The 57,671-nt window shown below is 31.6% G+C and carries 57 protein-coding genes (2 of these 57 running past the window's edge); 24 read left to right on the forward strand and 33 right to left on the reverse strand.

What is annotated here, in order from left to right:
- Together ACTTAR_RS06785 and speB are read right to left on the reverse strand one after the other, a co-directional pair.
- A protein-coding gene (locus ACTTAR_RS06785) for an aldehyde dehydrogenase family protein (protein ID WP_440681038.1) crosses the window boundary here: on the reverse strand, positions 1 to 622 show its 5' portion. It extends 812 nt beyond the left edge of the window; the window shows 622 of its 1,434 coding nt (coding positions 1-622); its start codon is at positions 620 to 622; its stop codon lies off the left edge, out of view.
- 20 nt (positions 623 to 642) lie between these two features.
- On the reverse strand, positions 643 to 1,602 hold the full coding sequence (gene speB, locus ACTTAR_RS06790; RefSeq protein WP_440698095.1) for an agmatinase: 960 nt from the start codon (positions 1,600 to 1,602) through the stop codon (positions 643 to 645).
- Positions 1,603 to 1,655: 53 nt separating this feature from the next.
- On the opposite strand from speB, the gene ACTTAR_RS06795 reads away from it, so the two are divergent.
- Together ACTTAR_RS06795 and ACTTAR_RS06800 are read left to right on the forward strand one after the other, a co-directional pair.
- Positions 1,656 to 2,384: a putative zinc-binding metallopeptidase gene (locus ACTTAR_RS06795; protein ID WP_440681040.1), complete on the forward strand. Its 729-nt coding sequence runs from the start codon at positions 1,656 to 1,658 to the stop codon at positions 2,382 to 2,384.
- A complete protein-coding gene (locus ACTTAR_RS06800) occupies positions 2,381 to 3,031 on the forward strand; it encodes a peptidylprolyl isomerase (protein WP_440681041.1) in 651 nt (216 codons plus the stop codon). The genes ACTTAR_RS06795 and ACTTAR_RS06800 overlap by 4 nt, the downstream gene beginning before the upstream one ends.
- Here ACTTAR_RS06800 and ACTTAR_RS06805 read toward each other — a convergent pair.
- The 5 genes from ACTTAR_RS06805 to ACTTAR_RS06825 all read right to left on the reverse strand — a co-directional run bounded on the left by ACTTAR_RS06805 (position 3,024) and on the right by ACTTAR_RS06825 (position 10,759).
- Positions 3,024 to 5,246 (reverse strand): 3-hydroxyacyl-CoA dehydrogenase NAD-binding domain-containing protein, encoded by a 2,223-nt coding sequence (locus ACTTAR_RS06805; protein WP_440698096.1) that lies wholly within the window; start codon positions 5,244 to 5,246, stop codon positions 3,024 to 3,026. The two genes, ACTTAR_RS06800 and ACTTAR_RS06805, sit on opposite strands and share 8 nt — an antisense overlap.
- Before the next feature lie 60 nt (positions 5,247 to 5,306).
- Positions 5,307 to 7,334 (reverse strand): ABC transporter ATP-binding protein, encoded by a 2,028-nt coding sequence (locus tag ACTTAR_RS06810; RefSeq protein WP_440681043.1) that lies wholly within the window; start codon positions 7,332 to 7,334, stop codon positions 5,307 to 5,309.
- Position 7,335: 1 nt separating this feature from the next.
- Positions 7,336 to 8,220 carry an ABC transporter permease gene (locus ACTTAR_RS06815; RefSeq protein WP_440681044.1) on the reverse strand — a complete coding sequence of 295 codons (885 nt, stop codon included), beginning with the start codon at positions 8,218 to 8,220 and terminating at the stop codon, positions 7,336 to 7,338.
- A gap of 2 nt (positions 8,221 to 8,222) precedes the next feature.
- Positions 8,223 to 9,179, reverse strand: coding sequence for an ABC transporter permease (locus tag ACTTAR_RS06820; RefSeq protein ID WP_440681045.1), 957 nt, complete (start codon positions 9,177 to 9,179; stop codon positions 8,223 to 8,225).
- A gap of 92 nt (positions 9,180 to 9,271) precedes the next feature.
- The gene (locus ACTTAR_RS06825; RefSeq protein ID WP_440681046.1) at positions 9,272 to 10,759 is read right to left on the reverse strand and encodes an ABC transporter substrate-binding protein; all 1,488 of its coding nucleotides are present in this window, start codon (positions 10,757 to 10,759) and stop codon (positions 9,272 to 9,274) included.
- A gap of 158 nt (positions 10,760 to 10,917) precedes the next feature.
- Here ACTTAR_RS06825 and ACTTAR_RS06830 point away from each other — a divergent pair, with 158 nt between their 5' ends.
- Complete coding sequence (locus tag ACTTAR_RS06830; protein ID WP_440698097.1) at positions 10,918 to 12,141, forward strand: aminomethyltransferase family protein; 1,224 nt, start codon at positions 10,918 to 10,920, stop codon at positions 12,139 to 12,141.
- Here the strand turns inward: ACTTAR_RS06830 and ACTTAR_RS06835 are convergent.
- Positions 12,138 to 12,866: a transporter substrate-binding domain-containing protein gene (locus tag ACTTAR_RS06835; RefSeq protein WP_440681048.1), complete on the reverse strand. Its 729-nt coding sequence runs from the start codon at positions 12,864 to 12,866 to the stop codon at positions 12,138 to 12,140. The two genes, ACTTAR_RS06830 and ACTTAR_RS06835, sit on opposite strands and share 4 nt — an antisense overlap.
- Before the next feature lie 57 nt (positions 12,867 to 12,923).
- Here ACTTAR_RS06835 and ACTTAR_RS06840 point away from each other — a divergent pair, with 57 nt between their 5' ends.
- The 7 genes from ACTTAR_RS06840 to ACTTAR_RS06870 are packed head-to-tail and all read left to right on the forward strand — an operon-like array spanning position 12,924 to position 20,045.
- Positions 12,924 to 13,613, forward strand: coding sequence for a Type 1 glutamine amidotransferase-like domain-containing protein (locus ACTTAR_RS06840; protein WP_440681049.1), 690 nt, complete (start codon positions 12,924 to 12,926; stop codon positions 13,611 to 13,613).
- Positions 13,610 to 14,764, forward strand: a complete 1,155-nt coding sequence (locus ACTTAR_RS06845) for an alpha-hydroxy acid oxidase (protein ID WP_440698098.1) — start codon at positions 13,610 to 13,612, stop codon at positions 14,762 to 14,764. The genes ACTTAR_RS06840 and ACTTAR_RS06845 overlap by 4 nt, the downstream gene beginning before the upstream one ends.
- A gap of 4 nt (positions 14,765 to 14,768) precedes the next feature.
- Positions 14,769 to 16,511 (forward strand): thiamine pyrophosphate-binding protein, encoded by a 1,743-nt coding sequence (locus ACTTAR_RS06850; RefSeq protein WP_440681051.1) that lies wholly within the window; start codon positions 14,769 to 14,771, stop codon positions 16,509 to 16,511.
- A 4-nt stretch (positions 16,512 to 16,515) separates the two neighbouring features.
- Positions 16,516 to 16,851: a hydroxyisourate hydrolase gene (locus ACTTAR_RS06855; RefSeq protein ID WP_440698099.1), complete on the forward strand. Its 336-nt coding sequence runs from the start codon at positions 16,516 to 16,518 to the stop codon at positions 16,849 to 16,851.
- A 20-nt stretch (positions 16,852 to 16,871) separates the two neighbouring features.
- Positions 16,872 to 18,017 carry a dimethylsulfoniopropionate demethylase gene (locus ACTTAR_RS06860; protein WP_440698100.1) on the forward strand — a complete coding sequence of 382 codons (1,146 nt, stop codon included), beginning with the start codon at positions 16,872 to 16,874 and terminating at the stop codon, positions 18,015 to 18,017.
- A 19-nt stretch (positions 18,018 to 18,036) separates the two neighbouring features.
- Positions 18,037 to 19,158: a thiolase family protein gene (locus ACTTAR_RS06865; protein ID WP_440698101.1), complete on the forward strand. Its 1,122-nt coding sequence runs from the start codon at positions 18,037 to 18,039 to the stop codon at positions 19,156 to 19,158.
- Between the two features lie 11 nt (positions 19,159 to 19,169).
- A complete protein-coding gene (locus ACTTAR_RS06870; RefSeq protein ID WP_440681055.1) occupies positions 19,170 to 20,045 on the forward strand; it encodes a branched-chain amino acid aminotransferase in 876 nt (291 codons plus the stop codon).
- Positions 20,046 to 20,060: 15 nt separating this feature from the next.
- Here ACTTAR_RS06870 and ACTTAR_RS06875 read toward each other — a convergent pair whose 3' ends face one another.
- The 6 genes from ACTTAR_RS06875 to ACTTAR_RS06900 all read right to left on the reverse strand — a co-directional run bounded on the left by ACTTAR_RS06875 (position 20,061) and on the right by ACTTAR_RS06900 (position 26,529).
- Complete coding sequence (locus ACTTAR_RS06875; protein ID WP_428079710.1) at positions 20,061 to 20,915, reverse strand: ABC transporter permease; 855 nt, start codon at positions 20,913 to 20,915, stop codon at positions 20,061 to 20,063.
- Positions 20,916 to 20,917: 2 nt separating this feature from the next.
- The gene (locus ACTTAR_RS06880) at positions 20,918 to 22,177 is read right to left on the reverse strand and encodes an ABC transporter permease (protein WP_440681056.1); all 1,260 of its coding nucleotides are present in this window, start codon (positions 22,175 to 22,177) and stop codon (positions 20,918 to 20,920) included.
- Between the two features lie 64 nt (positions 22,178 to 22,241).
- Positions 22,242 to 23,366, reverse strand: coding sequence for an extracellular solute-binding protein (locus ACTTAR_RS06885; protein ID WP_440698102.1), 1,125 nt, complete (start codon positions 23,364 to 23,366; stop codon positions 22,242 to 22,244).
- A 116-nt stretch (positions 23,367 to 23,482) separates the two neighbouring features.
- Positions 23,483 to 24,568 carry an ABC transporter ATP-binding protein gene (locus ACTTAR_RS06890; protein WP_440698103.1) on the reverse strand — a complete coding sequence of 362 codons (1,086 nt, stop codon included), beginning with the start codon at positions 24,566 to 24,568 and terminating at the stop codon, positions 23,483 to 23,485.
- A 45-nt stretch (positions 24,569 to 24,613) separates the two neighbouring features.
- On the reverse strand, positions 24,614 to 25,783 hold the full coding sequence (locus tag ACTTAR_RS06895) for a M24 family metallopeptidase (RefSeq protein WP_440698104.1): 1,170 nt from the start codon (positions 25,781 to 25,783) through the stop codon (positions 24,614 to 24,616).
- A complete protein-coding gene (locus ACTTAR_RS06900) occupies positions 25,783 to 26,529 on the reverse strand; it encodes a maleate cis-trans isomerase family protein (RefSeq protein ID WP_440698105.1) in 747 nt (248 codons plus the stop codon). Before ACTTAR_RS06900 ends, ACTTAR_RS06895 begins: the two co-directional genes overlap by 1 nt.
- 59 nt (positions 26,530 to 26,588) lie before the next feature.
- Here ACTTAR_RS06900 and ACTTAR_RS06905 point away from each other — a divergent pair, with 59 nt between their 5' ends.
- Genes ACTTAR_RS06905 through ACTTAR_RS06915 form a run of 3 tightly spaced genes read left to right on the forward strand, consistent with a single transcriptional unit; the run spans position 26,589 to position 29,851 of the window.
- Positions 26,589 to 27,458, forward strand: a complete 870-nt coding sequence (locus tag ACTTAR_RS06905) for a DMT family transporter (RefSeq protein WP_440698106.1) — start codon at positions 26,589 to 26,591, stop codon at positions 27,456 to 27,458.
- Positions 27,458 to 28,399, forward strand: a complete 942-nt coding sequence (locus tag ACTTAR_RS06910) for an NAD(P)-dependent oxidoreductase (protein ID WP_440698107.1) — start codon at positions 27,458 to 27,460, stop codon at positions 28,397 to 28,399. The genes ACTTAR_RS06905 and ACTTAR_RS06910 overlap by 1 nt, the downstream gene beginning before the upstream one ends.
- Before the next feature lie 21 nt (positions 28,400 to 28,420).
- A complete protein-coding gene (locus ACTTAR_RS06915; RefSeq protein WP_440698108.1) occupies positions 28,421 to 29,851 on the forward strand; it encodes an aldehyde dehydrogenase family protein in 1,431 nt (476 codons plus the stop codon).
- On the opposite strand, the gene ACTTAR_RS06920 is transcribed toward ACTTAR_RS06915, so the two are convergent.
- Positions 29,848 to 30,987, reverse strand: coding sequence for a TauD/TfdA family dioxygenase (locus ACTTAR_RS06920; RefSeq protein WP_440698109.1), 1,140 nt, complete (start codon positions 30,985 to 30,987; stop codon positions 29,848 to 29,850). The genes ACTTAR_RS06915 and ACTTAR_RS06920 overlap by 4 nt on opposite strands.
- Positions 30,987 to 31,718, reverse strand: a complete 732-nt coding sequence (locus tag ACTTAR_RS06925) for a class II aldolase/adducin family protein (protein ID WP_440698110.1) — start codon at positions 31,716 to 31,718, stop codon at positions 30,987 to 30,989. The genes ACTTAR_RS06920 and ACTTAR_RS06925 overlap by 1 nt, the downstream gene beginning before the upstream one ends.
- A gap of 120 nt (positions 31,719 to 31,838) precedes the next feature.
- Here ACTTAR_RS06925 and ACTTAR_RS06930 point away from each other — a divergent pair, with 120 nt between their 5' ends.
- Positions 31,839 to 32,864, forward strand: a complete 1,026-nt coding sequence (locus tag ACTTAR_RS06930; protein ID WP_440698111.1) for a quaternary amine ABC transporter ATP-binding protein — start codon at positions 31,839 to 31,841, stop codon at positions 32,862 to 32,864.
- 7 nt (positions 32,865 to 32,871) lie between these two features.
- Here ACTTAR_RS06930 and ACTTAR_RS06935 read toward each other — a convergent pair whose 3' ends face one another.
- Entirely contained in the window at positions 32,872 to 33,270 is a 399-nt protein-coding gene (locus tag ACTTAR_RS06935; protein WP_440698112.1) for a GFA family protein, read from the reverse strand.
- 43 nt (positions 33,271 to 33,313) lie between these two features.
- Between ACTTAR_RS06935 and ACTTAR_RS06940 the strand changes: the two genes are divergently transcribed.
- The 10 genes from ACTTAR_RS06940 to ACTTAR_RS06985 all read left to right on the forward strand — a co-directional run bounded on the left by ACTTAR_RS06940 (position 33,314) and on the right by ACTTAR_RS06985 (position 44,071).
- The gene (locus ACTTAR_RS06940; protein ID WP_440698113.1) at positions 33,314 to 33,781 is read left to right on the forward strand and encodes a thioesterase family protein; all 468 of its coding nucleotides are present in this window, start codon (positions 33,314 to 33,316) and stop codon (positions 33,779 to 33,781) included.
- 40 nt (positions 33,782 to 33,821) lie between these two features.
- Entirely contained in the window at positions 33,822 to 34,775 is a 954-nt protein-coding gene (locus ACTTAR_RS06945) for a DMT family transporter (RefSeq protein WP_440698114.1), read from the forward strand.
- Positions 34,772 to 35,740 (forward strand): 2OG-Fe(II) oxygenase family protein, encoded by a 969-nt coding sequence (locus tag ACTTAR_RS06950; protein WP_440698115.1) that lies wholly within the window; start codon positions 34,772 to 34,774, stop codon positions 35,738 to 35,740. Before ACTTAR_RS06945 ends, ACTTAR_RS06950 begins: the two co-directional genes overlap by 4 nt.
- A 57-nt stretch (positions 35,741 to 35,797) precedes the next feature.
- A complete protein-coding gene (gene glpD / locus ACTTAR_RS06955) occupies positions 35,798 to 36,949 on the forward strand; it encodes a glycerol-3-phosphate dehydrogenase (RefSeq protein ID WP_440698117.1) in 1,152 nt (383 codons plus the stop codon).
- A gap of 122 nt (positions 36,950 to 37,071) precedes the next feature.
- Positions 37,072 to 38,241: an LLM class flavin-dependent oxidoreductase gene (locus ACTTAR_RS06960; protein WP_440681084.1), complete on the forward strand. Its 1,170-nt coding sequence runs from the start codon at positions 37,072 to 37,074 to the stop codon at positions 38,239 to 38,241.
- Positions 38,238 to 39,941: a thiamine pyrophosphate-binding protein gene (locus tag ACTTAR_RS06965; RefSeq protein WP_440681085.1), complete on the forward strand. Its 1,704-nt coding sequence runs from the start codon at positions 38,238 to 38,240 to the stop codon at positions 39,939 to 39,941. The genes ACTTAR_RS06960 and ACTTAR_RS06965 overlap by 4 nt, the downstream gene beginning before the upstream one ends.
- Positions 39,938 to 40,525 carry an amino acid synthesis family protein gene (locus ACTTAR_RS06970; RefSeq protein WP_075506232.1) on the forward strand — a complete coding sequence of 196 codons (588 nt, stop codon included), beginning with the start codon at positions 39,938 to 39,940 and terminating at the stop codon, positions 40,523 to 40,525. Before ACTTAR_RS06965 ends, ACTTAR_RS06970 begins: the two co-directional genes overlap by 4 nt.
- A gap of 6 nt (positions 40,526 to 40,531) precedes the next feature.
- Complete coding sequence (locus ACTTAR_RS06975; protein WP_440681086.1) at positions 40,532 to 41,314, forward strand: alpha/beta fold hydrolase; 783 nt, start codon at positions 40,532 to 40,534, stop codon at positions 41,312 to 41,314.
- On the forward strand, positions 41,307 to 42,788 hold the full coding sequence (locus ACTTAR_RS06980) for an aldehyde dehydrogenase (protein ID WP_440681087.1): 1,482 nt from the start codon (positions 41,307 to 41,309) through the stop codon (positions 42,786 to 42,788). The genes ACTTAR_RS06975 and ACTTAR_RS06980 overlap by 8 nt, the downstream gene beginning before the upstream one ends.
- Positions 42,789 to 42,880: 92 nt before the next feature.
- Positions 42,881 to 44,071, forward strand: a complete 1,191-nt coding sequence (locus ACTTAR_RS06985) for an ABC transporter substrate-binding protein (protein WP_440681088.1) — start codon at positions 42,881 to 42,883, stop codon at positions 44,069 to 44,071.
- A gap of 50 nt (positions 44,072 to 44,121) precedes the next feature.
- Here the strand turns inward: ACTTAR_RS06985 and ACTTAR_RS06990 are convergent, their stop codons facing one another.
- From ACTTAR_RS06990 to ACTTAR_RS07065, 16 genes are all read right to left on the reverse strand, one after another.
- Positions 44,122 to 44,883, reverse strand: coding sequence for a sulfite exporter TauE/SafE family protein (locus tag ACTTAR_RS06990; RefSeq protein ID WP_440681089.1), 762 nt, complete (start codon positions 44,881 to 44,883; stop codon positions 44,122 to 44,124).
- The gene (locus ACTTAR_RS06995; protein ID WP_440681090.1) at positions 44,883 to 46,052 is read right to left on the reverse strand and encodes an MFS transporter; all 1,170 of its coding nucleotides are present in this window, start codon (positions 46,050 to 46,052) and stop codon (positions 44,883 to 44,885) included. Before ACTTAR_RS06995 ends, ACTTAR_RS06990 begins: the two co-directional genes overlap by 1 nt.
- A 74-nt stretch (positions 46,053 to 46,126) precedes the next feature.
- A complete protein-coding gene (locus ACTTAR_RS07000; protein WP_440681195.1) occupies positions 46,127 to 47,458 on the reverse strand; it encodes a branched-chain amino acid ABC transporter permease in 1,332 nt (443 codons plus the stop codon).
- A gap of 35 nt (positions 47,459 to 47,493) precedes the next feature.
- Entirely contained in the window at positions 47,494 to 48,504 is a 1,011-nt protein-coding gene (locus ACTTAR_RS07005; RefSeq protein ID WP_440651770.1) for a branched-chain amino acid ABC transporter permease, read from the reverse strand.
- Position 48,505: 1 nt separating this feature from the next.
- The gene (locus tag ACTTAR_RS07010) at positions 48,506 to 49,213 is read right to left on the reverse strand and encodes an ABC transporter ATP-binding protein (protein WP_262590337.1); all 708 of its coding nucleotides are present in this window, start codon (positions 49,211 to 49,213) and stop codon (positions 48,506 to 48,508) included.
- Positions 49,213 to 50,001, reverse strand: coding sequence for an ABC transporter ATP-binding protein (locus ACTTAR_RS07015; protein ID WP_440651772.1), 789 nt, complete (start codon positions 49,999 to 50,001; stop codon positions 49,213 to 49,215). Before ACTTAR_RS07015 ends, ACTTAR_RS07010 begins: the two co-directional genes overlap by 1 nt.
- Entirely contained in the window at positions 50,002 to 50,769 is a 768-nt protein-coding gene (locus tag ACTTAR_RS07020; RefSeq protein WP_440698118.1) for a pyrroline-5-carboxylate reductase, read from the reverse strand.
- Between the two features lie 34 nt (positions 50,770 to 50,803).
- Positions 50,804 to 51,715 (reverse strand): glutarate dioxygenase GlaH, encoded by a 912-nt coding sequence (gene glaH, locus ACTTAR_RS07025; RefSeq protein WP_440698119.1) that lies wholly within the window; start codon positions 51,713 to 51,715, stop codon positions 50,804 to 50,806.
- 40 nt (positions 51,716 to 51,755) lie between these two features.
- Complete coding sequence (locus tag ACTTAR_RS07030) at positions 51,756 to 52,079, reverse strand: AzlD domain-containing protein (RefSeq protein ID WP_440614041.1); 324 nt, start codon at positions 52,077 to 52,079, stop codon at positions 51,756 to 51,758.
- Positions 52,069 to 52,773 (reverse strand): AzlC family ABC transporter permease, encoded by a 705-nt coding sequence (locus ACTTAR_RS07035; protein ID WP_440698120.1) that lies wholly within the window; start codon positions 52,771 to 52,773, stop codon positions 52,069 to 52,071. Before ACTTAR_RS07035 ends, ACTTAR_RS07030 begins: the two co-directional genes overlap by 11 nt.
- Positions 52,773 to 53,558 (reverse strand): ABC transporter ATP-binding protein, encoded by a 786-nt coding sequence (locus tag ACTTAR_RS07040; RefSeq protein ID WP_440681095.1) that lies wholly within the window; start codon positions 53,556 to 53,558, stop codon positions 52,773 to 52,775. The genes ACTTAR_RS07035 and ACTTAR_RS07040 overlap by 1 nt, the downstream gene beginning before the upstream one ends.
- Positions 53,558 to 54,298 (reverse strand): ABC transporter ATP-binding protein, encoded by a 741-nt coding sequence (locus tag ACTTAR_RS07045; RefSeq protein WP_075506243.1) that lies wholly within the window; start codon positions 54,296 to 54,298, stop codon positions 53,558 to 53,560. The genes ACTTAR_RS07040 and ACTTAR_RS07045 overlap by 1 nt, the downstream gene beginning before the upstream one ends.
- Positions 54,295 to 55,347 (reverse strand): branched-chain amino acid ABC transporter permease, encoded by a 1,053-nt coding sequence (locus tag ACTTAR_RS07050; RefSeq protein WP_440681096.1) that lies wholly within the window; start codon positions 55,345 to 55,347, stop codon positions 54,295 to 54,297. Before ACTTAR_RS07050 ends, ACTTAR_RS07045 begins: the two co-directional genes overlap by 4 nt.
- Positions 55,334 to 55,516 (reverse strand): hypothetical protein, encoded by a 183-nt coding sequence (locus tag ACTTAR_RS07055; protein WP_440681097.1) that lies wholly within the window; start codon positions 55,514 to 55,516, stop codon positions 55,334 to 55,336. The genes ACTTAR_RS07050 and ACTTAR_RS07055 overlap by 14 nt, the downstream gene beginning before the upstream one ends.
- The gene (locus ACTTAR_RS07060; RefSeq protein ID WP_440681099.1) at positions 55,513 to 56,406 is read right to left on the reverse strand and encodes a branched-chain amino acid ABC transporter permease; all 894 of its coding nucleotides are present in this window, start codon (positions 56,404 to 56,406) and stop codon (positions 55,513 to 55,515) included. Before ACTTAR_RS07060 ends, ACTTAR_RS07055 begins: the two co-directional genes overlap by 4 nt.
- A 64-nt stretch (positions 56,407 to 56,470) precedes the next feature.
- On the reverse strand, positions 56,471 to 57,671 hold the 3' portion of the coding sequence (locus ACTTAR_RS07065) for an amino acid ABC transporter substrate-binding protein (protein WP_440681101.1). 38 nt of this gene lie beyond the right edge of the window; 1,201 of the gene's 1,239 nt are visible here — the last part of the coding sequence; the start codon falls outside the window, past its right edge — the gene reads right to left on this strand; its stop codon occupies positions 56,471 to 56,473.

Below are 57,671 nucleotides of genomic sequence, written 5' to 3' on the forward strand. Positions count from 1 at the left end.
CTCCATCACCATTAACTAAATTAAACACACCTTTTGGAAATTTTACTTCATCAATAATTTCAGCAAGTATCATAGATGAAAGTGGCGCTAATTCTGATGGCTTTAACACCATTGTGCAACCTGAAGCAATTGCTGGCATAACTTTTAAACAAACTTGGTTCATTGGCCAATTCCATGGCGTTATTAATGCACAAACACCTTTTGGTTCATAAATTAATCTTTGGTTAGGAGCGTGTTCTCCTAAAGGTTTTTCAAATTCAAAATTTTTTAAATATCTGATGAATGATTTAATATGACTTGCTCCTGTTCCTGCTTGCAATTTTGTAGCAAAATCTTTTGGAGCACCCATTTCAAGAGTTATAGCTTCTGCAATATCTGCCCATCTTTTCTTATAATTTTCATAAAGTTTTTCTAATAGTGCAATTCTCTCCTCTTTAGAAGAAAAGGCCCAAGACTCGTAAGCATCTTTTGCTGCAGTAACTGCTAAATCAACATCTGTTTTATTTCCCAAAGAAATTACAGCACAGTTTTCTTCTGTAGCTGGATCGATTACTTTAATTTCCTCAGCGCTATTTGGTTTAACCCAAGCACCATTAATATAAAAATTTTTTTTATCTAACATGTTTTGACGTTATCCTTTCTTTATGTTTTTGCAAATAAATTTGTTAATTCGTAAACAATTGTAGCAGCTGCAAGGGATGTTACTTCTGCATGATCGTATGCAGGTGAAACTTCCACTACATCGGCTGAGACTAAATTTAATCCAGACAACCCTCTTAAAACATTTACCATTTCTCTGGTTGTCATTCCTGCTATTTCTGGTGTTCCTGTACCAGGTGCAAAAGCTGGATCTAACACATCAATATCTATAGATAGATAAAGTGGATTATCTCCTACTCTTTTTCTAATCCTTTCTGCAATTTTATCTGTTCCTTCAGTTTGAAATTCATCACAGTGAATTATTTTGAAACCAAAACTTTCATCATTTTTAATATCATCTCTACTATAAAGAGGTCCTCTAATTCCTACATGCATTGAGGCATCATCTAAAAATAAACCTTCTTCTCTTGCTCTTCTAAAAGGAGTTCCATGCGTATATGGAGCACCAAAATAAGTATCCCAAGTATCTAAATGAGCATCAAAATGAACTAAAGAAACTGGTCCTTTATTTTTTTTATTAATCGCTCTTAACAATGGCACTGCAATTGTATGATCACCGCCTAAACTAATTATTCCACCTACTTTATTTAATAAATCAGTTGCTCCCTCTTCTATTTGCTTAATAGCTTCATCAATACTAAATGGATTACACGAAATATCACCGGCATCTGCAACTTGTTGAATTTTGAAAGGCTCCACATCATAACTTGGATGATAATTTGTTCTTAAATGTCTAGATGCTTGTCTTATACTCTGAGGACCAAATCTCGCTCCTGGTCTATAACTGGTTCCAGCATCAAAAGGAACACCCACAATCGCTACATCACAGCTCTCGACATCTCTTAATTCTGGTAATCTTGCAAAAGTACTTGGACCAGCATATCGAGGTACTTTTGTTCCACTAACTGGTTGAATAGGATTTTTGTTTCTTTCTTTTTTCATTTTTTAATAATCTAAGATAATATTATCTAATCTAATTCGTCTATAATAAATTAATGAAAATTATTATTTTATTCATCTTAATATTTCAGTTTTCACATGTAAATGCTGATGAATTATACAATCTAATCAAAATTCCGAACTTAGAAATCTATAAACTAAAAAATGAGAACAATATCCGTTATTTAAATGCAAAGGGAGATTTTAAAATAGGAGTAGATGACAACATTACTTGCAATAAGACAAATCAAGAAAATCTAAATACAAAATTTCCAATCATTGAGAGAAATATTAAAAGATACAATTCTAAATTTCTTAAAAAAATAAATTTAAAATACGTTGTATTTTGTGAAGGTTTATTTATTTCGAACATTAATACTGGTGGAGTACCAGATAACAAAAATAGAACTTTAATATTAGATATAAACTTTAACGAAAAATATTTTGAAAGAATGATTCATCATGAAATTTTTCACATGATTCAAGATAGTTATGAGGATGATTTTAATGATAAGAAATTTTCTTTATTTAATAATACTGATTTTGAATATGCTGAATGCTCTACTTGCTCAGATAGATTAAATTTAGATTTATATAAAAATACCAATGGTTTTTTAACAGAATACTCCAAATCAATACCATCAGAAGATATGGCTGAAATCTTTTCTTTTTTAATGGTTAATAAAAATTTGATTGAAGAGAAAATAAAAAATGACCCTATATTAAATAATAAAGTTAATTTTATTAAATTAAACATATCTAAAATTGATGAAAATATTTTATGATTAAATCAATTAAAGCTTCAAACTCAGAAAAAATTTTATTTATTTTTTTAATAGTTTTAGCTGTTTCAGCTTTTTCGTCTTTTTTTTTATTAAAAAATAAATGTCTATTTATAGACAATAATAATTTAAAAAAATTAAACTTTAAAAACCCAGATAATATTGCAGTAATGAATTTAGAATGTGGAAATGTTATTATTGAATTATATCCTGAAATTTCTCCAAAAGCTGTTGAAAGATTTAAAATATTAATTGAAAAAAAAATGTATGATGGCTCAGCTTTCTATAAGGTAGTTGAAAATACTTTAGTACAAGCTGGTGATATTGAATTTGGAAACATTAAATATTTAGATTACTCAAAAATTGGAAGTGGAAAATCAGGATTAGGATTATTAAAATCAGAACTTAGTGATGATTTTGAATTTACTGAAGGTAGTGTTGGTTTTGCAAGATCAACAGAATTTGACTCTGAAGATAGTGAATTTTTTATTACCTTGAAAGATATCCCAATTTATCAAGGGGAATATACTCCACTTGGAAAAGTAAAGTTTGGTATAGATATTCTTAAGAAAATAAAAACAGGGAATAAAGCAATCTATGTACTTAGACCTGATTATATAAACACTTTTAGAATGTTAGAGACTAATTAACTAAAGGTTTTCCTGTTGAAAGAGTGTGTTTAATTCTATCTTGAGTTTGTTTGGTTTCTATCAATCTCATAAAAGAGTCTAGCTCTAATTTATAAAGATCATCTTCTGATAATGTCTTATCTATTGTGGTGTCTCCTCCACTTAGGACATGGGCCAATTCTTGAGCTACTAATAAACCATGATCAAGAATAACCTTGTCATTGTATAGTTTTTCTAAAATTTTATTCATCTCTTCTTTAACTACTTTTCCAGGAAGTTTAAATTCTGTCTCGAAGGGAGCTTTAAAGTCTTTGTTATTGTTTAAAATTTTTTTTGATACTTCTAAAAGACTATTTCTATTCATTATTTTTTTATCTTCAGGTCTCAAATATTTCATAGGCTCTGCTTCAACTGGAGAAGATGCTGTTCTTCCGTAACCAATAATATCAAAAACTTTCAATGGGGCGTAATTAGGATCATTTTTGGCCTCTTCTGTATCAAGCCATCTTGCTAACATTTCCTTACACCCACCTCCTGCTGGTATTAGACCAACGATGGTTTCGACTAGTCCAACTACAATATTTGTATGAGATGCTACGAAATTACTTTGAACCATTACCTCAAATCCACCACCAAGAGTTAAACCTGAAGGAGCAGATACTACAGGATGATCAGAATACTTAAGATGTTTGCATGTTTCTTGAAAGTATCCAACAAATTTTTCTATAGACTTAAAGTCACCTTTTTTAGCAAATTCCATAGTATAGCTTAAATTTACTCCAGCAGAAAATTGCATACTTTCATTAATAATTATTAAAGGTTTATCAGTAGCTTTTTTTAAAGCATCCATTGAGTCATAATCAAGAGCATTTGCTTTAGTAGTAAATTCAACAATATTGTAATCATTGAATCTATAAATAGATGCTGAGCTATTACCGTCAATATTTGATACCGTTTTTTTAACTTTTCCTAAAGTTTCAATGTCTGTATATTTTTGTCTTATTCCATGAAAATTTTCATTTTTTGTTTCAGCTAAATTCTCTAAAAATTTATTTCCTTTATAATTTTTGAACTTACTAAAAAAATTAGAAACACCAATTTCCTCTAACATTTCAAATGGTCCTTTGCTCCAATTAAATCCAAGTCGCATTGCTTCATCAATGTCATTAAATTCATCTGTAATTCCTGGTACTAACGAAGAAGAATAATTAATAATTTTTGAGATAACTGACCATGCGTATTCTCCATATTTGTCATCTCTATTGATTAATGTTTTTAAATCTACTTTATCAGACTTAATATTAATTTTTTGAGCAGGATAGTACTCACCAGATTCTAAATTAATTGCTTCAAGAATTTTTTTATTATCAACTTTATTCATTCTATAAAAGCCACCCTTGCCTTTACGTCCTGTATACCCAGTTTCAATTAATTTTTTTACTAGTGGTATTTCTTTTGCTACTTCTTGAAATTCATCTGACTCTGGCAACTCTTTAATAAAACTTTTTAAAACATCGGCCATTAAATCTATTCCAATTAAGTCATATAATCCAAATACTCCAGTTTTGGGGATACCCATTGGTCTTCCAAAAACAGCATCAGCTTCTTCTATGGATAATTTCATTTTAAAAGCCTCTGTCATCGCAACTTGCATTGCAAAAACTCCTATTCTGTTTCCTAAAAAGCCTGGGGTATCATTACAAACTATTGCACCTTTTCCTAAGCTAATTTCACAGAATTTCTTTAGTGAATTAATTTTATTTAGATCATTGTTTTCACTTTTTACAATTTCAAGTAAATCCATATATCTAACAGGATTAAAAAAATGGGTGATACAAAAATCTTTTTTGTCTTCAGCTGATAATTTTTCTGAAAGTACACTTATTGGTATTGAGGATGTATTAGATGATATTATAGATCCAGCTTTTCTTTCTTTAAAAATTTTTTCGTAAATATTATGTTTAATATCTATTCTCTCAACAACGGCTTCAACAACCCAATCTGCTTCACTAACAACATTAAAATTATCATTAATATTTCCAACATCAATATTAACTATTTTTGATTTATCAAATAACAGAGGTGGTCTTGATTTTCTAATTCTTTCTCTTGCCTGTTCACTTATCTCTGTAGTAAGGTCTAATAAAGTGACAGGTACATTTGCATTACACAAATGAGCTGCGATCCCACTTCCCATTGTACCAGATCCGATTACTACTACTTTCTTGATTTCCATAAATAAAGTGCTCTTATATTAAAATTAAATCAAACTTGAAATAAATAAATCGTCCCAACATTAACTTTGGAGAACTTTTAATTCTTCAATATTAATATGACATCGAATTGCATTTCCATTTTCTCCAAGTTGCCACGGAGGCACTTCTTCTCTACATTTGTCACCTAATATTCGTGGACAACGTCCTTGGAAACAACAACCTTTTTCTGGAGGTTTTTCCTCAACTATATCCTCTGCAATTAATTTTGGTTTAATATCTGGATCTGGTTCAAGAACAGCGCCCAATAGAACTTCTGTGTATGGATGTGATGGAAATTTATAAACATTTTTAGATGGTCCAATTTCACATAATCTTCCTTGATAGAGCACTGCCACTCTGTCACTAATAGCTTTAACAACTGCTAAATCATGAGAAACAAAAATATATGTCGTTCCAAAATCATCTTTTAGTTTTTTTAATAAATTTAATACAGCCGCTTGAACCGAAACATCTAAAGCAGAAGTTACCTCATCACATAATATAATATCAGGTTTCGCTGCAAACGACCTCGCTACTGCAATTCTTTGTTTTTCACCACCAGACAATTGTCTAGGATATCTTGTCAAATAAAATTCACCCAATCTTACCTTTTCAAGTAATTCTATAATATTTTTTTTTAACTCATCTCCTTTAAGACCAAAGTATAACTTTAATGGTTGAGAAAGTATTTGTTCAACAGTATGATTTGGATTTAATGACTCGTCAGGGTTTTGAAAAATTAACTGTATTGCTCGCAAATCATCTGAGCTTCTATTCTTCAAATCTTCTGATAATATTCTATTCTGAGCAAAATTTATTTTGCCATCTTTAGTTTTTAATAAGCCAGCAATTGATTTTAATATTGTAGATTTTCCACTACCTGACTCACCAACTAAAGCAATAGTTTCTCCTTTGTTTACATTAATATTTATATCCTTAACGGTAGGATTAGAGTCCGTAAGTTTATTAAATAATTGATCCAAAAAACTTTGTTTTGCATAAGAAATAGACACATCTGACAAACTTAAAATTTCATTATTTTCTACATTTTTTTCATCTAAGTTTTTTATTTGAATATCTTTACTTTGATCAATAATAACTTTTTTATAATTAAAGCACCTAACACTAGTATCTATTTCTGATAAAAATTCTAAATCTGGAGCCTTAATTTTACATTTTTCATCTGATATATTGCAGCGATCATAAAAACTACAACCTTCTCCTATATGGCCTGGTTGAGGTTGAGCGCCTGACATTGACTCGGGAAGACCTTCAAGAGATAGTTTTGGTATCGATTTTAACAAACCATTAGTATAAGGGTGAATTGGTTCTTTTAAAATTTTTCTTACTGGTCCTTCTAAAACAATTTCACCTGCATACATAACGATAACTCTATCGCACACTTGCGCTATTGCTCCTAAATCGTGACTAACATAAACCATCGATGTCCCGGTATCTTTAGCAATATCTCTTAAAAGTTCTAAAACATGCGCTTGTGTTGTTACATCAAGTCCAGTAGTAGGTTCATCTAACAATAATAATTCGGGATTTCCAGCCAAAGCCATTGCAACTGCTACCCGTTGTTGTTGACCTCCTGAAAGTTCATGTGGATATCTTAAGGCCATTACGTCAGGTGATGGTAATCTAACGTTATTTAATAATTCAGAAATTCTATTTTTTCTATCATTTTCGTTTAAATTTGTATGCAGTTTTAAAGCTTCCTCTATTTGATAACCTATTTTAAGATTAGGAGTTAATGATTGACCAGCATTTTGAGGTATCATTGCTATTTTTCTACCTCGTATTTTTTCCAATTCATTATTACTTAAATCCAATAAATTTAGAGAATTAAACAAGCACTCACCACTCATAGTAAACAATCCATGTTTAACATAACCCATCATTGCTAATGCTAATGTACTCTTCCCAGAGCCAGACTCTCCAACTATCCCGACCGTCTCTCCTTTTTTAATATTTGTAGTAACATCTCTAAGAATTGAGATTTCTTTTCCTTTTTGACTTCTAAATCCTATTGATAAATTTTTAACTGATTGAATATTGTTGCTCATATTAAACAGGTGCCTTAGTAGATCTATCAATTCCTAATGCTTTAGCAAAAGCGTCTGCAGTTAAATTAATTCCAATAATTAAACTGCTTAAACCAACTATTGGGGCAATTACTGCCCACCAAGCAAAAGACATTAATCCACGTGCATTTGATATCATTAATCCCCAATCAGGTGTTGGTGGACTAACACCAAAACCTAAAAAAGATAAAGAGCTAAAACCAAGTAACATCCACGACCATCTCATTGCGCCTTCAACTAAAATTGCATCTCTAACATTAGGTAAAATCTCATTCCAAATAATTGATAAATTGTTATGTCCTCTTGCTTTAGCAGACAAAATATAATCTTTAGCAATTACGTCGTGAGTAGCTGCCCTAGCAACTCTCACAATTCCTTTTCCATAAAAAAAACCAAGTGCAGGAATTAAAACTTCAGTAGATGTTCCAAGAAGAGAAACTATTAAAAGCATAGCCAATATCCAAGGAATAGATAAAAAAGCATCAACTATTCTCATGACAACGTCATCAATTTTTCCACCAACTAATCCACAAAAAATTCCTAATAAACCACCCCACAAAAGTGCAATTAATGATCCAAAAAAAGTTACTATAAGTGCAGTCCTTCCACCTAACGCAGTCCTAGTAAAAACATCTCTACCCAAACTATCAGTTCCAAACCAAAAATCTGCTGACGGTGCCTGCAGCATTAGAGATGGGTTAATTGCCTTATAATCATAAGGCACAAACCATGGGCTTGAAATTGCTAAAATTACATGAAAAATTAATATTGCCAGTCCAATAAAACCAGATGGTTTAGATGCCATAGTGATTAGCACTTCTGAAATTTTATTAATGATATTTTTTTTATCTTCTTTATTAATTTCCATTATTATTTTCTAATTTGCATTGATTTTAATCTTGGATTCAACATTAAAGTCATTAAGTCTGCGATTAAATTTATGCTCACATAAATTGAAGCAAGTATTATTGCTAAAGCTTGAACAACTGGCAGATCTCTATTCGATATTGACTCTATGACTAGTCGACCTAGACCTGGATAATTAAACACAACCTCTGTAACTACAACTCCTCCTAAAAGCCAAGCAATAGTTAAGGCAACAACATTAATTGCTGGCAATAAAGCATTTGGCAAAACATGCTTAAAAACCATTTTCCAATAAGGAACTCCTTTTAAAATTGCCATTTGTACATAGTCACTTGCCATTACTTGAATTACACTTGACCTAACCATTCTGGCCATGTGTGCCGTCATTATCATTGCAATTGCAATAACTGGTAAAATTATATTTGGTAATAACTCTAAAATTGTTGCGTCGGTTGACACAATAACTATTCCAGGTAGCCATTCCAACCAGATCGCTACAATTAAAATTAGTAGAGTGGCACTGATAAACTCTGGGATAGTCATTGAAAATATTGCAATAGTTGAAATAACTATATCTGGGAATTTATCTCTCCATAAAGCTGTAATTATTCCAAGTATTAAAGCCATTGGTATTCCTATAATAATTGCAGCAGAAGCAAGGATCAGTGAATTTTTTACTCTTGGTCCTAAAACTTCATTGATTGGCATTTCTCCACTTAAAGAATAACCAAAATTACCTTGAACAGCATTGTAAGCCCAGGATATATATCTTTCATGAGCAGGCACGTCTAATCCTAATCTTTTTATACACGCTTCCAAAGCTTGTCCAAATGCTTCTCGCTCAAGATAAGCTGTACATGCATCACCAGGCAATACTTCGACGCCAATAAAAGTAATTAAGGATACAATAAACAATGTTATTAATCCTAGTCCAATTCTCTTACAGATTAAAAAAAGCATAATTAAGTTTTGACTTAATCTTAAAATTAATTTTAATAAATGGAAGTAAATTTACAGGCCTAAATTTAGGCCTGTAAAATAATATTTTTGTATTAATCTACTTTTACTTTATGCCACTGTATCGAAAAAACCTCAACTTCATCAAGGTTTTTTACTCTTGAATTAGTAACAACTAATTTAGATACATGGTAAGGAATCAAAGTACCTGATTCCTCCCATAAAGTTTTTTGCGCATTTTGATAAGCTTTTTTTCTTTTATTAAAATTAAGCTCAGCTCGTGCGCTAGCTAGATTTTTATCAAAATCTGAACTTTTATAGTATGACTCATTCCATTTTGCGCTACTGTGGTAAACTTCATGCAACACACTGTCAGCAGATCTCTCATTCCAACGTGTCATTGCAACATCTTTTTTCATCCAAGTTTCATTCCAGTAACTTTTTGATGGTGTCATAACAATTTCAGCTTTAATTCCTGCTTTAGCTACTTGTTGTTGAATTACTTCAGCAATTGTAGGCCAAGTAGGTTCTTTTGTAGATACATGGATTGCCATTTCTATTCCATCTGAATATCCAGCTTCAGCAAGAAGTTTTTTTGCTTTGCTAATGTTTTGAGGACACTTCATATTCAAACGATATTGATCAGCTGGTGCAACTGGTGTATCGCATGACACAATAGCTTCTCCACCCATAACAACATCTACAAGTTCTTGTCTATCAACAGCTAAACGCACAGCTTTTCTAACTTTTGGATCATTAAATGGAGCACGCTCTGTGTTCATAACCATCCCTCTCCAGTTACCTGTTGGAATTACTGAAGTTTTAAATTTAGGATTCCCCTCAAATATTTTTTTTTGACTAAATTGAACATATCTATTCATATCAATCTGACCAGTTAAAAGAGCTTGTACTCTTGCTTCACCATCAGGTATTGCAATAACATGAACTTCAGCAAGTCCAGGTGCTCCTTCCCAATAATTTGGGTTAGCTTTAAGAATAGTAGTTCCTTCTGCATCAAATTTATCAACCATAAAAGGACCTGTTCCAATTCCAGTTTGACCTATAGTGTCTCCAGATCCTGATGGTATCATTCTTAATCTGTAATCAGTTAAATTAAGAGGAAAATCAGCAAAAGAAGTGCTTAATTTCATTTTTACTGTATGAGAGTCAATTACCTCAATATCAGTCACAACACTTAAGCTTTTTTTTGCAGGTGAATTAATTTCTGGATCTTTAACTCTCATTAAAGAATATTTTACATCTTCGGCATCAAAATCTGATCCATCATGAAATTTAACTCCTTTACGAAGATTAAAAGTCCATTCAGTTGCATCTGCATTAGCTGACCATTTTGTAGCTAGTTCTTCTGAAACTTTACCTTTTAGATCTTTTCTTACTAAACGGTTTTGAGTCATTATTACTACTTGAAACAATCTACCTTTAGTAATTGCGTCTAAGTTTGTATCTTTTCCAAATCCAAGATCATGTGAAATTTTAAAAGTCCCACTTGATGCATTTGCAAATGAAAACGACATCATTAGTGATAACAGTGAAACTGATATCAATTTAAATACATTATTCATTATAAATTCCTATAAGTTAATTTAGGTAAGGCTAACATCTTACTTAATTTAGAACAATAATAATGTAGTATACAATCATAGATTGTAATTAATTTAGTTTTTTACTGTGACGATATTTTCTAGATTAAAATTTAGTTTTAATTTAATAAAAATTATTCATGCATAAATCTCTACAAAACATTAGATTTTCTATCAAACCTCAAAAAGATAAAGGTAATAGACCTGTAGAATTAGCTCGAACTATGAGCATTCATCCTTTAACTTATCAGGAGCTACCTTTTGACCCAGAATATTCGCATTACGCAGGAAGATTGACAACTGAAAAATTATCAAATGCTTCGCCAGATGAGCAATACTGGAAAACAAAAAAAGAAATTATTCTTAGACATACAGGAGAACATCCTTATGAAATTTCAGGTCCAGATGCGCTTAAATTATTACAGAAAATTTTTCCACGAGATATTTCAAAAGTTAAAAAAGGAAGATGCTCATATCAGTTTGCTTGCTACCACGACGGAGGAATGATAACTGATGGATTACTTTTGCGAATTGATGAAAATTGTTTTTGGTTTGCTCAAGCAGATGGAGATTTGTTTTCTTGGTACAAAGCTAATTCTGAAGGATTAGACGTAAAAATAACTGAACCAAATGTGTTTGTAAGTCAAATTCAAGGACCAAAATCAATGGAACTTCTTGACCAGTTAATTGAAGAACCAATAGCAAATAAATGGAAATATTTTGATTGGGTTGAGATTAGTATGGCAGGTGAAAAAGTAATAATTAGTCGAACTGGTTTTACTAATGAACTTGGTTGGGAAATTTATTTTCGTCCAGAGAATGATGCTGAAAAATTAGGGGATTTAATTCTTAGTGAAGGAGCAAAAATGGGAATGATTATTACAGCCACACCTTCATTTAGAGGCAGAAGAATTGAAGCTGGACTTTTATCTGCAGGTCAAGATTTTACAAGTGAGACAAACCCATTTTCTGTAGGACTTGGTCGTTTTGTTGATTTAGAAAAAAATAACTTTATAGGTAAAAAAGCTCTGTTAAATGCAGACAAAAAATGTCGAAGCTGGGGTATCAGGGTTGTTGATGGAATAGCAAAAAAAGGAAGGTCTATAAAAATAAACGACCAATACATTGGAAAAGTAACTTCCAGCACATGGTCTCCTTACCAAGTCTGTGGTGTGGGTATAGTGTTATTGGATAAGTCAGAAATTGGTCCTGGAACAGTAGTTGATGTTGAATGTACTGATGAAAAAACTCATAAAGCTGAACTTTGTAAATTACCAATGTATGATCCAAAAGGTGAAATTGTAAGAGGTATAAATAAGAAGATACCTACAAAGCCTGAACCATGGGTAGGAATAAAAAGCTAATCAATTTTAGGTATACTTAATTTATCCTGGACTTTGTGTTTTTTTAATAGTCCCTCTATAAAAGCTTCTTTAATTAGTTTAGCGATAAACTTATTTAAAAAATCTAATATTTCAGGATTACCTTTTTTAATACCAATAGATTGTTTTATATAAGTAAATGGATTTGATATAATTTTAAAATCACTATTAAACTCAAGCTCTTCTATTAATTTAGGTTTTAAGCCAGCAAGAACGTCTGCACCACCTTCTCTAAATAATTTATGAGAATTATCCATTGTATTAACTTTAATTAATTCAGCTTTTTTGAAATTTTCAGTTAACCATAAATCATAAGCACTTCTTTCAAGGACAGCTATTTTTACACCTGATGAATTAATCTCTTCATTGCAAATAAAATTATCTTTTTTTCGATAGATAAAATTAGCGTCAATATTTACATATGGGTCACTAAAATCTATAAATTTTTCCCTCTCCTTTTCAGAAGCTATATTACCTATGTCCCATTTATCATCATTTACAGCGTCAGCTAATAATCCAGGTTTTTCAAATTGAACTAATTTACAAGTTACATTTAATTCTTTTGCAAGTTTTTTTCCAATATCTGGAGACACTCCTTCAGGTAAACCATTTGAATCTATCGAGCTAACAAGTAAAAAGTTACTCATATTTAGACCAACACGTAGCTCTCCTGTTGGTGCTAATTTTTTAGATATACTATCAATCATTAGAAACTTTTTGTAACTAGTACTATATGTATTATTTTATAATTTAAATTTAATTAAATGAACAATATAGAAAAAAAAATAATTTCAATAGGTGGAGGTGGATTTACACATCAGTTAGATGAGGGTTTAGATCAATTTGTAATTGATCAATCAAAAAAATCGAAAAATAAAATAGGCTTTTTAGCAACTGCAAGTAATGATGATGAAAATAAAATAAATTTATTTTATAAAAGGTATCAAGATACTCAGTCTGAATTGTCACATTTTAATTTAACATCAGCTAAAGATGGATTTTCTGAATGGATATTAAATAAAGACATTATTTATATAGGAGGTGGAAATACTGCCTTTATGTTGGATATTTGGAAAAAAAATAAATTAGAAAATATTTTTAAAGATGCTTATGAGAAAGGCATTATTTTATCAGGCGTAAGTGCTGGGGCAGTTTGTTGGTTCGATTGGATACTATCAGACTCTGTTGGCCCTGGATTTAATGCACTAAGAGGAATTAATTTCATATCGGGAAGTTGCACACCCCATTCTTCGAATATTGAAAGAATAGATCAATTTGAATTAGATATTAAAAATAACAAATTACCTCATGGTATTGCAATTGATGATGGTGTGGCTGTAGTTTTTATTGACGGAAAACCAACTGAAGTTTATTCTTCAAGAAAAAATCATACAGCTTATTTTTTAGATAAAAATAAAAAAATTAATCTAGAAGAATATATAAAAAATATATGAAAAACATAACTGCGAGCAAAAAAATTCACAGTATAAATGATGCAAGAAATTTAGCTAAAAAAAGAATGCCTAAATTAATGTTTGATTTTGTAGATGGTGCATCTGGAGATGAAAAACTTTGTGAAATTAATAGTATAGCTTTGGATCAAATTAGACTTGAGCCAAAAGTTTTACGAAATGTTGAAAATAGAAATTTAAAAAAGAAATTTTTAGACATTGAGTTTGATCAACCATTTGGTTTTTCACCAATGGGAATGTGCAATCTCACTTGGACTGGTGCAGATAAAATGTTAGCTGAAGAAAGTATTGTAAACAATTTACCTGTGTGTGTTTCCATGGCTTCCTCAACATCTTTAGAAAAAATGTATGAATTATCTGAAGGTCGTTCTTGGATTCAATTATATAATTTTCAAGAGAGTTTTGTAATGGAGCTTTTGCAAAGAGCAGAACAGACTGGTTATAAAGTAGCAATACTAACTGTAGATGTTCCCATTCAATTTAGAAGAGCTAAGGATAATAAAAATGGTTTCACTGTCCCTTTTAAAATAGGTCCTAATCAGATGTTTGATTTTATAACTCATCCTCATTGGTCTTTATCAACTTTATTAGGTGGTATTCCAAAACCAATGAATTACGAAACATCAAAGAGTGGTAACAAATTTGTAAGAAGTGAAAGCAGAGGAGCTACAGATTGGAAAACTCTTAAAAGAGTAAGAGATGCTTGGAAGGGAAAATTAATAATTAAAGGAGTAATGTCGCCAGAAGATGCTTTAAAAATAAAAAATGAAGGAGTTGATGCCATACAAGTATCCAACCACGGTGGAAGACAACTAGATAGTGCTACTGCAGCTATTGAAGCATTGCCGCTAATAAGAAATGTGTTAGGTAAAGAATTTCCTTTGCTATTTGATAGTGGCGTTAGAGGTGGAAGCGATATTATAAGGGCTTTAGCATTGGGAGCAAATTATGTGATGCTTGGAAGACCGCTAATGTATGGTATTGGGGCTGATGGTGAAAAAGGCTTAAGAAGAATTTTAGATATTATTAAAGACGAATTAAGTACCGCACTAGGTTTAGTTGGTTTAACTGATATTAATGATGTTACTTCCGAAATAATTGCTAAAAAATTTATTGAAAATATGAAATACTAATAAAATGTCAGAAAAAAAAATTAGAGGCGGATCACTTATAGCTAGAGCTTTAAAAGATAAAGGAGTTCAGCATGTTTTTACATTATCTGGAGGGTTCTGTAATCCTGCTTTAGAGGGATTTATGGAGTGCCAAATGGAAGTTATCAATTGTCCTCATGAACAAATAGCAGGTCATATAGCTGATGGGCATACTAGAATTACAAGAAAACCAGCAGTTTGTCTTGTTGGTCCTGAGGGATTTGCAAATGCAGTGCCATCAATGATGGAAGCTTGGGGTGAAAGATCACCTGTAATATTTATAACTGGTTCAAGTAGTTTAAAAAGACAAGGCTCTGGTGGATTTAAAGAAATCGATGATGTTGCAATCGCAGCACCTTTAACAAAATATAGCGCAAGTATTACAGATGGAACTAGAATTAGGGAATTTGTAGATAAGGCATATAGAATTGCAACAAATGGATATCCTGGTGCAGTACATTTAAGTATGCCAGTTGATATTATGTTTTCATCTTTTTCCGAAGATGCAGGACTTGAGGAAAGACCTTTTTCTCATCAAACAAAACCAATAGTAAAAGCTTGGCCTGACCCAGCGCAAATGTCAGAAATATTAGAACTTGCTTGTAATTCAAAAAAACCAGTTTTAATAGGTGGTCATGGAATTTGGTGGTCTGGTTCTGAAAAAAAATTAGAAGAAGCTGGAAATAATTTAAAAATTCCAATATTTAATATTCCTTATCATCAAAAATTACTTGGAGAAGAGGCTAATGCCTATATGGGTTTAGCAGATATTCACCAATATCCTCCTTCAAAATTTGCATTACATGAATCTGATTTAGTATTAATGATTGGAGCTAGATTAGATAATCAAATGAATTTTGGAAACCCACCACTTTTTCCTAAATCAACTAAGCTTGTATGTATTAATGGGTCTCATGAAGAAATAGAACTTAATAGAGCTGCTGATTTAAATTTATTATGTGATCCGGGAGTTTTTTTTGACACATTAAATAAACTTAAATCAAATAATAAATGGACTTTAAGTAGTGAATGGTTTGATCTTAACAGAACCAAAAAACAAGAATGGGTTGATAAGACTTTAGATGATTTGAGCAAAGACACAAAAGAAGCTGAAGCTAAAGGAGGTAAAATGCATCCACTTCAATTAGCCTTAGATGTTCAAGATGCTATTGGTGAAAAAGATTGGTTAGTCATTGATGGAGGTAACACTCACTTCTGGTCTGAAATTGCAATAAATATTGCTGGATCAAAAGGAAAAAAAATAGGTGGAATTCTTCATCCTGGTACATTTAGTATGTTGGGTGTTGGTGTTCCATTCGCGCTTTCTGCAAAAAATATAAACCCTGAATCAAATGTTATTTTAATCAGTGGAGATGGAGCTTTTTTATCTGGAGGATTATCAATAGAAGCTGCTTTTCAAGAAAGCAAACCTATTGTGGTAGTAATTGATAATAATGGTGGTTTAGATTGTATATCTCAACAACAAGAAAGATTATTTGAAAGTGGAAAACATTTTGCAACTGATTTTAGAGATATACCTTTTCATAAAATTTTTGAAGGATTTGGAGGTCATGGAGAGCTAGTCACAAAAAGAGAACAATTAGCTCCAGCATTAAAAAGAGCAATAGAAAGTGGAAAAACTGCTTGCATCAACGTAAAAGCAAAAGGTGTTATAAGCCCAATTGTGGCTGCAGTTAGCGACAAAAGAGACAAAGCTTCAATTGAATAACATAATGGCAACTATATCGTCTCACTTATTAAACTCAGTTGATGGAACTCATGCAAATGGTGTTAAAGTCACAATTTATCAAATAAATTCTTCTGGTGAAAAAAAAATTTTTTTTGAAACTGAGACAGATGAAGGGGGAAGAATTTTAAAAGATTTTGAACTTTCAAATAATGACTGTGCATGTGAATACGAAATGGTTTGCAAAACTGGAGATTATTTTTCTGAAAAAAAAGTTGTGTCAGAAATTATTGTAAAATTTAAAATGGAAGATCCTAAAAAAAAATATCACTTACCAATTATTATATCTCCAAATGGATATTCTATTTGGTGGTCTAAATAATTTTAAATAATTAATTCCTTATGTCAAAAAATTTAAAATTGAATATGTCTAGAAGAATAAGAAGAACGCCATATACTAATCGAGTTGAAGAACATGGTGTTTCAGATTTTACTGTAGTAAACCATATGCTTTTACCAAAAAGGTTTAAAAATTCTGTTGAGGAAGATTACTGGCACCTAAGTAAGGATGTCCAAATTTGGGACGTTTCTTGTCAAAGACAAATTCAAGTTAGTGGACCAGATGCAGCTACGCTTATTCAAAAATTAACACCTCGTTCCATTAAGAATATGCAAATTGGAAAATGTTTTTATATACCTATGCTTAATGATGATGCAGGAATGATAAATGATCCTGTTTTACTCAAATTAGATGATGATATGTTCTGGATATCAATAGCAGACTCTGACATTTTGCTTTGGGCAAAAGGATATGCTTTGGGTTTGAATTTAGATGTAAATATTGAAGAGCCCGATGTGTATCCATTAGCAATTCAAGGACCTAAATCTGAGGAACTACTGATATCAATATTTGGTCAGGAAATAAAAAAAATTAAATTTTTTAATTTCAGAGTTTTAGATTTTGAAGGAACAAAGCAAATTATTGCAAGATCTGGATATAGTAAACAAGATGGGTTTGAAATTTATTTCAAAACACATGAGAAATATTTTGATAGTGTAGAAATGGGTGAAAAACTTTGGGATACAATCTGGGAAGCTGGAAAAAAATACAATATTTCGCCAGGCTGTCCAAATCTAATTGATAGAATTGAAGGAGGACTTATGTCTTATGGTAATGACTTTACAAATGAAAATAATCCTTTGGAATGTAACTTAGAAAAATATTGTAACGGTCATGTTTCTCATGATTTTATTGGAAAACAAGCTTTAACAAAAATTTACAATGAAGGAGTAAAACAAAAAATAAGGGGCATCGTATTTGATGGAGATCGTTGTTCTGGTATAGGTCAGCCCTTAAAAGTATTATCCAAAGATGATAAAATAATAGGACAAATAACTTCAGGCATTTATTCCCCAAAAATAAAAAAAAATATTGGTTTATCTATGATTTTAAAAGACTACTGGAAAATAGGTGAAAAAATATTTGTCCAAAATCTTGATGGCACAAAAAGAAATGGGACCATAACAACTTTGCCATTTCCAGATTAAATAGCTATATATTAACCTTATGTTAAAAGCAGTTATTGCAGGTTACTCAAGATCACCTTTCACAATGGCAAGAAAAGGTGAATTAGTAGATGTAAAACCAGTTAATTTGCTTGCTGAAGTTATTAACAACCTTGTCTTAAAAACTAAAATCAATAAACAAGACATTGAAGACATTGTAGTTGGTTGTGCTTTCCAAACTGGAGAGCAATGTTTTAATATTGGAAAATTAGTAACTTTTTTAACCAACATGGATATCAACACATCAGGAATGACAGTAGATAGGTGGTGTGGATCATCAATGGAAGCTATTCATATAGCTGCAGGAAAAATATCAATGGGATCTGGAAAAGTTTTTATATGTGGTGGGGTAGAAAGTATGACTAGAGTAACAACAGGCTTTGATCCTATGCCATATCCTTATACAGAAGAAGATAACCCTAATGTTTATTTTTCAATGGGTATTACTGCGGAAAATGTAGCCAAACAATATTCTATATCAAGAACAGAACAGCAAGAATTTGCAATATCAAGCCATAAGAAAGCATTTGATGCTCAGTCGAAAGGTAATTTTAATAATGAAATTGTTGCAATAGGGAATTGTTCTCAAGATAGCAATATAAGACCTAATAGTAATCAAGAAAAATTGGATAGTTTAAAATTAGCGTTTGATCAAAATGGAACTGTAACGGCAGCAACATCATCACCACTGACAGATGGTGCAGCTGCTACTTTGATTTGTGAGGAACAATATGCTAAAGATAATAATTTAGAAATTTTAGCCAGGATTGTTTCAACCTCTGTTCAGGGATGTAAAGCTGACACCATGGGTCTAGGACCAATTGGAGCTTCACAAAAAGCATTAGAAAGAGCCAAATTAACAATCAAAGATATTGATATCGTAGAACTTAATGAAGCTTTTGCATCTCAATCATTGGCTTGTATAAAAGATTTAAAAATAGATCCAAGCAAAGTTAACATAGATGGTGGAGCACTAGCGTTAGGCCATCCTCTTGGAGCAACAGGTGCAAGAATTACCGGGAAAGCAGCTCAACTATTAAGAAGAGAAAACAAAAAATTTGCTTTAGCTACTCAATGTATAGGTCTTGGAATGGGTATTGCTACAATAATTGAATCAATATAATAAATTTTTCTATGCAACAATTGCCTTTTGACAAAAGATCAGGAAAAATTTGGTTCAATAATGAACTGTGTGAATGGCAAGATGCCAGAGTTCACATAATTAGCCATGGAATGCACTATGCTAGTTTAGTCTTTGAAGGTTTGAGAGTTTATAATAAGAAAATTTTTAAATTGAAAGAACACACTGATAGACTTTTTAATTCTGCAAAAATTCTAGATATGAAAATTCCATATTCATCTAATGAAATTATGGAAGCAACAAAAAAACTTGTTTCTGATCAAGATATTAAAAACGGATATATAAGACCATTTGTATGGAGAGGAAGTGAAATGATGGGAGTTTCAGCACAGAATACAAAAATCAATGTAGCAATAGCGATATGGGATTGGCCTACATATTTTAATCCTGAATTAAAATTAAAAGGTATAAAATTAAATATATCTAAGTGGCAAAGACCACCTCAAAATTCATCACCATGGAAAAGTAAAGCAGCTGGCCTATATATGATTTGTACACTTTCAAAACATCAGGCAGAAAAAGATGGATACACTGACTCTTTAATGTTAGATCACGAGGGCAATATAGCTGAGGCTACAAGCGCAAATATTTTTTTTAAAGATAAAATTAATGAGCTACACACACCAATACCAGACTCTTTTTTAGATGGTATAACTAGGAAAACAGTAATTGATCTTGCAAAATCAAAAAATATAAAAGTTCATGAGAGAAAAATATCTCCAAATGAACTAGGTCACTTTAAAGGTTGTTTTATTACAGGTACAGCAGCAGAAATAACACCCGTTGGAAAGATTCTAGATAATAATTTTGAAATATGTGATTTAATTAATGACTTATCTAAAAGTTATGAAAAACTTGTAGGAAAATAATTCAAACTTCTTAATTTAACGATTTATTCCTCTTAATCTCTCAGATCTTCTTCTTAATAATTCTGCACTAATCAAGATTAAAGTTGAAAGAATAATTAAACATGTTGCAACAGCTAAAATTGTTGGACTTAACTGTTCTCTTAAACCAGTCCACATTTGAACTGGGATAGTAGTATTTTCTAAACCTGCAAGAAATAAAACTACAACTACTTCATCAAATGAAGTTACAAATGCAAATAAACCTCCTGATATTACTCCTGGTAATATTAAAGGAAGAGTAATTTTCATAAAAGTGTTTACAGGATTGCTCCCTAAACTAGCCGCAGCTCTTGTTACACTATGATCAAAACCAGATAATGTTGCGGTTACAGTGATTACAACAAACGGAGTTCCTAGTATTATATGAGCAAATACTATTCCTGTATGCGTTGCTGCTAAACCAACTTTTGCCATGAAAAAGAATATTGCAACACCTGATATAATTAATGGAACAATCATAGGTGAAATAAGAGTAGCCATTATAATTCCTTTATAGGGCATGTGCCTACTACTCAAACCAAGAGCAGCTAAAGTCCCAAGTATTATCGATCCTATTGTTGCAAATATCGCGATTATAAAACTATTTTTTGCAGCCAATCCCCATGGGTTTTTGGTTCCATAGACCATATCCTTATACCATCTTAGAGAAAAGGCATCAGGATCAAGATTTTTCATTCCCTCAGAGAAAACTAAAAATTCTTCAGCGTTAAATGATAACGGAAATATTACGAATAAAGGTGCAATTAAAAAGAAAAATACAAAAGCACAAATGGCTAAATAAAAATAATGCCAAATTCTATAACGTGTTTCTGTATAACTTGGTAATGCCATTTTTATCCTAACTTAATATTATCTACTCCAACTAATTTGTTATAAATCCAGTAAATTACTAAAACTCCAGTTAACAACATTAAACCCATTGCAGATGCAAAACTCCAATCCAAAGTTTGCTTCATATGAAATGCAATCTGGTTACTAATCAATGTTCCAGATGCTCCACCTACTAATGCTGGTGTAATGTAATATCCAATTGCTAAAATAAATACCAACAAACATCCAGCTCCAATACCTGGAATAGTTAATGGAAAATAAACTTTCCAAAACGCAACAAAAGGAGTTCCTCCTAAAGATTTTCCTGCTCTCATTAAGCTTGGTGAGATCGTTTTCATCACGCTGTAAAGTGGAAGAACCATAAATGGTAACAGTATCTGTGTCATCGCCACATAAGTTCCAACTTTATTGTACATCATTTCTGGCCTGTTATCGTCTGCAACTAATCCTATCATGACAAAGAAATCATTAACTACTCCCTGTTGTTGTAACAAAATCATCCAGCTTGCAGTTCTAACTAGTAGTGAAGTCCAAAATGGAAGAAGGACACAAATCATCAATAGATTTGAGTACTTCATAGGCAATGTAGCTAGTAAATGAGCAATTGGATATCCCATTAAAAAACAAAATAAAGTTACAAAGAATGCTATTTCAAGAGTTCTCAGCCACAAAATTCTATGAATCCTTCTATCTTCATCTACTTGGGCAATGCTTCCATCTGGTGCATAATACATATCCATACCTTTAAGATATTTAGCTAATGTGTAAGGTGGTGCTGTTCTTTTTATAGCCTGCCAATACTCAACCTTGCCCCAATTTTTATGCACTTTCATCATCTGTTCTTTGATGCTAGTGCTTTCATCTATTTTTTTTCTTTTAATATTTCTAAACAATCTTTTGGTTGTTGAATTAAAACCATTTTTTTCTTTATTTAATCTTTGGCCAAGTTTTCCATGTTCTTGTCTTTCAACAAGTGTCTTGTAATCATAATAGAAACCAGCAAAAACTTCTTCGGGTGGTAATTCTTTTCCATCCCAATTCTCCATTTCTTTAAATGTTTTAGGAAGCATATTGGTAATCATCTTGTCATCAATACTTCTTGTAAACATTTCTCCAATTGGAAAAATATAAGTGATAACTAAAAATAATAATAGAGGAGCCACTAGAAGAAAGGCTTTAATTTTGTTTTTTCTTTCAGCTTTTTTTAAGCTGACTTCAAGTGGTATACCGTCGGTAGTTAATATTTTAGTTTCTGAGCTCATAAAAAAAGGGCGGTTAAAAAAACCGCCCTTAAATATTATATAATTTTTAAATTAAAAACTAGGTTTAATTTAAACCTGCTTTCATTGCTTCCCATTTTTCACCAATCTCTGTTCCATAATCAGCCCAGAAGAACGGGTCAACTAAAAAGTAATTTTTAGTGTTAGCAGGAGCTGTAGGCATTTGAGGCATCATTTCAGTTTTACCATCTTTATACCAAGGCTCACCAGCTTTGATTATTTCAAGAGAAGATTTTCTCCATGGAGCGTATGCAATGTACTTAGCACTTCCAGCTAACATTTCAGTGTTAGTCATCATAGCTAAAGCTTTCATAGCATTCTCTTGGTCAGGACCACCATCAACAAGTGCAAAATATTCATAGTCTAAACCTTGACCATCCCATACTTGTTTAATAGGAGCACCTTCACCAACTTCAGCGTTGAAGAATCTTCCATTCCAACCTGTTGCCATAACAACTTCACCTGCAACTAATAATTCAGGTGGTTGAGCACCAGCAGACCAGAATACACATCCTCCATTTGGATCTTCACAAAGTGCTTTTATTTTGTTCATTGCTCTATCGATGTATCCATCTTTTTCTTCCATAAATCTATAAAGTCTATCACCACCTTGACCCATTTTAACTCCATCAGCAGCTAAAGCGATTTCAAGGTTAGTTAAAGCACTTGTGTAGATTGCTCTTTTTCCTGGGAATTTTTTAGTGTTAAAGAAGTCTTTGATTGTTTTAGGCTCTTTACCACCAAATGCTCTTGTATCAAACGCATAGTTCCAAGAATATAAGATGTTTCCTACAGCACATTCACTTGGCATTCCTGTGAAGAAATCTTCACTTGCAGGAGTTCCATCTGGTGCAGCTGGGAAGTCTTTGTCAAAATCAAATTTAACAAATAAACCTTCATCACATCCGTTAATTGTATCGAATGCAAAAAGATCGATGATATCCCAAGTGATCGCACCCGCTTCTTTTTGTGCTTTGATTTCTGATAAACCACCAGAGTAGTCAACCCAGTTGATTTCTACTCCAAGTGCCTTAGCAGTTGGATCACCATACCCTAACTTTTGAGACTCTGTATAAGCTCCACCCCAAGATGCAACAGTAACTGCAAATGCTGATGAAGTTATTGAAAGAGCAAAAGTAAGAGCAAGTAATAATTTACTTAATTTTTTCATTATTCCTCCGTTTAAACGTTAATATAAATTAATTTATATAATGAAAGTACACCAAAATGAGCAAGTGAAGTCAACAGCTCATTTTATCTTATAATGATTTGGATTTTTAAATGAAATTATTTTGGATCTAAAGCTCTAGCATCAACACTGTTCCAACCAATATTGATATCTTCTTTAACTTTTAGCTCAAGATTTGAGGTACTATTTGGTACTTTTAAAATAAACTCAGAACTACCAAGTAAGTCCAGTCTAACTCGTGTGTGGTCACCATGGTAAATAACTTCTTCAATTTTTCCAGTAAACATATTATCCATTTTGTCAGTTGGATTTATTAAAGCTCTTTCTGGTCTTAAAGATACTGTAGTTTTTTCACCTTTTGATTTTACCGAAATAGGATTAGCTAAAATTTCTGCATTACCTAATTTAACTTTACATTTATCTTTATCAATATCAGACACTTCACCATTAAAAGTATTATTTTCACCAATAAATTCTGCAACGAAAGAGTTTACTGGTTTCTCATATAGTTCTGCTGGATCAGATAACTGTTGAACTTTACCATCGTTAAATACAGCTATTCTGTTTGACATAGTAAGAGCTTCACTTTGATCATGAGTTACATAAACAACTGTTACACCAATGCTTTCATGAATATGTTTAATTTCATACTGCATGCTCTCTCTTAAATTTTTATCTAATGCACCAAGCGGTTCGTCCATCAAGACAACTGCTGGATCAAACACAAGTGCTCGTGCAACAGCAACCCTTTGCTGTTGTCCTCCAGAAAGTTGTGCTGGCATTCTAGATTCAAATCCATTTAAAGAAACCATTGATAAAGCTTTATCTACTTTTTTATCAATTTCACCTTTTTCAACTTTTCTTACTCTTAAAGGAAAGGCTAAATTTTCATAAACTGTCATGTGCGGAAACAGTGCATAATTTTGGAACACCATTCCAATTCCTCTTTTGTGAGGTGGAATGTTTGAAATAATATTTCCGTCTAATAAAATTTCTCCATTAGTTGGAGTTTCAAATCCAGCTAACATCATTAGGCAAGTTGTTTTACCTGAACCAGATGGTCCAAGCATCGTTATAAATTCACCTTCAGCAATATCTAATTGAAGATCTTTAACGACGAGTACTTTACCGTCATAACTTTTATCTACTTTATCAAATTTTACGAATTCTGGATTTTTAGACATAAAGTTGATTATTAAACATTTGTGAAAGTAGATTTCAATAGTAAATTAACTCTTGATATGAAGCTCTTTTGGAAAATTACAAAATAACTCTGAACCGTTTTCTGTAACCCTAATAGCCTCAGACGCCTCAACGCCCCAATCACCAAATTGCATTACAGCAATCATATGAAAACAAACATTTGGCTGAAGAACTGTTTTGTCTCCTTTATATATATTAAGAGTATGCTCACCCCAATCAGGAGGGTAACCAATCCCTATTGAATAACCAGTTCTTGATCTTTTTTCGATACCATATTTATCGAGTATTTTCCAAAAAGCTTGAGCAACATCATCTACAGTATTTCCTGCTTTAATTGCACTAATACCAGAGTTTAATGCTTCAATAGTTTTATTCATCGTATCAATTTTTTGCTGATTAGGCTCTCCAAGTAAAACTGTTCTAGCCATTGGTGCATGATATCTCTTATAAGTTCCAGAAAGCTCAATAATTGTTGCCTCCCCTTTCACAAATTTATCTTGAGTTGCTGTTAAATGAGAAGCAGAAGTCCCTTTTCCTGTGGGTAGTAAAGTTGCAATACTTGCATATTCACCACCAAATTCTTCTGTCCCATAAAAAAGTGCTTTTTGGATTTCTCCCACAGCATCACACTGACGAACACCTGGATTGATGACTTCCATTGCAGTTTTCATAGCGCTTTCAGAAATTTTTGCAGCTGATTTCATATAATTAATTTCTGCATCAGATTTTGTAAATCTTGCCCAGTTCACTAATCGATCACTGTCTTTTAATTTAGCATTTGGCAATCCTTGTTTTATTTTTTCATAACAAAAAGCTGTGAAATAGTGAGCATCCATCTCTAATCCGATTGATAGATTATCCCATTTTCTCTCTTTGATAATTTCAACTAATCTATCGTAAGGATGTTTGGGCCAAGTATGAATATATTCTTCGTCATACACTAAAATATTTTCATCTTTTAAATAAGTTTTTATGTAAGCTCCACCTGCATCTTGAGCTCTAACAAAACATAATGGCTCATCTGCATTTACATGAACAATTGCACATTGGGCATAATAAAAAGACCAAGCATCATAACCAGTTAAATAATATAAATTATTTGTGTCATGAGAAATTAAAAGTTCGATGCCTTTTTCTTGCATCATTTTTTGAACTTTTTTTAATCTTTGTTTGTATTCTTCTTTAGTAAATGACATTAGTTTACCTCGAATAATTTTCCGAATCCTTCAACAGAATTATTTTTATTTATTTTTACAAGTGTATCCCAAATTAATGCTTGATTGCTAGATAAAACTGCTGTGTTTAATTTTTTTTCAAGTTTATCAATAATTGGCAACACAGGTAGTGCCGTACATGAAACAAACAAAGCCTCTGCCCCATTTAAATCAATTTTAGATAATACGTCATATAAATAATTTTGATCTACTTTACCAATGTCATAATCAGCCTCGATATCAAAGTAAGAATTAGAAGTAATTTCAAATCCCTCAGTTTTAAAATATTCTAAAACCTCATCATTTAGTTTTTTGCTATAAGGTGTAAACAAAGAAATTTTATTTATATTTAATTTTTTTAAAGCTTTAATTGCTGCAGTGCTAGGAGTTGTAACATCAGCCATTGGTTTTGCCGCTTTTACTTTTTGTTCAATTGAATTATATCCAGCAGCAATAGTTCCAGAGGTACAACCATAAACAACACAATCTATATCTTGATCTGGTAAAATATCTTTTGTAACCTCCGTTACTTTATTAGACATTTTAATCAGATTTTCTCTGGTTAAAGGATTGTAACACTCAATACGGTTAACAAAAAAATCGATTTCCCTGTCTTTTATTACATTGATGAAATCTCTCTCGATCATAAAGTCACTTGCAAGAGCTATTAAACCAACTCTTGGGTTTGATTTGCTAATGTATTTTGGATCTATTTTTGTTGAATTCATATTTTAAAAGATGAATATATCAGAAGTTCTTTAATAATCATTAATATTAAACTAACGACATGAATTTAAAAGATACCTTCATTGCATCATTGGTTCCAATATTTTTAGGTTTTGGTTTTGTTATTGCAAAACCAGCTTTCGATTCTTTTCCACCAATTTTGTTAATGGGCTTGAGATTTATCTTTGCGGCTTCAATTTTAATATGGTGGTTTCCAATACCAAGGGGCTACTTGCTAAAAATCTTCATAGCTTCTTTAATAGCTAACACATTGCAATACAGCATTACTTACTCTGGCTTAGATTTGATTGATGCATCGTCTGCAGTTTTATTGGTTCAAATGGAGGTGCCGTTTGGAGTTATTTTTGCTTACTTCATGCTTAAAGAAAAACCTACAGTTAGGGCTTTAATTGGTATTGGTATAGCGTTTATCGGTGTTTATGTTTTAACTGGCTCACCAAATTTAGATGGAAAAATTATTGGTATTGGATTGACGATACTAGGCTCAGCTATTTGGGCTCTTGGACAAGTGATGGTGAAACCTTTAAGTAAAGAAATTAATCCTTTAGCATTGGTTGCTTGGATGGCGTTATTTTCTGGTCCAATTTTAATATTATTATCAGCAATCATTGATGGAAATACCATAAATTATATCGCTAATGCAAAAATTGATCATTGGATAATTGCAATTTACATTGGTTTTATAATGCAGCCAGTTACCTATGGTTGTTTTTATTATGTCATAAAAAATAATCCAATTTATAAAGTTCTACCAATTGTGACCATGGGAATTCCTCCAACAGGATTATTAGCTGCAATTTTTCTCTTAGGGGAAGAGCCGACCAAAGAACTATTCATTGGTGGAGCAATAATAATTGTTGGTGTCATATTAATAGTTTTTACAAAAAATAAAAAAGAAGAGGTAAAATAATGAAAATAGGTTTTATTGGTCTAGGAAATGTAGGTGCTAAACTTGCAGGAAGTTTACTGAGAAATGGATTTGATTTAACTGTAAGAGATGTAGATCAAAATTTAACAGATCAATTTAAAAATTTAGGTGCAAAAGTTGCAAACTCTGGAAAAGAACTTGCAGAACAAGTTGATCTTGTAATTACTTCTTTACCATCTCTAAAAGTAAGCGCAGAAGTTATGGAAGCTGAAGATGGAGTGCTTCAGGGCCTTTCTGAAAATAAAATCTGGCTTGAAATGAGTACTACCGATGAAGCTGAAGTAAAGAGAATTGGTGAAAAAGTAATTGCGAAAAATGCTACACCTTTAGATGGCCCAGTAAGTGGTGGTTGTCATAGAGCTGCGACAGGAAATATTGCAATTTTTGTAGGTGGTGAGAGAAAAGCATTTGAAAAAATTTTACCTGTCTTAACAGTCATGGGTAGAAAAGTATTACATACTGGTGAATTGGGTACAGCAAGTACTCTTAAAGTAATTACAAATTATTTAGCCTCAGTACATTTAGTTGCTTTAGGAGAAGCTTGGACAGTTGCTAAAAAATCTAACCTAGATCTTGAAAAGACCTTTAAGGGAATTGCTGCATCATCAGGAAATTCATTTGTTCACGAAACAGAAAGTCAGGTAATTTTGAATGGTTCATATAATATTAATTTTACAATGGATTTAGTTTTAAAAGATACAGGTCTATTTGATGATCTAGCAAAAAAGTTAAATGCTCCACTGGAGATATCTCCAAAAGTTGTTGAAATATTTAAAGATGGACAAAAAAAATATGGATCTAGAGCGTGGTCATCTATGATTGTAAAAAGAATGGAAGATTTAAATAATATTGATTTTAGAGCTAAAGGTTTCCCAGAAGAATTAGTTGATAATGAGCCTGAGGAAAAAGGATATGAAATCTAAATAGTATGCTAAAATAAAATCATGTTAGATAAAAGAAAATTTTATATTGATGGTGAATGGGTAGAACCAGTTAAGAAGAATGACTTTGATGTTATCAATCCATGTAATGAAGATCCTTGTGCAGTAATTTCTCTAGGATCCACTGGAGATACAAATAGAGCTGTAAAAGCTGCAAAAACAGCATTTGAAACTTGGAAAGAAACCTCAAAAGAGGAACGAATTAAATTATTAGAAAAATTATTAACTATTTATAATAAAAGATTTAATGAAATGGCAGAAGCTATTTCATTGGAAATGGGCGCTCCAATAGATTGGTCGACTGATGTTCAAACCGCATCAGGAAGAGATCATTTAGAGGATTTTATACTAAGACTTAAAAATTTTAACTTCGAAGAACATTTTGATGAAAAATCAAATAACCATATTTGTTATGAACCAATTGGAGTTTGTGGATTAATTACTCCTTGGAATTGGCCAATAAATCAAATTGCTCTTAAAGTTGCTCCAGCATTTGCAACTGGATGTACAATGATTTTAAAGCCTTCAGAAATTGCTCCTATATCGGGAATGTTGTTTGCTGAAATGATCCATGAAGCTGGTTTTCCTAAAGGAGTTTTTAATTTAGTAAATGGTGATGGTGCTGGAGTTGGAACAGATATTTCAAGTCATCCTGATATTGATATGGTTTCTTTTACAGGTTCAACAAGGGCTGGGAAATTAATTTCTAAAAATGCTGCTGATACAATCAAAAGAGTTTGTTTAGAACTTGGAGGCAAAGGTGGAAATATTGTTTTTGCTGACAGTTATAAAGATGCAGTTAGAGATGGTATCAGAAATGTAATGAGTAATTCAGGACAATCATGTGATGCACCTACCAGAATGTTGGTTGAAAAATCTATTTATGAAAGAGCAGTAAAAGAAGCTGTTGATGAAGCTAATAAAATTAAAGTTGATCAAGCGACTAAAAAAGGAGATCACATTGGTCCTGTAATTTCAAAAGTTCAGTACGATAAAATTATAAATCTTATTGAAAGTGGAATTTCTGAGGGAGCAACTTTGGCTGCTGGAGGACCAGAATTGCCAAATGGTTTAAATAAAGGATATTTTATTAAACCAACTATTTTCACAGATGTTACTAATGAGATGAGAATTGCAAAGGAAGAAATCTTTGGGCCTGTTTTATCAATTATTCCGTTTGATACTGAAGATGAAGCAGTGAAAATTGTAAACGATACTTCTTATGGTTTAGGAAATTATCTTCAAACCGATGATAAAGAAAAAGCACATAGAGTTGCAAAAAAATTAAGATCAGGATGTGTCTACATAAACGGTAATGCAGCTGATGTTGGAACTCCTTTTGGTGGTTATAGGCAATCTGGAAATGGTAGAGAGGGAGGAGTTTGGGGATTGGAAGAATTTTTAGAGATAAAAAACGTAACTGGTTGGAATTAATTTGAATTTCTCAAATACCTTAATCTTCCAATAATTTCATCACGATCCATGTAATATCCTTGGAGATGTCTGTGACCTGAGTTTGGATCAAATTCAGTTCTCCCATGAAGCAATCTTCTATTGTTGAAAGTAAATATATCTCCTGGACTTAATCTAAATTTAATTTGAAATTTATCATCGTGTAATAAATTTCCAAATCGATGATGAGCTTTATAAACTTTATCCATTAAATCAGGATGGCAATCTAAGGCATCCATAGTTGCAACACTAAATCTAATGTCATGATAATCATTATCTTTAGTTAAAGAAATTGCAGGCGCGTAATAACTTCTTACTGACTGTTGTGTGTAATCCATATCTCTAAATTTTAAATGAACATTAACTAGTGTATCAAAGATTTCTTTTTCATTTTTTCTTAAATAATCTGCAACTGCAAATCCATCTACAGCTGAGGAGTCTCCACCATTTGCAGAATTTACCAAGCAGTGAAGGAATTGATAACCTGGAGGTGTTTCAAACCAAGGTAAATCCATATGATTTCTCAAAGCATGCGCTGTGTAAGCAGAATTATTTGGTTTTGGAATATTAATTACCTCAAATGGAGTTTTAAAAAAAGTTTCTCTAGTATGACTAATTCTATTTAAAACTTTAAACCCAGAGTTCTCATCTGTCGGTGCATTTTTTACAATTGCAATTCCAGTATGATGCAAAAGCTCTAACCATTTTATTAAGCCTTCATCTGAGTTAATAATTTCATCATGATCAATTTCTACAGATTTTAAATCATCTTGAAGAGAATTGTCCCAAAGCTTGTAGGGTGATTTGTATTCTAAATTGTTTTTAATTGTATAACAATTGTCTCTAAGCCATTTTTGATCATAATAACTAACATGATCTCCTTCACTCCACTCAATTTGGAGTTTACCATCATTGTTCAAAGAAAATTTTTTAGGATTAATATCTTTAGATACTTTAAGAATGTTAAACATTCTATGACGAGAGTCTTTATCGTGTGCTGTAGGACAGTTGTCTCTCAACCATAAATAATTAAACCTGCTTTTTTTTCCATCACTCCAATCAACTTCTAAATTGGTAGAATTTTTAATTATATTTTCAATTTTATAATTTTGTTCCATTAACTTTTATAATTTGAATTTTCACGATCTAACTTTCTTAATAATGCAGCCCACTCTGTTTTTCCATCATAATTATAGTCATCTGAACTACTCATATTGTCCCAAAAATAAGCAGCTTTTTGTTTATCTATTTCATGCTTACTTAGTCCCATAGATAAGTTTTTAACTTGAACAGCACATGCCTGTTCTAAATAGTAAGCTCTAAAAAAAGCCTCTGCTGCAGTTTTACCTACAGTGTAGTATCCATGATTTCTTGTAATTAAAATATCGTGCTTCCCTATAAGATTTTCAAATTTTTTTCCAAAATCTTTATCTTCAACAAATTCATAATCAATGTATCCAATTAAATGATTTAAATAGACTGCTGCTTGTGAAAGATACATTAAACCTTCTTTAGTTCCTCCAACTGCCATAACATCGTTAGCATGTCCATGAATATAAAAGTTAACATCAGAACGTGAATTAAAAATCCATTGTGCAAGATTGATACAACCATCATTTAACCAAGGATCTTCGGAATTTATTTTTCTTCCATCTTTATCAATCTTTACTAAAGATGATGCAGTAATCTCTTCATAAAACATTCCATAAGGGTGAACAAAAGAACAATCTTTATCTTCAGCTGATCTAGCTCCCGCACATTGATTGGCTAAATCTGTCATTCCATACATGTGTAAAATTCTATAAAGAGCAGATAGTTCGCATCGAATATCTTGATCTGATTTGGTCATTATTTAAATGATTATTTAAATGACTAACAAAATCAAACAAAATCGAATTTATAAAAAATCAATTAAAAGTTGTATAGAAATTGTTTTACATTATGCTCTATGAACTGTTAGAACTTATTGATGTCAAAAATCGAAATTAACAACGTATATAAAATCTTTGGCAATAATCCAAAATCAGTACTTCCAATGGTCAAGGAAGGTTCAACTAAAGATGAAATATTAGAAAAAACTGGGCACACGGTTGGTTTAGATAATGTATCTCTTAAAATTGAAGAAGGCGAAACGTTTGTTTGCATGGGTCTTTCAGGATCAGGAAAATCCACATTGATTAGACATTTAAATAGACTTATAGATCCAACTGATGGTGAAATTTTGGTTGAGGGCACGAATGTGATGTCGCTTGATAAAGAAAAACTGATTGAGTTTAGAAGACACAAAATGAGTATGGTCTTTCAAAGGTTTGGTTTATTCCCGCATAAAACAGTTTTACAAAATGTTGGCTATGGTTTGGAAATGCAAGGTAAGTCAGAAGATGACAGAAATAAAATCTCAATGGAAAAAATTGATGCTGTTGGATTAAATGGATTTGAAAATCAATATCCAAATCAATTATCTGGTGGTATGCAGCAGCGTGTTGGTTTAGCAAGAGCATTGGCAACTGATACTGACATAATGTTGATGGATGAAGCTTTCAGTGCTCTAGATCCACTTATAAGAAGTGATATGCAAAAACAACTTATTGATCTTCAATCAGAATTAAAAAAAACAATTGTATTTATTACTCATGATCTTGATGAGTCGTTGAGATTAGGTGACCATATTGGAATTTTAAATTCAGGAAAATTAGTACAAGTTGGAACTCCAGAAGAAATTATAATGAATCCTGCAGATGATTACGTAAAAGCTTTTGTTAAAGATGTTAATAGAGCAAAAGTAATAAAAGCAAAAATAATCATGAAAAATTTAAATGAATCTGAAAATATTGATAAATCAAACGTCATTAAAGTAAATGAAGATCAATTTATTGAAGAATTTTTACCTCAAATAGTTTGTTCAGATTCAAATTGTGAAGTGGTCGATAAGAATGGTAATATCAAAGGCTATATTACTAATCAAGAATTGCAGTCTTCTTTAACTAAATCTTAAAATATTGTTATTTAGCAAATCTTTTAAATTTTGGAAGTTTGTCATTGATTTGATAAAAATCTGACTTTGAACCTACAAATATATTTCTAAAAGTTTTTAGTTTTGTTTTACCGTCAAACATCCCTGCAGAAATTGAAACATTGTCAGATTTATCAACTTTAAAAAATATACTTGCCCCACATTTATTGCAAAAACCTCTCTTGGAATTCTTAGAAGACTTAAACCACTTTAAAGTAGTTTTGTTTAAAAATTTAATTTCTTTGTCTTTAATGTTTGTATAGGCGCCAAATATACCATGAGTTTTTCTGCATTGCACACAATGACAATTAGATACACTTCTTAGTTTATTAAGTGTTTTAAACTTTATACCTTTGCATAAACAACTGGCTGTTAATACTTTTTTCATTAATACTTTATTATATGATATTAATATTAAATTAAAAAATTAAATGTCTGTTTTTCTTAAAAGCTTCACTATCACAAAGAACTGGGTTGATTATAACAACCATATGAACATGGCTTATTATGTTTTAATATTTGATGAAGCATGGGAAGTAGCACTTGAAAAGTTTAAAATGGGAGCAAGTGCAGCAAAAAATCTTAATAGAAGCACAATGGTTGTCGAGACAAATACTAAATATCTTAATGAGGTCAAAGAAGGTGAAACTGTCGATATAAACCTTACATATTTTGACCATGATAAAAAACGATTACATTTAAAAATGGAAATGGTTGCAAAAGAAACAAAAAAAATCTCAGCATCAATGGAATGGATATCCCTGTATATTGATCTCAGTAAAAGAAAGGTAACAGAATTCGAAGAAGAAAAGTTGAGGTTGATGACTACTTTTATAAAGGAAAATGAAGTCGAATTTTCAAGTGAAAATCTTTTGTTCTCTTCAAAACTGAAGAAATAATTAAATATTATTCATTATCGTATTTTGATATAGGTGCGAAATGAGTACCGATAATAACTCTAAAGGAATTGTTCTTATTATTATTGCAATGACTTTATTTGCAATGCAGGACTCATTAATCAAATTTATTTTTGAAAAAGCGGCATTATATGAAATTTTTTTTGGCAGATACTTTGTTGCTGCAATTTTGTTATTTGGGTACATAAAAATAAGAGGACAAAAAGTAATTTTAAAAACTCATTATCCCTTTTTAACCTTGGTAAGAGTGACTTTTCACTTTTTAGCATTTTCTGCTTTCTTCATCTCCTTAACTTACATGCCATTAGCTACTGCTAATGCACTTTTTTTCTCCTGCCCTTTTTTTGTGTCAATCTTTGCCAAATTTTTTTTAAAAGAATTTATTGGGATTAGAAGATGGTCTGCAATTGTATTTGGTTTTATTGGGGTGTTTATAGTTTTAGATCCAAATTTTTCAGATTTTGAATACAAAAGTCTACTTCCTGTTGGATGTGCTTTTTTTTATGCAGCCTCAATGACAATCACAAAATATACATCAGATAAAGATGATGTGAACACACAGCTTTTTTATTTTTATTTGATTGCTCTAATATTATGTGGGGTTATTTATATGTTTATGGGTAATGGTCAATTCAATAATGTCAATTTTGATCCAACAACTCAATTTATTTTCAGAGAATGGTTTACAAATTTTGAATATACTTGGAAATTTATTTTATTTTTTGGAGTTGCAGCATCAATAGCTTTTGTTTGTATATTTTCTGCCTACATTGTTGCATCTCCTTCTGTTGTATCGTTATTTGAATACTCTTTAATAATTATGTCTATGATACCAGGATATTTTTTATTCAATGAAATTCCGTCTGCTAAAACTTTTATTGGTGTAGCCTGTATAATAGCTGCAGGAATTTATATTTACTTAAGAGAAAGAGTACGTGATCAATATATTGCAACCGAAACACCAGTTAGAAGATGACGAAAAGCTATATCCCAACTATTAATATATCATCACTTCTCAAAAATAACTTTGATACACTAAATGCGATTAAAACATTAAAGAAAATTGAAAAAGCATGTGTTGATATTGGTTTTTTCCAAATTACAGGACATGGGTTAAATTTAAATCGAATAAAAGAAACCTGCGAAATTGGGAATAAATTTTTTAATTTAACCGATAAAGAAAAGAAAAAATTATCTCCAAAAAAATGGAATAAAAAAAATAACAATGTTTATAGAGGTTACTTTCCTAATGATGTAAATGGGAAAGAAGGATTAGATATAGGCGATTTAAGGGTTACAGAAAATTATTCATCTAGACTAAAAAATCAATACATTGAACATTTAAATCTAGAAAGTTGTTTCAGCAAAAAATCCATAAAAATTTTGAATAACTATTTTGATAGTATCTATAATTTAAGTGAGACATTATTTAAAAGTGTAATAAAACTTAATAAAAAAAACCCAAATATATCATCAAAAGCTTTTTCAAGACTCAAAACATTAAGTACCTTAAGATTTAATTATTATCCAAATCAAACAAAACCAGTAGAGATTTCAAAACAAGATGGGGTTGCGCTTGGATGTGAGACGCATGTTGATAGTGGAATATTTACAGTTCTCTACCAAGATAAAAAAGGTGGTCTTCAAGTACAGAATAGAAAGACAAAAAAATGGTATGATGTACCGTTCAATAAAAAAGCTTTAGTAGTAAATACAGGTAGAGCGCTAGAATTTTTAACAAAAAATAAATTTAAAGCGACTAATCACAGGGTTTTATGGAATAAAAGTAAAAGACTGTCTGTCCCTTTTTTCTTTGAGCCTTCATATGATTTTAAAATGAATAAATCTTTCCTTAACTCTAAAAAATACTTAAATACAGGTCAGATTTATGAAAAATTCTTAAATCAATCATTAAAAAAATTTGTAGAATATCAGCGATAGAATTTTCTAACTCATTGAAAATTTTTCAATAAAATTTATAAACAATTAAAATTTTAAATGTCAAAAGTATTTGATTTATTCATTATAGGTGGTGGTATAAACGGAGCAGGCTTAGCAAGGGACGCTGCAGGCAGAGGTTTGTCTGTTTGTTTAGCTGACAAAGGTGAGATTGGAGGTGCTACTTCCTCATGGTCAACAAAATTAATACACGGTGGTCTTCGTTATTTAGAAAATTATGAATTTAAATTAGTAAGAGAATCTTTAAGAGAAAGAGAAACTATTTATAATATTGCAAAACAAATCTCTAAACCGATCCCATTTATCATACCATATGTTGATAAGATTAGGCCGGCCTGGCTAATTCAAATGGGTTTGTTTTTATATGATAATTTGGGTGGTAAAACAATGATACCAAAATCAAAAACTTTAAACTTAACTAAAAAATTACCTAACATTCTTAAAGAAAAATATAAAACTGGCTTTCAATATTATGATGTTCAAATAGATGATAAAAAATTAACCAAATTAAATATTAAATCTGCAAAAAAATATAAAGCTAAAATATTAGAATACAACAAAGTAAAAAAAGCTGAAATAGTTGAAAATATATGGGTTGTGAATCTTGAAAATGGAAAAAAAATAAAGTCTAAAGTTTTAATTAACGCATCTGGTCCATGGATTAATGAAACTTTAAAAAAAAATATTAAAATTAAGTCAAAAAATAAAATTAGATTAGTGAAAGGAAGTCACTTGATTACAAAAAAATTATATAAACCTGATGTAGCATTTACATTTCAAAATACAGATAAAAGGATAATTTTTGTAATTCCATATAAAGAAAAATTTTCATTAATAGGAACTACAGAAGTGGAAGTTAAATCTCCTGAGAATAAAAAAATATCAGAAAAAGAAACAGTATATTTAATAAACTCAGTAAATAATTACTTAAAAAAACAGATTAGTAAAAAAGATATAGTGGAAACTTACTCAGGAATAAGACCTTTAATAGAAGACTTCAATGAAGCTTCAAAAGTTACTAGAGACTATGTTTTTGACTTAAATACACAAAAAGGTTTACCATTACTCAATATTTACGGAGGAAAATTAACTACATACAGAAAATTAGCTGAAAAAGCCTTGTCAGATTTAAGTAAATTTTTACCCAAAACTAGAAAAGGTAAATGGACGCATAAAGAAAAACTTTTTTGATATCCAGTACATAAAAAAAATGATATCCTTGTTTTATAAAGCGATACATAACTCGTCGTTAAAATCAAAGATTTACGAAAGTGGGATCGGTCGTCTTTAAATTAACTTTTAAAGGAGGCTTTATGAAATTTGGTTATTTTTGCAATACCACTAATTGGACACACAAACCCTATCATCAATTATTAGACGAAACTAAAGAAATCACAGAATATTGTGATCAAAATAATTGGAACTCTATTTGGTTTACTGAACACCACTTTAATCATGAAGGAATGGAGTCATGCACTAACCCAATTATGATGGGAGTAGATGCGGCTGCAAGAACAAAAAATATTAGAATAGGACAAGCTGCAAATGTAATTACATTTCACAATCCTATAAGACTAGCAGAAGATATTGCAACACTAGATCAACTTTCAAAAGGAAGAGTTGAGGTTGGTGTTGCTAGAGGAATCTATGGAAGAGAAGCAATCAATTTGAATAAAGAAGCTGATCTTAAAGATCAGGCAAAAAACTTTAGATTGTTTGCTGAAACATTAGAAGTGCTAAAAAAAGCATGGAGCGAAAAGTTTTTCAATCATCAAGGTGAGTTTTATACTTATCCTTCTCCAAATTACGTTTGGCAGCACGATATGAGTCCGCCAAGTGAAGAATTTATGAATATGGAAGATAACACGATGAAAAAAATTAGTGTTTTGCCACAACCTTTTCAGAAACCTTATCCTCCTATTCATCAAGTAGTTGATGGAATTAGATCAATTGAGTGGGCAGCTGAGAATAATATTAATATTATAATGTGGATACCAACAGTAAAAGCTCTAAAGGCAAAATTTGAAGCTTATAAAAATAAAAGATCTGAGGTAACCAAAAAAAATATTCCTTTAGGTGAAGGTGTATCTCTTGTTAGAGATATGTTTGTAGCTGATACAATGGAAGAAGCTAAAGAAAAAGCTGGTGAACACATGGTAAATTATATGCGTTGGGTTTGTCATTGGCGTGGTCTAGGCAATCATATGGATCCAGGTGAAGAACTTCCAGAAACCAAAGGTAAGCTGGATTTATTAAATTATGAATTTTTACACAAAAGAAACATGTTATTTGGAACACCTGAATATGTGATTGATAAAATTCATGAATTAAAATCTGAATTAAATTTACAAAACTTGCAAGTTTGGTCAAACTTTCCTGGTGTGAAACATAAAGATTGTATGAAAAGTATTAAACTTTTTACAGAAAAAGTGATGCCTCATTTTCAAGATGATTTAGGAACTGAAGTTAAAAAAGTTTCGTGATCAACTCCAAACGAAAAATAAGCGGTGGTCAAGCTGCCGTTAGAGCTCTTAAGAGAGAAAAAACTAAACACGTTTTTGGTTTAATTGGTTCTGCAACAATGGAAATGTTTGATGCTCTTTATCATGAAAAAAGTATAAAATTTATTGGAGTTAGAGATGAGCGAACTGGAACACATATGGCTGATGGATATGCAAGAGCATCTAATAAGCATGGCGTAATTATTGCAGGTCAAAATGGACCAGGTGCAACAAATTTAGTGACTGGGGTAGCGCAAGCAAAAGCCGCTTTCTCTCCTGTAGTTGCGATTGCAGGTTCTTACTCGACAAAAGATAAAATGGAAGATGCTTTTCAAGGCCTAGATCAACAATCCTTGTTTACTCCAATTACAAAAAAAACTTGGACTGTAAAAAATTCTAAGATTGTTCCTAAAGTAATTGGTGATGCATTTAATTTATCAATGAAACCAAGAAGAGGACCTGTTTGTATCAATCTTCCAAGAAACATATTGGCGGAAAAAAATACTTACAATATTAATTTAAATAAACCTTCTTTCTCAAGTGAAAGTAATCTTAAAGGAAATAAAGAGAGAATAAATAAAGCAACTAAATTGCTACTGAAATCAAAAAATCCAACAATAATTGTTGGGGCTGGAATAAAATATAACTCAAAATATAGAGAAGTTATTAAATTGGCAGAATTGCTTAATGTTCCAATTGTTACAGCCGCAGGTCATGGAGATGCTATACCATTTAGTCATAAATTAAATGCAGGGCAAATGGGACCAAGAGGCAATCCTGTTGCATCAAGATTAGTCAAAGAAGCAGATGTTATTTTGGCTATCGGTACTCGGCTAGGATTTAATTCAACATTTTACTCTTATGAAAATATAAATAAAAAAGCAAAAATAATTCAAATTGAATTAGAAAAAAAAATGATTGGAAAGTATTTTCCAGTATCAATAGGAATTCATGCAGATGCTGCAACAGCAACTGTTCAATTATATAAAGAAATTAAAAAAGAAAAAATCAAATTAGATGTAAAAAAATGGACTGATTTGTATTTTAAAGAAAGAAAAGAATTTTTAAATAATAGAGAAAATGAAAATTTAGGAAAAAATTTTCCAATCCAACCAAAAGGTTTGTTTAAACAACTAAGAAAAGTATTACCTAAAAATTCAGCGATCACTTTAGATGCAGGAACCTTGTGCTTACAAGCAACAGACGCTTTAGAATACTATGATCCCCCTTCTCTATTTACACCCCTAGATTTTGGCCTAGTTGGTTTTTCTTTCGCTTGTGGACTTGGAGTAAAAGTTGCAAAACCAAAAAAAACAGTTGTAAGTTTGATGGGTGATGGTGGTTTTGGAATGACTATTTCTGAATTAAGCACAGCTGTTGAATATGGAATAAATACAACAACTATAGTGATGAATAATCAAAGTTGGGGAGCCGAAAAAGCTTATCAAAAAGATTTTTTTGGTAAAAGATATTTAGGTGCTGATATAACAAGTCCATCTTTTGACAAAGTTGCTGAATTATATGGGGCAAAAGGATTTAAAGTCAAAAAAGTTTCTGAAATAAATGAAGCAGTTAGAGCTGCAATAAAAAGTAATAAACCTGCCGTGATAGATGTTGATGTAGATCCGAAAGCATTATACAGTTTTAGAAGAGATAGTTTTCAACATAGAATTAAAAAATGAAATTAGAGCTAAGAAAATTTTCAAAATTTGTAGACAAAACTTTTATTGAAGGAGGCAAGGAAGCAAAAGAGCCTGTATTATTAGTATCTGTTGCTGCAGTTTTTAAAAATCCATGGCATGGTCAAGGATTTGTTGAAGACTTAAGACCAACTATTTTAGATCTGGCTCCTAAGTTAGGTGATTTACTTGTTCCAGAATTAATAAAAGAAATAGGATCTCCAGAAAAAATACTAGCATATGGTAAAGCAGGAGTAGTTGGACTGGATGGAGAAATAGAGCATGCATCAGCATTTATTCACACTTTGAGATTTGGAAATAAATTTAGAGACGCTGTGGGAGGCACATCTTATTTAAGTTTTACAAATACAAGAGGACCAGCTGGATCAAAAATTTCTATCCCTATGATGCATAAAACTGACTCTGGGTTAAGACCTTATTATCTAACACATGAATTTACTATACATGATGCACCATTTAATGATGAGGTGGTAATTGCGATAGGTGGAGCATCTAGTGGAAGAGCTCATGCTAGAACAGGTGATCGATATCAAGATATGAAAGAAATGGGAATTGAACCCAAATAAATCTTGATGACCACTGGAACTACTGCTTCTGGAACTTTTTACTCATACATAAAAAAAGACCAAGAAATTCCAATTGTATTTGTTCATGGTGTAGGTTTAACCCACGAGATTTGGAAACCTCAATTAGATTTTTTTAATGATTATAGTACTCTTGCATATGATATTCTTGGTCATGGAAAATCATCTTTAGATAAAGAAATAATTTCGTTTGATGACTTTTCGGATCAATTAATTGATTTAATTAACCACCTTAATATAAAAAAAATTCATTTGGTTGGTTTTTCAATAGGTTCTTTGATTGCTAGAAATTTTGCTATCAATCACAGTTCACATTTACAATCACTAACTCTTTTATGCTCAATATATAAAAGGACCGAAGAGCAACAAAAAATTGTAAATCAAAGATTTGAACAAGCAAAGAAAGATCTTAAATTATCAAGACAAGCTCTTAAAAGATGGTTTACAGACAAGTATATTGAAAACCATCCAAGTATTTATGATAAAATTAGCTCTATTTTAGCAGCTAATAATATGGAATATTTTCTGAAAGTTTATGAGCTGTTTGTAAAACATCAAAATGATGAGGATTTTAATAAAATTCAAAATCACACCTTAGTTATGACTGGAGAATATGACATTGGCTCTACAGTTAAAATGTCTCAAGAATTAAATGCTTTAATACCAAAAAGCCAATTAAAGATAATCAAGGATGGAAAACATCTTTGTGGTATTGAGTGTGCCGATGATGTAAATTTAACTCTTAAGAATTTTATTAAAGAAAATGAGTAAACTTAAAAAATATCAAATGTATATCGATGGACAGTGGGTCGATGCTGAAAACAATAAAACATTTGAAACTTTAAACCCAGAAAATAATGAACCTTGGGCAGTTGTTCCTGAAGCAAGTGCTAAAGACACTGATAAAGCAGTTAAAGCTGCACAAAAAGCATTCGAAGGTGAATGGCCTAAATTACTTCCTAAAGAAAGAGCAAAATTTTTAAGAGCTATTGGGGATCAGTTAAGAGAAAATGCAGAAATGCTTGGGGAAATAGAAACAATAGATACAGGAAAATTGTTTAGAGAAACAAAAAAACAAGCAATCTATATTGCAGAATACTACGATTACTATGCAGGTTTAGCTGATAAAGTTGAAGGTACAGTTTTGCCAATTGATAAACCAAATATTCAAGCAATAACCACTAGAATACCGATAGGTGTGGTGGCAGCCATTATCCCTTGGAACTCACAAATGTTTTTAACTGCTACTAAGTTAGCTCCAGCACTTGCAATGGGAAATACTGTTGTAATTAAATCATCAGAACTAGCACCCGCGGTATTATTTGAATTTGCCAAATTAATTGAAAAAACTGGGATACCTAAAGGAGTAGTAAATGTAATAACTGGATTTGGAGATCCATGTGGAAAAACTTTAACAACACATGATTTAGTTGAAAAAATTGCCTTCACAGGTGGACCAGAAACCGCAAGACATATAATTAAAAATTCAGCAGAAAATCTTTCTGAAGTGAGTTTAGAGCTTGGAGGAAAAAGTCCAGTGGCTGTTTTTGATGATGCCGAGCAAGAAAATGCAATTAATGGAATTACAGCAGGGATTTTTGGAGCAAGTGGTCAAAGTTGTATAGCTGGTTCAAGACTTTATATTCAAAAAGGTATCTATGACGAATTTTTAAACAAACTTTCTGAAAGAGCTTCTAAAATAAAAATAGGAGCACCTATGGATCCTGAAACTGAAATGGGCCCTTTGAGTAATTTTAAACAATTAGAAACAATAGAAAAAAATATTAAAGAAACTATTGATCAAGGTGGAAAAATTAAATGTGGTGGTGAGAGACATTCTTTTTCAAATAAAGGTTATTATTTTCCACCCACTATAATTGAATGTGATAATCATAATTTACCTGTTGCAGAAAATGAATTATTTGGACCTGTTTTATCAGTAATGAAATTTGATACTGAAGAAGAGGTTATCTCAAAAATGAATGACAATCAGTATGGATTATCTTCTGGAGTATATACTAGCAGTTTATCTAGAGGCATGAGAGTATCAAAAGCAATTAGAGCTGGAATAACATTTGTTAATACTTACAGATTAATTTCACCGTCAGCTCCATTTGGAGGTATCAAGGATAGTGGATACGGTAAAGAAGCTGGAATTGACTCAATTAAAGATTACACAAGAGTAAAAACAACTTGGTTCTACACATCAGATGAACCATCTTTAGACCCATTCTCTATCAGATAATAGTTTAAAATAAGCCAATTTTGTCATTGAATATTCAGATTATTCATACTTAAATTAGATTTTATAAATTGTTAACAATAAAGAGGAAGATAATGAGAAAACTATTTATCGCTGCATTTATGTTTGTATCAAGCTTTGGTTCAAACGTTATGGCAGACGGACATTCGATCAAAATGGGAATCATATTAGGATTTACTGGTCCTATTGAATCTCTTACTCCAGCTATGGCTGCATCTGCAGAGCTTGCATTTAAAGAGGCTTCAGATTCAGGTTCATTACTTGGTGGGAAAAAAATTGAAGCAATGAGAGCAGACTCAACTTGTGTTGACTCAGCAGCAGCAACAGCAGCAGCTGAAGGTTTGATATCAGGTGGTGTAGCTGCAATTATGGGAGCTGACTGTTCAGGTGTAACAGGTGCTATTGCAACAAATGTTGCTGTACCAAACGGTGTAGTAATGATTTCACCTTCAGCAACTTCTCCAGGATTAACTACTCTAGATGATAATGGATATTTCTTTAGAACTGCTCCATCAGATGCTAGAGGTGGTCAAATCTTAGCTGACATTACTAAAGACAGAAAAGTAAAAAGTGTTGCAATCACTTATACTAACAATGACTATGGAAAAGGTTTGGCTGATGTTTACAAAGCAGCGGTTGAAGCTCATGGTATTAAAGTAACAACTGTAACTGCTCACGAAGATGGTAAAGCTGATTACTCTTCAGAAGTAGCAACTCTTGCTTCTGCTGGTGGTGATGCCGTAGCAGTTATTGGTTATCTTGACCAAGGAGGAAAAGGAATTATTCAAGCTTCTTTAGACTCTGGTGCATTTGATACTTTCGTTTTATCAGATGGTATGATTGGTCAATCATTAGTTGATGCGTTTGGGAAAGACTTAAGCAAATCATTCGGATCTCTACCAGGATCTACTGGTAAAGGTGCTGGTGTATTTGCAGAAGTTGCAAAAGCTGGTGGTATAGATTCTTCTGGTCCTTACACTGGAGAGTCTTATGATGCAGCTGCTTTGATCGTTCTTGCAATGCAAGCAGGTAACTCTGCTGATAGAGCATCCATTGCAAAAAATGTTATGGATGTTGCTAACGCTCCTGGTACTAAAATCTACCCAGGTGAATTAAAGAAAGGTTTAGACTTACTAGCAAAAGGTAAAAAGATAAATTACGAAGGTGCTACTGGAGTATCTTTTACTGAAGTTGGTGAAGCTGAAGGTTCTTTCTTAGAGCAAGAAATCAAAGGCGGAAAATTTAAAACTAAAAAACAAAGATAATATTTTTTATCTTATTAAAAACCCCAGTAATTTTTATTACTGGGGTTTTTTTATAAACCACTTATAATTCTAAAAATTCCAAATATTGAGATAACTATTAAAAAGTAAAATACTACTTTTCTATAGAGAACTTCCTTGCTTTTAACAAAAAATTTATCACCTATGAAAACTCCTATTGGCAAAACAATTATCAAAGTAATTGTTCTATAAATTGTTGTCATGTCGACAATATCTGCAAAAAAACTTAACACAAACGCATAAATATCTGTAAAAAAGAATAACGCAGTTAAAGTTCCTCTAATTACTGCCGGCTCAATACAGGTAACTAACAAAAATAAAGCAGCAGGCATACCCCCTAGTGTCGTTAATCCATTAAGGGTGCCAGATACAATTCCTGTAAAAACTTTTGTTCTATCGTTATTAAGTCCTTTATTTGTATATCCCTTCATTAATAAGATTGAGAAAAAGATAATGATTATACAAACCGATAAATGAGTAATTTCTGGAGAGAGATATTTGAGTAAAAACAATCCAAAAGGTGAGCCTATTGCCATGCCAATTAAAATTTTGAAAACCATATTCCAGTCAATTTTTTTCCAAACGTATGGAGCCATAAAAATACTAATTAAAACCTCAAGGATTAAAATAATTGGAACAATTTCAATTGTAGGAATTACAAAAGAAAAGCCAGAAATACAGGTTGCTGAAAAACCAAATCCATTAAAACCCCTTATAATTGAAGCAATAAAAACAGTAAAAATAATGAATGAAAATTCAAAAAAAGTTAGATCAAAATAAGATAACCAGTTCATTATATACTTTTTTTGAAGTCAGCTCTAATTATTGAATACAAAATTAATATCAAAAAAGGGATACACATAAAATTTATTATTTTCCAACTCAAAACTGAAATTAAAATTCCTGCTGATAAACTTCCAATTGCTGTAGCAGAAAAAACTATAAGGTCATTAAAACCTTGGGCTTTAAATTTTTCATGCTCGTTATAAGTAGTTACTAATAAGCTGGTCCCTGAGATATATAAAAAATTCCAACCTATGCCTAAAAAGATCAACGATGCAAAATAATTTATAAAGTTTGGCTCAAACAGACTTAATGATATCGTTAAAGCATAAAAAAACACTCCCATGTACATTATTTTTGAAAAACCAAATCTTTTTATTAGGTTACCAGTGAACAATGATGGAAGAAACATTCCAAGCACATGAAATTGGATAACTAATCCAACTTTATCTACACTTAATTTGTGAACATAATGCATACTGATTGGAGTTGCAGTCATCAGAAATGCCATAACCACATAACCAAAAGTTGCAGCCATCATAGCTTGCAGGAATTTTGGATCAGAGACAAATTCTCTATAAGTTCTTACATCATTATTTATTAAAATATTTTTATTAGTGATATTTGAATTTTTATAAAAACTTAAAAAAATTGCAGGCATAATAGTTAAACATGCTAGTGCTATATACGATCCAACATAAACATGATCGCCTATTAAATCTTTTGTTTTATTTGCTAATGTAATTCCTATAAATGCAGAAATAATTCCTGCTAACAAAAGCATAGAAACAGCTTTTGGTGCTTTCTCTTTTTCAACTGTTTCAGCTGCTGCAAATCTATATTGATGAATGAAAGCCATTCCTGTGCCAAGCATAAAACAAGAAGACGAGAATATTATAAAACTATCAATGAAGATTGAGTAAGCAGCAATTAAACAAGCTAAAGAACTCCCTATGGATGCCAAAACAAAACCTAAACGTCTACCAATAATTGACATAATTTTTGCTGCAAAAATAGTAGAGATAGCAATACCAACAACATAAATTGAAGGAGGAAAAGTTGATAAAGATTTAATAGGTGAAAGTTGACTTCCTATTATTCCACTTAAAAAAACTGTTACATTTGCTGCAGTGAAGCCAAAAACTTGACTTGAAATTAATAGAAAAAGATTTCTATTCATCAAAACATATACTTGTCAGCCATATACATAGCCCAAGCAATTGCAGCACCTAAAATAATATATTTCATGTAAAATTATTTTATTTCTACTTTTTCTGGAAGTATACCTTTGGGTCGGTATCTCATAATGAACAACAAACCAAGACCCATCAATAAAAATCTAAAATAAGGAACACTTTCAATAAGATGAGCTTTAATAGCATTTGTTTCTGGAATACCTGCAGTAAATAAATTAATTAAATACATTGAAATTGGTGCTGCTTCAATCCATAAAAACCAAACGACAAAACCACCTAGAATCGCTCCAAAGTTATTTCCACTACCTCCAACAATTACCATTACCCAAATTAAGAAAGTATATCTCATGGGTCTATAACTTCCTGGTGTAAATAATCCATCCTGAGTTACTAACATTGCTCCTGCTATACCAACAATTGCTGAACCTAAAATAAATATTAGCAAATGTTGTTTCACAACATTTTTACCCATAGCATTTGCTGCTTCTTCATTATCTCTTATTGCTCTCATCATTCTTCCCCATGGAGAATAAAGAGCTTTCTGAGTTAAAATTAAAAGAATTATAACTACAACCAAGAATAAACCTGAGTAGCAAAGTTTAACAAATATCGAAGAACCTTCGATTACAAATTGACTCAATGCTGCTTGTCTTTCAGATAAATCAGTAATTAAATCTAACTTACCAGATTTAAATTTCTCAACTAAATTTATAAACCAATCTGTAGTCTGAAGATCGACCTCATATGGAGCTGGCCTCTTTAAGCCAATTACATTTTTAACCCCCCTGGTTAACCAATCTTCATGCTTAATTATTGCTATTACAATTTCAGAAATTAAAAGTGTTGCGATCGCTAAATAATCAGCTCTCAAACCTAAAGCAACTTTTCCAACTATAAATGCTAACCCACCCGCAAAAAATGCTCCTACGATCCATGAGAAAATTATTGGTAAACCAAAACCGCCTAGGAAACCAGTTGTTGCTGGATTCACAGCTTCAATTTTTTCAATACCTGGCTCTGCTGTTACTCTTATAATTATAATTCCTGTTATAATAAGTGCTGCTATACTGTAAGTTCTTAATTTTGATTTCTCAAAATTTTTTAAAATGAATCTGATAACAAGTATCATTACAATTATAAGCCATAAGCACATTAAGATATCAAATCCACCCACTCTCCATGCTTCTTGAACAGGATCAACAGAAATAATAACTGCTGCAAGACCACCTAATGCGGTGTATCCCATAATCCCAAAATTAATTAGACCTGCATATCCCCACTGAATATTAGCCCCCATTGTCATTACTGCCGAAATTAAGCAAAGATTAAATATTGATAATGCAATATTCCATGATTGAAAAATTCCAACTAATAGAATTAGAACCATCATGATACTGTATGCTGCAATAACGTTTAGATTTTTTCTCACAATACTTTCCCTTTGAATATCCCTGATGGTCTATAAAGTAATACAATCACCAAGATTGAAAATGAAACTGCAAATTTGTAATCGGTCGAAAGTAATTGAATTAGACCTTCTGGTTCCATACTTTCAGGTAATATGTACATAAAAAATTTCTTATATGCATATGTTAATAAAATTTCTGAAAAAGCAATCACATAGCCACCCAAAAATGCACCAAAAGGATTTCCAATTCCTCCAACAATTGCTGCAGCAAAAATTGGAAGCATATTATTAAAGTAAGTGAAAGGTTTAAAACTTTTATCTAAACCATACAAAGCTCCTCCAATAGTAGCTAAAATTCCTGCAATTACCCAGGTAACTAAAACTATTTTCTTTGGATCAATACCTGAAAGTAAAGCAAGATCCTCATTATCAGAGTAAGCTTTCATGCTTTTTCCTGTTTTAGTTTTATTTAAAAACCAGAACAATAAAGAGACTAAAACTATTGTAACAAAAATAGTAATGACCTGAGTAGATTTAAGGGCAAGTCCTTCGTTTAAACCTGTCATTTCTTTAAATTCTCTAGCCTTGATAATGAATTTTTCTCCATCAAAAAACCTTCTATCTCCTGGACCTATTATAATTCTAACAACTGCTTGGGTCACAAACATCACACCGATACTAACCATGGCAAACTGAACTGGAGGACTTTTTTGAGTTCTGTAATACTTAAAAACAAATTTATCGATTGTAAGCATGTACAAAATCATAAAAAAAATACCAAATGGAAGTGCAATTAAAGCTGTAGGCAGAACTCCAAGAGAAATACCTAAAGATTGAAAATACCAAGTGAATAAAATTGTCATCATGGTTCCAAATGACATCATGTCTCCAGTTGCAAAATTAGCAAATCTCAGAATTCCATAAATTAAAGTAACAAAAATTGCACCCAAAGCTAATTGAGAACCATAAGTAAGTCCTGGAATAAAAATATAATTTAGTAAAAGAATTATTGCATTAATAAGATCCATATTATCCTCCTAAGAAAGAGCTTCTTACTCTTGGATCGTTCAATAATTCTTTGCCTGTTCCTGAATAACGATTTTCTCCAGTAACTAATACGTAGCCTCTATCAGAAATATTTAATGCTTGTTTAGCATTTTGTTCTACCATTAAAATAGCAACATTAGTTCTTTTTACTTTAACGATATGATCAAACAATTCATCCATAACAATTGGTGATACCCCTGCAGTTGGTTCATCTAACATTAGTACTGTCGGTTTAATCATTAGCGCTCTTCCAAGTGCTACTTGTTGTCTTTGACCACCAGATAATTCACCAACCATTTGGTTTCTTTTTTCTCTAAGGATTGGAAATAGTTCGTAAATTTCCTCAATAATATTTTTTATCTCAGAGTTTACTAAAAAGGCGCCCATTTCTAAATTTTCCTCAACCGTCATTCCCGCAAAAACATTTTTTGTTTGAGGAACAAATGAAATTCCTTGTTTAACTCGATCCTGTGGAGAAAGTTTTGAAATATCTTTACCGTCAATTTTAACTGATCCAGATTTTAAATTTAATAAACCTAACATTGCTTTCATAGCTGTAGATTTTCCAGCTCCATTAGGACCTAGAATAGAAACAATTTCTCCTTTGTTTACTTCAACAGAACAAGAATTAATTATATCTGGTCCATTTCCATAACCACCTGTCATCTCTATTCCCTCAAAATATGCCATTAAACTTCATCCTTTAATTTTGATCCTCTGCCAAGATAACTTTCTATTACCTTTTCATCTTTTTTAGCTTCATCAACCGTACCCTCAAATAAAACCGAACCTTCAGCCATAACAATCACGGGATCACATAATCTCCCTATAAAATCCATATCATGCTCAATCATACAAAAAGTATAACCTTTTTCTTTATTTAGCTTTTCGATTGCAGTGCCGAGATCTTTTAATAAAGTTCTATTTACTCCAGCCCCTACTTCATCTAATAATACTAATTTTGCATCAACCATCATAGTTCTTCCAAGTTCTAACAATTTTTTTTGACCTCCAGAAAGATTGCCTGCAAGCTCATTTGATAAATGCCCTAGATTTAAGAATTCAACTACTTCTTTTGCTTTTTCTTTAACTTCTGCTTCCTCTTTTGCAACTAACCCTGGCTTGAATAAAGCTGTCATTAGCTTTTCACCTGATTGATTTCCTGGAACCATCATCAAGTTTTCTAGAACAGACAAATTTGAAAACTCATGTGCTATTTGAAAAGTTCTAAGTAATCCTTTTGAAAATAATTCATAAGATGGCACATCTGTAATATTTTCTTCATCAAAGGTTACACTCCCACCTGAAGATTTTAAATTTCCAGCAATTAAATTAAATAAAGTCGTTTTACCAGATCCGTTTGGTCCAATTATACCTGTGATAGTTCCTCTTTTAACTTTAATTGAACAATCAGAAACTGCAGCAAGTCCTCCAAAATACTTTGATAAATTATTTATCTCTAAAATATTATCAGACATTTATTTATCTAATCTTTTGTTAATGCTATTTAAAGTTTTCTCTAATGATTTATAAAAACCAGATTTTGTCAATTCATTTACACCCTGCTCATTTAATCCTTTAGGTGTTTGCGACTCTTTAACTAACTCTCTTAAGTTTTCTTTAGAATGTATAACTGCATCTTCTGACAAAGCTAAAAACAAAGAAGTTATATATTTTTGAGCATTATTTCTTTTTACCCCTTTTTTAACTAACCAATCAGACATTACTCTTTGCATTTCATAAAAAGGCGCCATTATTCCAGAAGTAGACCAAAAGTTTATTGAAGATTTTTCATTTTTGATTTCTACAGTAGTTCCTAAATGGTTAAAAAAAGCTTTCACTTTTGAATTCGGAGGACAAATTGGAACTGGTCCTTTCTTTAATGATATTGGTGGCAAAGGAATTGCTCTTACTATTTTTGCTTTTACTTTAATGGCTTTTTTTAACTGTGATAGAGTTATTGTAGATATAAAGCTAACAATTGTTTGACTAGACTTAAATTTTAAATCTTTAATTATCTTCTCTCCCACCGTAGGTGTAATAGATAAAAATACCCAAGTAGATTGATCAACAATTTGTTGATTGTCTTTAGCAATAACTATTTTTTTGAACTTTTTTTTTAAACTTTTTGCAATCTGTTTATTCCTTGGAGAAATTATTATTTTTTTATATTTAAGACTGGATTTACATATTCCAGTTATTACTGAAGATGCAATTTTACCCGTACCAATAAAACCTAAAATCATAATATTTTGGTTACTTTATATTGATTATATTGAATTAATTAACAAAAAAAGATCCTCTAATTCTCAACAATTCTCTGCTTAATTCTTTATTTTCTTTGAAAGGTTTTCTTCCATGAAGCCAAAAATAATTATTTGCAATTATAGAACAACCAACTGGTAACTCTGTAATTACTTTATTTTCACTTCCTTCCAGAGCATCAGATAATCTCTGTAAAAAATTACCCTGTTCCATGTTTTTCGGTTCAGGAAATTGGTCAATATATGAAATATGTGGTCTTCCTTTATCATCTGAAAAAAAAACTGGATGCTCAACTTTATAATTTACATTTTTACTTTTGGGTGAACTCCAAAGAAAATCTTGTTTACCCACAGGATCATTTGATAATTCTTTGCAATGTTCCCAATCATCTAAATGCAACATAGCAGTTTCTCCACCTTCTACGTTTTCTTCTTCTAATTTTGTCATAATTAACCAGTCTGTAATTTCTTTAACATAAGTTCCGTCTGTATGAAGATCCATATTACGGTAAGCTTTTCTTAAATAAGAGTCACTTGCATCTTCGTGTTTAACATGAAAACGGGCATAGTATTTTCCAGCCATTGAATCATGGTTAGGATTTCCAATTAAATATGCAATAGCAGTTGATAATTTTACTAAAAACTTATCATCTATTTTAGATGAAATATTTTTTGGTCCAATTATAAAGCATCCAGTTGAACGATCTCTAATTATTGAGTTCATTAATTTACTGAGTTTATTTTCTGTTAAATCGTCTAAACTTTTTGCTATTGTAAACCTTGTGAAAGGCTTTAGTTCTAAAGCTGTTAAGTCGAATTTATTAAATGGAAAAACTAATTTCTTAATGATTTCATCAGTAAATTTAATATTCAAAATTCTTTTTGATTTATCATGTTCTTGAATTTCTAAACCTGGTATTTTTTCCATAAGAAACCTTAAGTTAACTTTTTTAATAAATCAATTTTATTTAGAAATAATTAACTAATATTGCCATACTTATGGCAGAGAAAATTGTTGGATAAACATAATTTTTTTTAGAAATAAAAAAAACAGTTAAAGAAAGTACAACAACAACAAATCTTACTAAGTAGCTTGAGTCATCCATTACACCAACTGGAAAAATTATTGTTCTTGCAATTAGGGCTGCTAAAGTTGCATAAGCTAAACAGTTGAACCATTTAAATATCTTAGAAGTTTCTTTTATGCCCTCTGAGCTTACTGCCCCAAGGAATCTTGATAAAAAGGTTGCAAGGGATGTCACTAAAATTGCTAAAACGATACTAGTTGACATTTTTTTCTCCTATTAAATAAGCAATAGTACCACCAACTACTCCACCTAATAAAATAGACCATTCAGGTGAAAAAAAATAAAAAACAGGTCCCAAAATAATTCCAAGTGAAACTGATAAAGTGACTTGTCTTGTCTTTGAAGCTCCTACCATCATACATAAAAAATAAACAGGATTTAAAATAGCTAAACCTATCATCATTTCTTTATTTAAATATTCTGAAAAATAGAAACCCATTAAAGTACCAATTATTGCAACGCTCCAAGTGGCGGTTCCAATCCCTATCCAATAATCAATTCTATATTTTTCGGGAATAGTCTTATAATTACTTTTCATAATCAACCAAGCCGATACAGCAATGAAATGGCAGGAAAAGTAATATTTCCATTTTGGTTGATCTTCATGCATCATTAGTGGAAATAAAGAAACAGCCATTGGATATAAACGAGCATTAACAAACCAAACTGCTAAAAAAATATTTAATAAAGAAGCACCAACCAATAAAGATTCTGCCATAACCAGAGATCCTGGCAAAGCGTAAGTCAGCATAGTAGAAAAAACACTTTCTTGAATGTTGAAGCCAAGATTTTTTAAAAGAGCTCCTATAGCGATAAAGCAACAACCTAATGCTATTGCTGGACTATCATGTGCTAAAATTGATTTATAACCTTTAAAAAAAAAATCTTTATTTATCATTAGCCACCAAGGAATAGTCTACCGACATCAGGGTTTTTTAATAATTCATCCCCTTTGCCAGCGATTGCAGTTTGTCCAGATACTAATACATATCCGATGTCTGCAAATTCTAAACCTTTTTTGGCATTTTGTTCAACTAAAATAATAGTTTTCTTTTCATTTTGCTGAAGATCTTTAAGTATCTCAAAAACCATATCGATATATCTTGGTTCTAAACCAATTGATGGTTCGTCAACCAACAATACTGATGGTTTCATTACTAGTGCTCTAGAAATTTCTAACAATCTTCTTTCACCACCAGATAAAACTTTGGCAGGCTGATTTCTTCTATTTCTCAATCTCTCATATTTTTCTAAAATTCTTTCAGCTTCTTCAAAAGACTCCTCTGTTTTATCTTTAATATATCCACCCATTAACAAGTTTTCTTCAACTGTCATGTCTGGGAATACTGAGTTATCTTGTAAAATATATGCAATTCCAACAGATTTTAATTTTTCAGCTGGTGTAAGATTTGTAATTTCTTTTCCTTCTATTTCAATTTGACCAGAAAAAATATTTGTAAATCCATAAATTGAGTGGAGAATTGTAGATTTACCTGCTCCATTTGGTCCTATTAAGCATAACGACTGTGCTTTATTCACAAATAAATCAAAATTATGTAAAATTTCCATTTTGCCATAACCAGCATTTAAATTTTTAATTGTCAGATGTATTTCATCTGGAGATAGTTTTTTTAAATCTTCTGGTGTTGGAGCTTTTCCTAAAACTTCATATTGATTTGACATTATTGAGCTCCTAAATATGCATCGATAACACGTTTATCGTTTTTAATTTCATCTGGCGAACCATTTGCCAGCATTTTACCATGAGCTAAACAAAAGATATTTTCAGCTAATTGCATTATTACTCTCATGTTGTGCTCAATAACTAAAAGAGTAATACCAAAATCTTGATTTACTTTTATCAATCTATCTATAATTCCATTAATTAATGTTGGGTTAATACCAGCTGTTGGTTCGTCTAATAATAACATTTCTGGTTCATTCATTAATGCCATAGCAAGTTCTAAGAGTTTTTGTTGTCCAAAAGATAAATCTCCTGCTCTAAGTTTTCTCTTTTGATATAATCCAACAAAATTTAGTAAATTTTCTGCTTTTTCTGTAAGCTCTTGAGGTATTTTTGAAAACAGTTTTAATAAACTTTCATCACTACCTTTATGGCTAATAAGCATATTATCAATGCAGTTCAGTTTTCCATAAATTCTTGTTTGTTGAAATGTTCTTAATAATCCTAGCTTTGCTATTACGGGAACAGGAAGTTCAGAAACTTCTTTTCCATTAAATTTAATTGAACCTTGGTCAATTGGATAAGTGCCTACAATTGAATTAAACAATGTTGTTTTTCCTGAACCATTTGGACCAATCAATCCTACAATTTTACCTTTTTCGACTGACATGGAAATATCAACATTAGCTTTTACTCCTCCAAAAGATTTACTAACATTATTAACTTCTAAAATACTCATTTTATCTCTACCTGGGCCTTTCGATCAGCCTCGTCAACTACTTCTCCAAATCTATGAGGATATTTTTCTCTCAACCATCCCATTAATCCCTCAGGGAAATAAATTACAATCACCACAATTAAAACTCCTAAGGCCACATACTGCCAGCCTAGGAAGAATGTCCAAAATCCTTCTTTGAAAATATGGAATATTGTTGCACCGATAACTGGTCCCCAAAGTGTTCCTTTGCCACCTAATATTGCCATTAAAACCATGAACACTCCCATTTCTCTTCCATCAAAAGCAACATCTGTAGAGTCGATATATCCAACAAGGCCTCCCATTATTCCTCCGGCCAAACCACAGAAAAATGCAGAAATCATCCAACCAATGATTTTATATTTCATTGTAGCAATTCCCATAGCTTCAGCCTTATCTTCATTGTCTCTGATTGCATTAAGAATTAATTTAAATCTAGTAGAGTAGATTGCTTTAACAGCAACGAATGTAAGTATCAAAACTAAGAAACTTAAAAAATAGAAAAACTCCCCTCTAGCTTCTAAGCCTCCCACGTTAGGAAAAGGTGGAGTAGTAAAACCTTGTCCTGCTCCAATAATTTCTATTCCTCCAGAAATTTCTCCTGCAGCAACTCCTAATCCTAGGGTACAAATAGCAAAGTAGTGACCTCTCAATCCTAAAATTGCATAACCAATTAAACCAGCAACAATCGTTGGAACCACTGCAGCAACAACTAGTCCCATCGCCATACCTTGGAAAAATTGGGTAGGAGTATGTACAAATGTTTTTTCACCACCACTTTCTGTCCATTCAGCTAATGGAAAAAACATTCCAACTTGAACAGAGGCACATAAATACATTCCTAATCCATAGAATAAAATATTTCCAAATGTATTGTATCCCATCTCCCCTCCTTGAATATTCCAAGTCGTTGCAAGCACAATTAGAATGCAAAGAATAGATAATTGAACTTTAAATGCTGGAAATATAAATGGAGCAGCTAAACCAAATACTAAAATTCCTAAGTAGAGTATTAAATTATTTTTGTTCATATAGACTATTAATTTTTTCTCTAAAGTTTTGATCTACTGTAAAATAATGACCATCTTCATCATGTACACTTGAGCCTGATGAATGATATTCGTCTAAGTGTCTTTTAAATTTATCTATGTCAACTTCGACTGATTGACCTTGATTATCATTAATTTTAACTTTCCTCATTTTAAGTACTCTCTTTTTCTTGAAAGTTTAAATCTTCGGTAAACTAAAATTAAAACTAGTAATAAAAATACTGATCCAATTCTAAATTCTGTTCCTAAAATATAATCTGCAAATTCCTCAAAAACACCTAATCCCATACCCGACATAGCAACACCTGGTAAATTTCCTAAACCAGCAACAATCACAATCATAAAAGATCTAATCGTATAAGGTAAACCCATATAAGGATGAATAGTAAATGTTATAGAGATTAAAGCTCCAGCAACACCACATAAAGCAGCATTAATTCCAAAAGTTGCTGCATAAACTTTTTCTGTATCTACACCTAAAATTTTTGCAGCACGTGCGTTTTGTGCAGTTGCTCTAATTGCTCGTCCAAGCTTAGATTTTTTCATATAAATCACTAAACAAACTGCAAATAGAATGCTTATAAAAGCTGAGAATATTTTTGAATTTGGTAGAACAACGCTATTATCAAATAGCATTGTTGTTCCATAATCAGAGTTTGCAAGCACAACATCTGCGCCAAATGCAAAGTTCATTAATTGCATGAACAAAATACTTATTCCAAATGTTGCTAAAATCGAAATGAATAAATCTCTATCGACTACCTTATTAATAACTAATTTGTAGATCGCTATTCCTACAAAATACATTATGATTGGAGCAACAATTACTCCCCATGCCGGATGAATACCGTAAAGATACATAAAGTAAGCAATGTATCCTCCTAAAATAACAAGATCACCTTGTGCAATATTAATTATATTCATAACACCCCACTGAAGAGCCATTCCATAAGCAATTAATGCGAATAAAACTCCTAAAAGAATACCGTCCAAGCAAGCTTGAACCGTTATCATTGGGTATTGAAATACAAGAAAATCCATAAAAACTTTTTTTGGTTTATATAAAAAAAAGCCCCCTATTACTAGGGGGCTCAATTTTTAATTACTATCTTTCAGACCACTTAGGTACTGGGTGAATTAACTTAGCAGATGCCCATTTTAATGGAGCAACAACTTTGTTTTCACACTTACCAGCGTCATCACACATTACTTGGAAAAGTACCATTGGCTTATCAACATTCTGACCACCAGGTGCAAACTTAATATTTCCATAGAATGTTTGCATGTCTGTAGCTGCAAGAGCATCTCTTACTTTCTTTTGATCAAAAGAATTTGCTCTTTCAAATGCATCTTTGAATACTAACAATGCAGCTGAAGACTCAGCAGACTGGTATGGTGGATCATATCCAAACTCTTTCTCAAAGTCAGCAGCATAAGTCATTCCATCTTTAAAGAAGTCATCTTTATAAGTTAAAGATTTATGCCATTGAGAAGCACAAAGTGCATACTGAGAGTTTTTACCATGTTGCTTTGATAATTTCGCAGCATCGCAGTGAGTCATAGCCAACATTGGAACATCAACCTTCATTTCAGCAATTTGTCTTACTGCAGTCAATGCACCTTTAGTATGTCCTGATACTACTAGAACGTCTGGTTTAAGTTGTTTAACTTTAACCAAAGTTGCAGCCATATCATTTAACTCTTTAGGCAGTTTGTCATCAATAATGATTTCTGATCCAGTTCTTTTCGCAGCATCTAAAATACCTAATCTAACGTCCTGTGAAAAAGCATCTTGTTCAAAAGCTTGAGCAATTCTAACTGGTTTTCCACCATTTAGTTCAACTGCTGTTTCAATTGCTACATCAAGATATAAGTTCGCCGGAGCTAATACCGCAAATAGATATTTGTAACCTTTAGTAAACAAAGATCTAGATGCACCATTCGCCTCAACCATTGGAACACCATATTTTTCAGTTACAGGTGCAATTGCTTTTGTCAAACCTGAACTGTATGGGCCAAGCATAAACTCAACACCATCTTGTGAAATTAATCTTTCTGCAAGCTGTGCAGCTCTCTTTGGGTTTGACTCATCATCATAATAGATAATGTCAAACTTATAAGTTTTTCCACCAACTTTAACTCCACCCATGCTGTTTATTCTATCTACGGCCATGTTATAACCGTTTTGAGTATGAACACCGTTAGATGAGTACTTACCAGTTAAGGAAATTGCAGCACCTAAAATAATTTTGTCGCCAACTACTTTTGCAAAAGATGCAACAGAAGTTGAAAATAAAATTACTAAT

This window comes from Candidatus Pelagibacter sp. HIMB1709 (assembly GCF_052047635.1).
Lineage (GTDB): Bacteria > Pseudomonadota > Alphaproteobacteria > Pelagibacterales > Pelagibacteraceae > Pelagibacter.

Excerpts from the sequence above, each read along its gene's own strand:
- speB (WP_440698095.1), bottom strand. The coding sequence starts at position 1,602 with ATGAAAAAAGAAAGAAACAAAAATCCTATTCAACCAGTTAGTGGAACA.
- ACTTAR_RS06795 (WP_440681040.1), top strand. The coding sequence starts at position 1,656 with ATGAAAATTATTATTTTATTCATCTTAATATTTCAGTTTTCACATGTA.
- ACTTAR_RS06800 (WP_440681041.1), top strand. The coding sequence starts at position 2,381 with ATGATTAAATCAATTAAAGCTTCAAACTCAGAAAAAATTTTATTTATT.
- ACTTAR_RS06805 (WP_440698096.1), bottom strand. The coding sequence starts at position 5,246 with ATGGAAATCAAGAAAGTAGTAGTAATCGGATCTGGTACAATGGGAAGT.
- ACTTAR_RS06810 (WP_440681043.1), bottom strand. The coding sequence starts at position 7,334 with ATGAGCAACAATATTCAATCAGTTAAAAATTTATCAATAGGATTTAGA.
- ACTTAR_RS06815 (WP_440681044.1), bottom strand. The coding sequence starts at position 8,220 with ATGGAAATTAATAAAGAAGATAAAAAAAATATCATTAATAAAATTTCA.
- ACTTAR_RS06820 (WP_440681045.1), bottom strand. The coding sequence starts at position 9,179 with ATGCTTTTTTTAATCTGTAAGAGAATTGGACTAGGATTAATAACATTG.
- ACTTAR_RS06825 (WP_440681046.1), bottom strand. The coding sequence starts at position 10,759 with ATGAATAATGTATTTAAATTGATATCAGTTTCACTGTTATCACTAATG.
- ACTTAR_RS06830 (WP_440698097.1), top strand. The coding sequence starts at position 10,918 with ATGCATAAATCTCTACAAAACATTAGATTTTCTATCAAACCTCAAAAA.
- ACTTAR_RS06835 (WP_440681048.1), bottom strand. The coding sequence starts at position 12,866 with ATGATTGATAGTATATCTAAAAAATTAGCACCAACAGGAGAGCTACGT.
- ACTTAR_RS06840 (WP_440681049.1), top strand. The coding sequence starts at position 12,924 with ATGAACAATATAGAAAAAAAAATAATTTCAATAGGTGGAGGTGGATTT.
- ACTTAR_RS06845 (WP_440698098.1), top strand. The coding sequence starts at position 13,610 with ATGAAAAACATAACTGCGAGCAAAAAAATTCACAGTATAAATGATGCA.
- ACTTAR_RS06850 (WP_440681051.1), top strand. The coding sequence starts at position 14,769 with ATGTCAGAAAAAAAAATTAGAGGCGGATCACTTATAGCTAGAGCTTTA.
- ACTTAR_RS06855 (WP_440698099.1), top strand. The coding sequence starts at position 16,516 with ATGGCAACTATATCGTCTCACTTATTAAACTCAGTTGATGGAACTCAT.
- ACTTAR_RS06860 (WP_440698100.1), top strand. The coding sequence starts at position 16,872 with ATGTCAAAAAATTTAAAATTGAATATGTCTAGAAGAATAAGAAGAACG.
- ACTTAR_RS06865 (WP_440698101.1), top strand. The coding sequence starts at position 18,037 with ATGTTAAAAGCAGTTATTGCAGGTTACTCAAGATCACCTTTCACAATG.
- ACTTAR_RS06870 (WP_440681055.1), top strand. The coding sequence starts at position 19,170 with ATGCAACAATTGCCTTTTGACAAAAGATCAGGAAAAATTTGGTTCAAT.
- ACTTAR_RS06875 (WP_428079710.1), bottom strand. The coding sequence starts at position 20,915 with ATGGCATTACCAAGTTATACAGAAACACGTTATAGAATTTGGCATTAT.
- ACTTAR_RS06880 (WP_440681056.1), bottom strand. The coding sequence starts at position 22,177 with ATGAGCTCAGAAACTAAAATATTAACTACCGACGGTATACCACTTGAA.
- ACTTAR_RS06885 (WP_440698102.1), bottom strand. The coding sequence starts at position 23,366 with ATGAAAAAATTAAGTAAATTATTACTTGCTCTTACTTTTGCTCTTTCA.
- ACTTAR_RS06890 (WP_440698103.1), bottom strand. The coding sequence starts at position 24,568 with ATGTCTAAAAATCCAGAATTCGTAAAATTTGATAAAGTAGATAAAAGT.
- ACTTAR_RS06895 (WP_440698104.1), bottom strand. The coding sequence starts at position 25,783 with ATGTCATTTACTAAAGAAGAATACAAACAAAGATTAAAAAAAGTTCAA.
- ACTTAR_RS06900 (WP_440698105.1), bottom strand. The coding sequence starts at position 26,529 with ATGAATTCAACAAAAATAGATCCAAAATACATTAGCAAATCAAACCCA.
- ACTTAR_RS06905 (WP_440698106.1), top strand. The coding sequence starts at position 26,589 with ATGAATTTAAAAGATACCTTCATTGCATCATTGGTTCCAATATTTTTA.
- ACTTAR_RS06910 (WP_440698107.1), top strand. The coding sequence starts at position 27,458 with ATGAAAATAGGTTTTATTGGTCTAGGAAATGTAGGTGCTAAACTTGCA.
- ACTTAR_RS06915 (WP_440698108.1), top strand. The coding sequence starts at position 28,421 with ATGTTAGATAAAAGAAAATTTTATATTGATGGTGAATGGGTAGAACCA.
- ACTTAR_RS06920 (WP_440698109.1), bottom strand. The coding sequence starts at position 30,987 with ATGGAACAAAATTATAAAATTGAAAATATAATTAAAAATTCTACCAAT.
- ACTTAR_RS06925 (WP_440698110.1), bottom strand. The coding sequence starts at position 31,718 with ATGACCAAATCAGATCAAGATATTCGATGCGAACTATCTGCTCTTTAT.
- ACTTAR_RS06930 (WP_440698111.1), top strand. The coding sequence starts at position 31,839 with ATGTCAAAAATCGAAATTAACAACGTATATAAAATCTTTGGCAATAAT.
- ACTTAR_RS06935 (WP_440698112.1), bottom strand. The coding sequence starts at position 33,270 with ATGAAAAAAGTATTAACAGCCAGTTGTTTATGCAAAGGTATAAAGTTT.
- ACTTAR_RS06940 (WP_440698113.1), top strand. The coding sequence starts at position 33,314 with ATGTCTGTTTTTCTTAAAAGCTTCACTATCACAAAGAACTGGGTTGAT.
- ACTTAR_RS06945 (WP_440698114.1), top strand. The coding sequence starts at position 33,822 with ATGAGTACCGATAATAACTCTAAAGGAATTGTTCTTATTATTATTGCA.
- ACTTAR_RS06950 (WP_440698115.1), top strand. The coding sequence starts at position 34,772 with ATGACGAAAAGCTATATCCCAACTATTAATATATCATCACTTCTCAAA.
- glpD (WP_440698117.1), top strand. The coding sequence starts at position 35,798 with ATGTCAAAAGTATTTGATTTATTCATTATAGGTGGTGGTATAAACGGA.
- ACTTAR_RS06960 (WP_440681084.1), top strand. The coding sequence starts at position 37,072 with ATGAAATTTGGTTATTTTTGCAATACCACTAATTGGACACACAAACCC.
- ACTTAR_RS06970 (WP_075506232.1), top strand. The coding sequence starts at position 39,938 with ATGAAATTAGAGCTAAGAAAATTTTCAAAATTTGTAGACAAAACTTTT.
- ACTTAR_RS06975 (WP_440681086.1), top strand. The coding sequence starts at position 40,532 with ATGACCACTGGAACTACTGCTTCTGGAACTTTTTACTCATACATAAAA.
- ACTTAR_RS06980 (WP_440681087.1), top strand. The coding sequence starts at position 41,307 with ATGAGTAAACTTAAAAAATATCAAATGTATATCGATGGACAGTGGGTC.
- ACTTAR_RS06985 (WP_440681088.1), top strand. The coding sequence starts at position 42,881 with ATGAGAAAACTATTTATCGCTGCATTTATGTTTGTATCAAGCTTTGGT.
- ACTTAR_RS06990 (WP_440681089.1), bottom strand. The coding sequence starts at position 44,883 with ATGAACTGGTTATCTTATTTTGATCTAACTTTTTTTGAATTTTCATTC.
- ACTTAR_RS06995 (WP_440681090.1), bottom strand. The coding sequence starts at position 46,052 with ATGAATAGAAATCTTTTTCTATTAATTTCAAGTCAAGTTTTTGGCTTC.
- ACTTAR_RS07000 (WP_440681195.1), bottom strand. The coding sequence starts at position 47,458 with ATGATGGTTCTAATTCTATTAGTTGGAATTTTTCAATCATGGAATATT.
- ACTTAR_RS07005 (WP_440651770.1), bottom strand. The coding sequence starts at position 48,504 with ATGGATCTTATTAATGCAATAATTCTTTTACTAAATTATATTTTTATT.
- ACTTAR_RS07010 (WP_262590337.1), bottom strand. The coding sequence starts at position 49,213 with ATGGCATATTTTGAGGGAATAGAGATGACAGGTGGTTATGGAAATGGA.
- ACTTAR_RS07015 (WP_440651772.1), bottom strand. The coding sequence starts at position 50,001 with ATGTCTGATAATATTTTAGAGATAAATAATTTATCAAAGTATTTTGGA.
- ACTTAR_RS07020 (WP_440698118.1), bottom strand. The coding sequence starts at position 50,769 with ATGATTTTAGGTTTTATTGGTACGGGTAAAATTGCATCTTCAGTAATA.
- glaH (WP_440698119.1), bottom strand. The coding sequence starts at position 51,715 with ATGGAAAAAATACCAGGTTTAGAAATTCAAGAACATGATAAATCAAAA.
- ACTTAR_RS07030 (WP_440614041.1), bottom strand. The coding sequence starts at position 52,079 with ATGTCAACTAGTATCGTTTTAGCAATTTTAGTGACATCCCTTGCAACC.
- ACTTAR_RS07035 (WP_440698120.1), bottom strand. The coding sequence starts at position 52,773 with ATGATAAATAAAGATTTTTTTTTTAAAGGTTATAAATCAATTTTAGCA.
- ACTTAR_RS07040 (WP_440681095.1), bottom strand. The coding sequence starts at position 53,558 with ATGTCAAATCAATATGAAGTTTTAGGAAAAGCTCCAACACCAGAAGAT.
- ACTTAR_RS07045 (WP_075506243.1), bottom strand. The coding sequence starts at position 54,298 with ATGAGTATTTTAGAAGTTAATAATGTTAGTAAATCTTTTGGAGGAGTA.
- ACTTAR_RS07050 (WP_440681096.1), bottom strand. The coding sequence starts at position 55,347 with ATGAACAAAAATAATTTAATACTCTACTTAGGAATTTTAGTATTTGGT.
- ACTTAR_RS07055 (WP_440681097.1), bottom strand. The coding sequence starts at position 55,516 with ATGAGGAAAGTTAAAATTAATGATAATCAAGGTCAATCAGTCGAAGTT.
- ACTTAR_RS07060 (WP_440681099.1), bottom strand. The coding sequence starts at position 56,406 with ATGGATTTTCTTGTATTTCAATACCCAATGATAACGGTTCAAGCTTGC.